Below are 50,133 nucleotides of genomic sequence, written 5' to 3' on the forward strand. Positions count from 1 at the left end.
TCCCGTATGACAGGGGAGACCTCGTCGCTGCGATCCATGAGACCGGGATGCTGCTCTCCGTCGAGCACCGCCCTATCCCGGCCCCGCGCAACCGTACTCGGGAACGCCGGCGCCGTACCCCGGCCCGCCGCCGTACTCGGGTCCTCTGCCGCAGCCGGGAACAGCCGGTCAGCCTGCCCAGCCTCCCTATGATCCGTCCGCCTACCCGCACCACCCTCAGCAGGGACGAGGACTGGGAAACGGCGCGAAGGTCGGCATCGGCACCGGGATCGGATGCCTGTCGTACATCGTCGCCTTCGTGCTGTTCCTCAGTGTGATCTCAGCGCTCAGTTTTGCGGGCACCGCCGCGTACTTCGTGATCTTCGGGCTCCCGGTCCTGATCGGAATCGGGCTGCTGTTCTCCCCGAGGTCACGAGGCATCGGGGTCGGGATGCTGATCGTCTCGGCGGCCGCATGGCTCATCGTGATCGGGCCGTGCATCGGCCTGATATCGGGCTAGTCCGTTCAGTCCCCGTCGGCGAACGGCGCGAGATCTGCCGCGAGCCGCTCCGACACCCGCGCGCGCACGGCGGTTCCCGCCTCGCGGTGCTCGACGGAGAGCAGCATCCCGGTCTCATGGATCGCAGCGACGAGGTCTCCCCTGTCATACGGGATGACGGCGTGCACCTCGATCGCCGGCTGAGGCAGCGCCTCCTCGATGGCGGCGCGCAACTCCTCGATGCCCTCGCCGGAACGCGACGACACGAAGTGCGCGCGCGGCTCCAGGCCGCGGAGCACGAGTCGGTCGTCCTCGCTGATCAGATCGGCCTTGTTGAAGACGACGATCTCCGGCATGTCGCGCACGCCGACGTCGCCCATCACATCGCGGACGGTCTGCAGCTGTCCTGCCGGGTCGGGGTGCGAACCATCGACCACGTGCAGAACGACATCGGCGTCGCCCACCTCTTCGAGCGTCGAACGGAAGGCCTCGACGAGCTGGTGCGGCAGGTTGCGCACGAAGCCCACGGTGTCGGTGAGCGTGTACACGCGACCGTCCGAGGTCTCCGAGCGTCGCACGGTCGCGTCGAGCGTCGCGAACAGCGCGTTCTCGACGAGCACCCCGGCGCTGGTGAGCGCATTCAGGAGACTGGACTTGCCCGCGTTCGTGTAGCCCGCGATCGCCACGGAGGGGATCGTGTTGCGCTTGCGTTCGGCTCGCTTCGCCTCCCGGGCGGGTCCGAAGTCACGGATCTGACGGCGCAGCAACGCCATCTTCGTGCGGATGCGGCGGCGATCGAGTTCGATCTTCGTCTCACCGGGGCCACGCGAGCCCATACCCGCGCCGCCGGCGCCGACCTGTCCACCGGCCTGCCGGCTCATGGACTCGCCCCAGCCGCGCAGACGAGGAAGGAGATACTCGAGCTGAGCGAGCTCGACCTGGGCCTTGCCCTCGCGGCTCTTCGCGTGCTGGCTGAAGATGTCGAGGATCACCGTGGTGCGGTCGATGACCTTCACCTTGACGACGTCCTCCAGGGCACGACGCTGGCTCGGTGCGAGCTCGGTGTCCGCGATGACGGTGTCCGCGCCGGTCGCGGCGACGATGCCCTTGAGCTCCTGGGCCTTGCCGCGGCCGATGTACGTGGCGGCATCCGGGTGCGGCCTGCGCTGCAGAACCCCGTCGAGCACGACGGCTCCAGCCGTCTCCGCGAGTGCTGCGAGCTCACGCAGGGAGTTCTCGGCGTCCTCCTGCGCTCCCTGCGGGTACACCCCGACGAGCACGACGTTCTCGAGTCGAAGCTGCCGGTACTCGACCTCGGTGACATCCTCGAGCTCGGTGGAGAGGCCGCCCACACGACGCAGCGCATGACGATCCTCGAGATCCCACTGATCTCCGTCCGAACGGGTGTGCGCGGCGGTCGATTCATCCTGCAGCGCCTGTGCGGCGCCGAACACGCGCACCTCCATGCGCTTCTCGGCGTTCGCGAGAACGCGGTCGACGGCTTCGTCGTCGGTGGAGGGGGTTGTGGTGTCCGTCATCCGTTCCTGATCTCTGGGTTTTGTTGCGAGTCTTAACCTTAGCCCGCCCTGTCCGGTACGCTCACGGTATGGGGTCCGACCATTACTTCACTGCGGCCCCGGCAAGCCCCGAGAACCTGCGGACGATCAGTGTGTCGCTCGCAGGCCGTGAGGTCGACGTCACCACCGCCGGCGGCGTCTTCAGCCCGGATCGGCTGGATGCCGGAACTGCGGTTCTCCTCGCCAACACGCCCCCGGTGCCGCCGGGTGGCCATCTTCTCGACCTCGGCAGCGGCTGGGGTCCCATCACGCTGTCGATGGCATTGGCCGCTCCGCACGCGACCGTGTGGGCCGTCGACGTGAACGAACGCGCCCTCGACCTCGTGCGGCGCAATGCTGCAGCGCTCGGGCTCACCAATGTCAACGCATCACTGCCCGATGATGTTCCCGAAGACGTGACGTTCCGCACGATTCGCTCGAATCCTCCGATCCGGGTCGGCAAGAACGAGCTGCACGGACTTCTGGAACGGTGGATCCCCCGGCTGGACGAGCGCAGCGATGCATGGCTCGTCGTGCAGCGCAATCTCGGGGCAGACTCGCTGCAGCGTTGGATCGCCGCATCCTTCCATCCCGGGTACAGCGTGTTCCGCACGGCGACCGGCAAGGGCTACCGGATCCTCAAGGTCCGCAAGCACGGGACGCCCCCCACGGAGCCGATCGCACTCACGGGGCTGTGACCCGCGACGGTCACCGCTGAGCTGTCATCCCGAGCAGGCCGGGAAGATCGGCCATGTCCGCGAAGACGGTCGTCCCCTCGCCGTCCAGCCAAGAAGGCGGTGTGAGCCCGCCGACGTAGCCGAACGATCGCATTCCGGCCGCACGTGCCGCCGCCACGCCGAAGCGGCTGTCCTCGATGACGACGCATCGAGACGGCTCGACTCCCATGCGCGCCGCCGCGTGCAGGAAGAGGTCCGGCGCGGGTTTTCCCTCATCCACGTCGTCGGCGCTGAAGATCCGCCCGTCGAACGTCGGCAGCAGTCCCGTCAAGCCCAGATTCCGTCGGATCTTGTCGTGCGAACCGCTCGAGGCCACGCACATGGCGCCGTCTATCGCAGCGATCGCCGCTTCGACGCCCTCCACCGCGGTGAGGTCGCTCTCGAAGACCTCCAGATACCACTGCTGGTAGGGCGCCTCCCAGTCGTCCGGCAACGGGCGCCCGAGGTGTGCTTCGACGTCGGCGCGGAAGTGAGCAGCAGAGCGCCCGACGAAGCGATGCACGATCTCCTCCGTGGTCAGCGTCCACCCGAGGTCCGCCAGAACCCGCCGATCGATCTCCACCGACAACCGCTCGCTGTCGACGAGCACGCCGTCGCAGTCGAAGATGACCAGCTCGATCGGCTCCGCCACCGACATCAGACCAGATCGACCTCGCCGTGGAACACGAGCGTCGCGGGACCGGACAGCGCGACGTGCTCGCCATCCTCCGCGGGGAACATCCGCACTCCGAGCGTCCCGCCCGGCACCTCGACACGCCAGTTGTTCGGGGCCTTCTCCCCCGCCCAGTACCGGACGGCGAGAGCTGTGGCAGCCACCCCTGTCCCGCAGCTCAGCGTCTCGCCCACACCGCGCTCCGAGACCCGCATCTTCACGTGACCGATGCCGTCGCGGACGAGCGGCTCACCTGGGACGACGAACTCCACGTTCGCTCCGTCCGGCAGCGCGGGGTCGAGCTCGGGAGTGCGGTGCAGCTCGAGCGAGGCCAGCTCGGCGTCCGATGCCAGCGCGACGACGACGTGAGGATTGCCGACGTCGATGCCGAGGCCGGGGCGGGTCACGGAGAGCCCACCTGCGGTGACCAGGGGATCGTCTCCGGAGAGCTTCCAGAGTCCGAGGTCGACCTGATATCCGCTCTCGCTGCGCGTCACATCCCGTACTCCGGCGCGCGTGCCGATCGGCAGCGTGGATCCCGGTTCGATCGCGGCGAGTCCCGAACGCACCAGATAGTGCGCGAACACGCGGATGCCGTTGCCGCACATCTCCGCGATCGAACCATCGGCGTTGCGGTAGTCCATGAACCACTCCGCAGCGGGCTCCTCCGCCAGCGCCGCAGCACCGTCAGGGATCGCGGAGGACCGAACGACCCGAAGGATGCCGTCTCCGCCGATGCCGAAGTGGCGATCGCACAGAGCAGCGACCTGTTCGCTCGTGAGGTCGAGTTCCCCATCGGGGTCGGCGATGATGACGAAGTCGTTGCCGGTGCCGTGCCCTTTGGTGAATGCGACCATGTCCCCAGTCTAGGGAGGTCGGCTATGCGTCGGCGATGAGCCGCTTGCCCGTGTTCGCGACGGCGAAGCGCTCGTACCCGAGGGCGTCGTAGAACCCCAGGACACCCTCGTTGCCCTCGCGCACCATGAGCTGCACCTTCGGGCAGCCCATGTCGAGAAGTCGTGCCTCTGCGTCGTGGACGAGGGCGCGAGCGACTCCCCGACCGCGATGAGAGACCGCGGTGGCGAGGTAGTACAGCCACCCTCGATGACCGTCGTAACCGGCCATCACACTGCCGACAAGGACACCGGGCATCGACGGATCCTCGACGACGAGGAAGAGCTCCGGCTGCACCGAGAGCTTTCGCTCTATGTCGAGCCTGGGGTCGTTCCACGGTCGCGTGAGACCCGCTTCCGCCCAGAGGGCGACGACGCCGTCGGTGTCGTCGCGTCGGAAGGGTCTCACATGCCGGGTCATGTCATGGCCTCCACACTATTGCGCGCGCTCACTCGCCCCTCAGCACCCGGTACCGCCCGCAGAGGAAGTTGCGGTTGCGGGCGACGTCGATCAGCTCGAGGTCGAGCACGCGCGGGAGAAGCGGGGCACCGGAGCCCAGAGTCACCGGCGCATACTGCACCCAGACCTCGTCGAGGAGACCGGCATCCGCGAACTGACCCGCCAGGCTGCCGCCGCCGACGATCCACAGGTCCTTCCCGTCGGCAGCCTCGATCATCTGGGCGTGCACGTCCCGCACGTCGGACGATGTGAGGTGCACGTCGCCCGTCTCGGGAAGCGCGAGCTCGCGATGAGTGAACACCCATGTCGGCTGCGCGTAGCCCCACCGGCCTTCTTCGGCGCGCATCACCCACTCGTAGGTCGACGCCCCCATAGCGAGAGCCCCGATCGTCTCGACGAAGCCCGGATAGGCCATCGGCCCGTCCATGTCGATGTCCTGCTTCAGGAGCCAGTCCAGCGAATGGTCTGCGGTCGCGATGAAGCCGTCGAGGCTGGACGCCGTGTAGTAGTGGGTGGTCATGCCTCCAGCATGCCGCGGACGTCAGACATCGGCTCGCGCCACTCGATCCCCGGGTACCGCTTGAACCACGACACCTGCCTCCGGGCGTAGCGTCGAGTCAGGGCCTGGGTCTCGGCGACGGCCTCCGCCGGCGTGAGCCGACCGTCGAGCTGTCCGAGCGCCTGTGCGTAGCCGATGGCCCTGCTCGCCGTGACCCCACCCTCGAGGCCCCGAGCGCGCAGTTCGGCGACCTCGTCGACGAGACCGGCCTCCCACATGCGGTCGACGCGCGCGTCGAGACGCTCGACGAGCGCGGGCCTGTCGACGTGGAGCCCGACGAGCCTGGTCTCGGAATGCCAGAGGACCGGGGCCTCCGGCAGCGCAGCGCCGTGTGTGGTGCCGCCCTGCTCCAGCACTTCGAGGGCACGGACGATACGGCGACCGTTGTGCGGATCGACACGTGCTGCCGTCTCGGGGTCGGCTTCGCGCAGCCGTGCCATCAGCGCCGCGCCGCCGAGTGACTCCAGCTCGCTCTCCAATCGGGCTCTGAGCGCGGGATCGCGAGGCGGGAATCGGAAGTCGAAGACGACGCTCGACACGTAGAGGCCCGATCCTCCGACGAGGATCGCATCACCGCCGCGGGAGTGGATCTCTCCGATCGCTGCGCGGGCGAGCGGTTGGTACCACGCGACCGCCGCTTCCTCGGTGACGTCCCTCACATCGAGCAGATGGTGCGCGATGCCGCGGCGCTCCTCCGGGGACAGCTTCGCGGTGCCGATGTCCATGCCGCGGTAGAGCTGCATCGCGTCGGCGTTCACGATCTCCGCGGGGTTGCCGCGTGCGCGGAGCTCCTCGGCGAGATCGAGAGCGAGGTCGCTCTTCCCGGTGCCGGTCGCGCCGACGACCGCCCAGAGACGCGGTCTCGTCACACGCCCACGCGCAGCGTCGGCAGCCCCAGCGAGACCGCGCGCGGCCCGCCGTCCGCCGCCGGAGCGGGCACTGCGCACGATTCGGCCTGCGAGCGGTCCCAGGCGTCTCCGCCGCGGGTGCGCCGGATGCGCAGCGGCCGTCCAGAAGGATCGTCGGCGAGCAGGTGGAAGGGAGCAGCGTGCGTGATGGTCACGGTGACGACGTCGCCCGGACGCGGGAGCTCGGAGCCGGGGGTGACTTCGAAATGCACGAGACGGTTGTCCTCGCCGCGACCGGTGAGCCGATGCGTCTCGGCATCCTTCTTGCCTTCGCCGACGGAGACCAGCACCTCGACCTCTCGGCCGACCTGCTTCTGGTTCTCCTCGAGGGAGATGCGCTCCTGCAGGGCGATCAGCCGTTCGTAGCGCTCCTGGACGACGGCCTTGGGAACCTGGTCTGGCATGGTCGCCGCAGGCGTGCCCTCGCGGATCGAGTACTGGAATGTGAACGCCCCCGAGAACCGGGACTGCTCGACGACCCGCATGGTGTCTTCGAAGTCCTCGTCGGTCTCGCCGGGGAAGCCCACGATGATGTCGGTGGTGATCGCCGCGTGCGGAATGCGCTCCCGTACGCGTTCGATGATGCCGAGGAACCGTTCGCTGCGGTACGAGCGACGCATCGCCTTGAGGATGCTGTCGCTGCCCGACTGGAGCGGCATGTGCAGCTGCGGCATGACGCTCGGAGTCTCTGCCATGGCGTCGATCACGTCATCGGTGAACGCGGCGGGGTGCGGACTGGTGAAGCGGATGCGCTCGAGCCCCTCGATCTCACCTGCGGCGCGGAGCAGCTTGCCGAACGCCTGCCGGTCGCCGAACTCGACCCCGTAGGAGTTGACGTTCTGACCGAGCAGCGTGACCTCGATCGCGCCGTCCTCGACGAGCAGTCGGATCTCGTTCAGGATGTCGCCGGGCCGGCGGTCCTTCTCCTTGCCGCGCAGATGCGGGACGATGCAGAAGGTGCAGGTGTTGTTGCAGCCGACCGAGATCGACACCCAGCCGCTGTGTGCCGAGTCGCGCTTCGTCGGGAGCGTCGAGGGGAAGACCTCGAGCGACTCGAGGATCTCGAGTTCAGCCTCGCCGTTGTGACGGGCCCGCTCCAGAAGACCTGGGAGAGAGCCCATGTTGTGCGTGCCGAAGACCACGTCGACCCACGGCGCCTTGTCGAGCACGGCCTGCTTGTCCATCTGGGCGAGGCATCCGCCGACGGCGATCTGCATACCGTCCTTGCGACGCTTGACAGAAGCGAGCTGGCCGAGGGTTCCGTAGAGCTTGCCTGCCGCGTTGTCGCGGACCGCGCACGTGTTGATGATCACGACATCGGCCTCTGCGCCATCGGCCGCCCGGACGTAGCCGGCGCTCTCCAGTGAGCCCGAGAGCCGCTCGGAGTCGTGCACATTCATCTGGCACCCGAAGGTGCGCACTTCGTACGAGCGCTGCCGCCCGTCGCTGTCGATTGCTGCCGACGAGGCATCGATGATCGTCGGTTCACTGCGCGGGATAGTCATGATGGGTCAATTCTACGTTCGAGTGGCGTCTTCTCGCGCTCAGGAAAGCCTCGTCCCTTGACCGCGTCGGAACGTCGCCGAGGCGTCGGCCAGGGACCCGTTGGGATCATGCTCGAAGAGCACGCCGTCGAACTCGACTACTCGAAGCGCACGCCCGAAGAAGGCCGCCGACCGCCGAACTGCTCGGCAGTGACCGTCCGAACCACGTTCGAGACCACCCCTCCCGGATAGCCACGACGAGCGAGCTGGCCGGTGAGTCGGCGCTTCGCGGTCTCCGGATCGAGCCGCGCCAGCGACCGCATCTTGGTGCGAGCGAATTCGAGCGCCCGCTCGATGTCGTCGTCGGGGAGCTCGTCGAGCGCCGCATCGATCACATCGCGAGAGAGGCCGCGCTGGGCGAGAGCCCGTGAGACGGCGACCCTCCCCTGCTTCTTCCGCTCCACTCCGGAGGTGACGAGCTGGGCGGCGAGCACCGCATCGTCGAGGTAGCCACGACGGCAGAAGTCGTCGATCACGTCGTCGATCTGCGCCGCGTCGAGCCGGTGCCCCTGCACCTCGACCCCCTTCAGCACCATCTGCGCCTCCGAGATGGAGAGCGATCTCGCACGCAGCTTGCGCACGAGAAGCTCTTCCGCCGACTCTCGGATCTCGGCAGGATCGGGGCCGTCGCCGGCGTTCTCCACCGCATCCGGAGACTGCAGGGCACGCAGTCTCGGAGCGGACCTCTCCAGACCGCCCCGAGCCGGATGACGGTCGCTGGGACGGCCTGCGTCAGCGACGCGACTCGTCGCCGAACGATCGCTCGACGCATCCCAGGTCGACCGCCATGCACCGTCACCGGTGCGGTGAGAGAAGACGTCCTCGACGTTCTCCCCCACCGCACCGGACTCAGGAGCATCCACGGCAACGGCCTCATGTTCGACCGTCGCCCCGAATCTGTCGCTGCTCGCTGCCGCAGGGCCGCCGAACAGCGGGATCACCGGCGCAATCCGCTCAGATTCGTCCATGGGTCACTCCGATCTTTGAGCAGGGCGGCACGCGACCTCGGGCCGATACCGCAGCACGATCACGCCGGGCGACGCTCGGCGAGCTCATCGGCCGGGGCCGCCGCGGCCTGCACACCGATGCCGAGCTTCTGCTTGATCTGGGTTTCGATGGCCAGCGCGATGTCGGGGTTCTTGAGGAGGAACGACCGCGCGTTCTCCTTGCCCTGGCCGAGCTGGTCTCCGTCGTAGGTGTACCAGGAACCGGACTTCTTCACGATGCCGTGCTCCACGCCGAAGTCGATCAGGCTGCCCTCGCGGGAGATGCCGATGCCGTAGAGGATGTCGAACTCCGCCTGCTTGAACGGCGGAGCCATCTTGTTCTTGACGACCTTGACGCGCGTACGGTTTCCCACGGCGTCGGTGCCGTCCTTCAGCGTCTCGATACGACGGATGTCGAGGCGGACCGACGCATAGAACTTGAGCGCCTTTCCACCGGCGGTGGTCTCCGGGGACCCGAAGAAGACTCCGATCTTCTCGCGCAGCTGGTTGATGAAGATCATCGTCGTGTTGGTCTGGTTCAGGCCACCCGTGAGCTTTCGCAGCGCCTGAGACATGAGTCGGGCCTGGAGACCCACGTGCGAGTCGCCCATCTCGCCCTCGATCTCCGCGCGAGGCACGAGCGCCGCCACGGAGTCGATGACGATGAGGTCGATGGCACCGGAACGCACGAGCATGTCGGCGATCTCGAGCGCCTGCTCACCTGTATCGGGCTGCGACACGAGAAGAGCGTCGATGTCGACACCGAGCTTCGCCGCGTAGTCGGGGTCGAGCGCGTGCTCGGCGTCGATGAACGCTGCGATGCCTCCCGCACGCTGCGCGTTGGCGATCGCGTGGAGGGTCAGGGTCGTCTTACCCGAGGACTCAGGGCCATAGATCTCGACGATGCGGCCACGCGGCAGACCACCGACGCCGAGCGCGACGTCGAGAGCAATGGAACCGGTCGGGATGACGGCGACGGGAGCGCGCTCGTCGCTCCCCAACCGCATGACCGAGCCCTTTCCGAACTGGCGGTCGATCTGAGCGAGTGCAGTCTCGAGGGACTTCTCGCGGTCTGCGGGTGATGGCATGATGTGTTCCTTCTGCTCGCGTGTTGCCGTCTGTAGGCTGTCGCGGCTCCCCCAGGCTGGGCGAACTCTCCGACAAGACGTATGGCTCCGTGGCCATGTCTTCACCGTACGGGGGGGCTCCGACATAGAGTCGGAACACCCACGAACTGTGCAGAACACGGTTCCTGAACCACTTGTGCAGAAGACTACGCGGCATCGAACAGATATTCGAGCAGGTCGTGCTCTCGGCGTGTCGGAATGCGGAGCACTCGAACACTTGTCATCGGTTCAACGCTTGCGCGGTTCCAGACGTCCGGCGCCATGTCGACGCGCCAACGGGACGTCGGTCTCATCGCACAGCGCGAGCCAGATGTCGCGCGGAGGAACACCGGCATCCAGCGCTTCGAGCGCCGTACGACCCGCGAGCTGGGACAGGACGAGGTCGTTCACCAGAGAGAGGGCTCTGCCCCGGAACTCCGCATCGACCGCACGGAGGAACTCGCTACGGCGCATGGAGATGCGGGAGACCGATCAGCGCAGCGAGAGCTGCGGCTCGATCGACGCGACCAGATCGTCGGGAACGACGTCGGGGAACACCTGGAGACCCTCGAGCACGGAGATGCGATCTCCGACCTCGCGCATGATGATCGAGATGGGAACGTCGAGCGCATCGGCGACCGACGCGAGGATCTCGCTCGAGGCCTCCTTCTGCCCGCGCTCGACCTCACTGAGATAGCCGAGCGCCACAGACGCCTTGCTTGCGACCTGCCGAAGGGTGCGCCCCTTCTGCAGACGGAAGTCCCTCAGCACATCGCCGATTTCCTGCCTGACAAGAATCATCGGAACCTCCTCCCCGTTCGGTCCGCCGGAGTCTCCTCCGACGAGATCGCCAGTCTAATACCACTGGCATGCACAGAATCTACTCTTTCACCCTGTGGTTTGAATGTGAGCACACTCATGTCAACTTTGCCCTGGGGATTTCTATTCCCCGACGAGCTCTCGCAGGATCGCAAGCGCAGCGTCGACAGTCTGGGCTCTGATTGCAGCGCGATCGCCCGTGAACACGAACGCGCGGCTCACCTCCGCGATGGGCGTCGCCACGCCGATGTGCACCGTTCCCACCGGCTGCCCGTCCGGCGAGTCCGGCCCGGCGATGCCCGTCGTCGACACTCCGACATCGGCGGAGCGTCCTCCGACGGCCACGGCGCTCCTGACGCCCCGCGCCATCTGCGCCGCGACCTCCGGATGCACGGCCCCGTGCGTGTCGAGCAGGTGTGCGTCGACGCCCAGGAGGGTGTGCTTGACCGGCGTCGCGTAGGCGACGACCCCGCCGAGCAGTACGGCGGACGCGCCGGGGACGCCGACCAGCGCCGAGCAGAGGGCGCCGCCGGTGAGGGACTCCGCGACACCGAGGGTCCACCCTCGCGCGTCGAGCGCGGCCAGGGCGTCGGAGGCTGCGCTCACGACGCTCGCCGGGCTCCGCGGACCTGCGCGATGATGTAGTCGATACCGCTGGCGACCGTGAGCACGAGGACGATGACCATGAGAACAGCGGTCACGAGCGTCCACGGCTCTCGTCCGATCAGCACGTGCAACGGGAGCAGCGCCCACGACAGGGCGACGCCCTGCACAGCCGTCTTGATCTTCCCCATCCAGGCCGCGGCGACCACGTGTTCGTTCACGATCATCAGGCGGTGGACAGTGATGCCCCACTCGCGCACGAGGATGATCGCGACCAGCCACCAGTTCACCTCGCCGAGGATCGCGAGTCCGATGAACCCCGCCCCCGTGAGGAGCTTGTCGGCGATCGGGTCCCACAGCTTGCCGAAGTCGCTGACGATGTCGTACCGGCGAGCAAGGTAGCCGTCTACCCAGTCCGTCGAGATCGCGACGATGAACAGCGCCGCCGCGACCCAGCGCAGAACGATGTCGCCATCGCCGTACGTGCCACCGAGCAGAAGAAGCACGAAGAAGACGACGGCGAGCGGGATGCGGGCGATCGTGATCGCATTGGGCAGTTGCCGGGGAATGGACATCAGTCGCGCCCCGTCAGGCCCCAGGCGTCTTCATCGCCCTCTGCTTCGACGACCGGCAGTCCTTCGAACTGCGCCTCGATCGGGTCGTAGGAGTGCGCCGGCACCGCAGGCGCCTGCGCGACCGGAGCCGCCGGCGCGGCCGAGGCCGAGGAAGCTGCGGGCGCGTCGACTCCCCTGAGCTTCGCGAGCACCTGCGGAAGCTGCTCTGCGGTGGCCAGTACGTCGCGGGCTTTCGACCCTTCGGACGGGCCGACGATCTCGCGCGATTCGAGGAGATCCATCAGGCGTCCCGCCTTGGCGAAGCCGACGCGGAGCTTGCGCTGGAGCATCGAGGTGGATCCGAACTGAGAGGACACGATGAGCTCCGCAGCGGCGAGCAGCAGCTCGAGATCGTCGCCGATGTCCTCGTCGACGTCCTTCTTCTTGGCCGGGTCCATCGCCTCCTGCACGTCGGAGCGGTACTCCGGGCGCGCCTGGCGGGTGACGTGCTTGACGACGGCGTCGATCTCCTTCTCATCGACCCAGGCGCCCTGCAGACGGAACGGCTTCGACGAACCCATCGGCGAGAACAGGGCGTCGCCCTGGCCGATCAGCTTGTCGGCGCCGGGGCTGTCGAGGATGACGCGGCTGTCCGTCACGCTGGTGACGGCGAAAGCGAGGCGCGACGGCACGTTGGCCTTGATCAGACCGGTCACGACGTCGACGCTCGGCCGCTGCGTGGCGAGCACCAGGTGGATGCCGGAGGCGCGAGCGAGCTGCGTGATGCGCACGATCGAGTCCTCGACGTCTCGCGGGGCGACCATCATGAGATCGGCGAGCTCGTCGACGACGACGAGGAGGTACGGGTACGGCTTGAGCACCCGCTCGCTGCCGACGGGCACCTCCACCTCCCCCGCGCGCACGGCCCGGTTGAAGTCGTCGATGTGGCGGAAACCGAACGACGCGAGGTCGTCGTACCGCATGTCCATCTCCTTCACGACCCACTGCAGCGCCTCGGCTGCCTTCTTGGGGTTCGTGATGATGGGCGTGATGAGATGCGGCACGCCGGCGTAGCTGGTGAGCTCGACGCGCTTCGGGTCGATCAGCACCATGCGCACGTCGGAGGGGCGCGCGCGCATGAGAAGGCTGGTGATCATCGAGTTCACGAAGCTCGACTTACCCGAGCCGGTGGAACCGGCCACGAGGAGGTGAGGCATCTTCGCGAGGTTCGCCGTGACGAAGTTGCCGCCGACGTCCTTTCCGACGCCGATCGTGAGCGGATGGGTGTTCTTCAGCGCCGCCTGCGATCGCAGGACGTCGCCGAGCGCCACCGTCTCTCGGTCGGTGTTGGGGATCTCGATGCCGATCGCGCTCTTGCCGGGGATCGGCGAGAGGATGCGCACGTCGTTCGACGCCACGGCGTAGGCGAAGTTGTTGCTCAGCTGGAGGATCTTCTCGACCTTGACGCCGTGGCCGACTTCGACCTCGTACTGCGTGACCGTCGGACCCCGCGAGAAGCCGGTGACCTTGGCGTCGACGTTGAACTGCGACAGCACGCTCGTGATCTGCTCGACGATCCGGTCGTTGGCCTCTGAGCGCGCCACAGAGGGCGGGCCCTCGGCGAGCACGCCGGGAGACGGAAGGATGTAGGGAGCGAGCGGCGCCTGCGGGCCGCCCTCCCCCGGGCCTTCGGTGCCGAAGCCGTCGAGGCCGGGGAGCTCGGGCATCTCGCCCGTGTCGGAGTCGTCGAGGAGCGCGGTCGTCTGCTGCTCCGCCAGCGCGTCGGTCACGGAGCGCACATCGGACAGCACCTCGGTGGCGGCGTCGTAGGGGTCGGCGACGGTGATCGCCTGGTCGTAGGCGGGTGTCGCGTCGGTCGTGGTGAGCAGCGCCGTGATGTCGTCGGAGTCGAGCGATCCCTCATCGGGATCCTCCTCGCGACCGGTCTTGTTGCGGCGCCACCACGGCAGGACATCGGGGTCGTCGACCTTGTCGGCCTCGTCGATCGCCGCGGCGTCCTTCGCCGGCTTCTCGGCGCGCTCCGCGTCGAACATCCAGGCGTACAGGTCGCCGAGGCGCTGCCCGATGCGGTTCGGCGGCGTCTTCGTGAGGATGAGGATGCTGAGGCCCGCGAGCAGCGCGAGGACGATGTAGGCGGGGATCGTGGTCAGGTAGCTCAGCGGCTGCCCGACCATCCAGCCGAACAGACCGCCCGCAGCGCTCAGGGAGACCATGCCCTCCTTGGGCTGCGGCATGCCGCCGGCGATGTGGCAGAAACCGGCCATCGTGATGGCGAAGAGGCCGAAGCCGATGCCGATGCGCCCGTTGTCATGCACCGACGAGGGGTGCCGGAAGAGCCATCCGGCGAGCAGGAGCAGCAGCACGGGCATGACGAAGGCGACGCGCCCGACGAGGAGTCCGACCGAGTAGGCGCTGATGCTGCCCGCGACCTCGTTGCCGATGAAGAACCACTCGTTCACGGCTCCGGCGATGGCGAGCAGGACCAGGAGGAACGGGAATCCGTCGCGCCGGTCGTCCTTCTCCAGCGTCTCTGGACCGAAGGCGCGGAACATGCCGCCGACGCCGTGTGCGATGCCGTTCCAGGCACGAACGACGACGGGAGGCTTCTCTGCCTCGTCGATGTACTTCTTCGGCGTGGCCTGGGCGCGCGGCGCGGCCTGCCGCTTCGGAGCGGCCTGCCGCTTCGGGCGCGACGGCGCGCTCTCCGATGCGCGCTCGGACTTCGTGGTGCTCCTGGCCATGGGACTCACGTTACGGCCAGCAACCGACAAAGCCGCGTAATGACGCGGCATTCCGGTGATCCGGGCGCTCAGGACAGGCGATGCACCATGGTGTCGCGATCGGGCAGAGCGTGCGTGACCACGAAGCCCTCCGACCGGTAGAGAGTGCGCGCGAAGTTGTCGCGCTCCACGCTCAGGCTGAGCCGCCGGTGCCCCTGCTCGCGTGCGCGACTCAGAAGCCGTCGCAGCAGGGCTCGCCCTGCGCCGTGAGCCCGCCAGATCGGCTGCACGCCGATGATCAGCTCGGGAACAGCCGTCTCGACGAAACCGAGACCCGGATCGCTCGGCGGCAGCATCCGGTACCAGGCCGCCCCGATCGGTCGATCATCGGAGTCGACCGCGACGAAACCGGCATCCGCGGGCCTCATCCACCCGGCGATGTACCGGCGATGCTCGACGGAGGTGAGGATCTCATGCCGAGCACGAGGTGATCGCCCCCGCCAGTTCGCCGCTTCGACGACCATGTCGCCGAGGAAGCTGCCGTCGCTCTGGACGGCGGCGCGGATCGTGAAGTCCTCTGGCATGACCAGAGCCTAGGCCGGTCCCGTTACAGCCGGATGACGCGCTCCTGTGAGTCGGAGCCCGCCCTCACGCCTCGATGACGAGAGGGACGATCATCGGACGACGACGCAGCTTCTGGTTGACCCAGCGCCCGATCGTGCGTCGCACGACCTGCGACAGCGCGTGCGTGTCGCGTACGCCGTTACCCGAGGCCTCCTTCAGCGCAGCGACGATCTTCGGCACGACGTCGTCGAACACGGAGTCGTCCTCGGCAATGCCGCGCGCGTGGATCTCGGGACCCGAGATGATGCGACCGGTTCCGGCATCCACCACCACGATGACCGAGACGAAGCCCTCCTCGCCGAGGATCCGACGGTCCTTCAGGTCGGCGTCCGTGATCTCTCCGACCGTCGAGCCGTCGACGTACACGAATCCGAGGTCGAGCTGTCCGACGACCTTGGCGTCGCCGTCCTTGAGGTCGATCACCGTGCCGTTCGAGGCGATGATCGTGCGCTCCTCGGCGATCCCGGTGTCCTGCGCGAGCTTGGCGTTCGCGATCAGGTGGCGGTACTCGCCGTGCACGGGGAGCACGTTCTTCGGCTTGAGGATGTTGTAGCAGTACAGCAGCTCTCCGGCCGCGGCGTGCCCTGACACGTGCACGCGGGCGTTCGCCTTGTGCACCACGTTCGCGCCGAGCTTGGTGAGGCCGTCGATCACGCGGTACACCGCGTTCTCGTTGCCGGGGATGAGGCTGGAGGCGAGGATGACGGTGTCGCCCTCGCTGACCTCGATCGCGTGGTCCATGTTGGCCATGCGGCTGAGCACGGCCATCGGCTCGCCCTGAGAACCGGTCGACATGTACACGATCTGCTCGTCGGGAAGGTCGCGCGCCTTCTTGAAGTCGATCAGCACGTTGTCGGGCACCTTGAGGTAGCCCAGCTGCTCGGCGATGGTCATGTTGCGCACCATCGAGCGTCCGAGGAACGCGACACGGCGCCCGTGCGCGTGCGCGGCGTCGATGACCTGCTGCACGCGGTGCACGTGGCTGGAGAAGCTCGCGACGATCACTCGACGAGGAGCCTTGCCGATCACCTGATCGAGCACGGGGCCGATCGACCGCTCGGTCGGAGTGAACCCCGGCACGTCGGCGTTCGTCGAGTCCACGAGGAAGAGGTCGACGCCCTCTTCACCCAGGCGCGAGAACGCACGGAGATCCGTGATGCGTCCGTCGAGCGGGAGCTGGTCCATCTTGAAGTCGCCGGTGGCGAGCACCATGCCCGCGGGCGTGCGGATCACGACGGCGAGTGCATCGGGGATCGAGTGGTTCACCGCGACGAACTCGAGGTCGAAGGGGCCGACCTTCTCCTGCTGCCCCTCCTTCACCGTCAGGGTGAATGCCTTGATCCGGTGCTCCTTGAGCTTCGCCTCGACGAGGGCGAGGGTCAGCCCCGAGCCGATCAGCGGGATGTCGCTCTTCATGCGCAGCAGATAGGGGACGGCGCCGATGTGGTCCTCGTGGCCGTGCGTCAGCACGACGCCGACGATGTCATCGAGGCGGTGCCTGATCGGCTCGAAGTCGGGAAGGATCAGGTCGACGCCTGGCTGGTGCTCCTCGGGGAAGAGCACACCGCAGTCGACGATGAGGATCTTGCCGTCGAACTCGAAGATGGTCATGTTGCGACCGATCTCGCCGAGACCGCCGAGCGGCGTGACGCGCAGGGTCCCCTCGTCGAGTGCGGCAGGATCTGCGATGGGGATGGACATGCTGTCTCCTCAGTCGGACACTGTGCGCGTCCGTTCGTTCATGGCGACGCGGGTCAGCGCGTCGTGCCGTGCACCTTGGGCAGGGCTCCGCCCGCAGCCGCGTTGCGGTCGGGGCGGAAGTTCGAGAAGTCTGCGCCCGGCACGTCCCTGACGAGAGCGAGCTCGTCCTCGATGAGGGCGGCCTCCCACTCCTCCGGACCGACCAGGGGCAGACGGACGCGCGGGCTCGAGATGCGGCCGAGTCCGTGCAGGATGTACTTCGCCGCCACCGTGCCGGGCACATGGGTCATCGCGGCGCGCACGAGCGGCTCGAGGCGCTTGTGCTCTGCGGTCGCCGTGGCGAGGTCGCCGCGGTTCACCGCGTCGACGATGGTGCGGTACGGGGTGGCGGTGATGTTCGCGGTGACGCCGATGAGGCCCGTCGCGCCGATCGCGAGGTGCGGGAGCACGTTCGCGTCATCGCCAGAGAAGTACATCAGGTCGGTCTGGTTGAGCACCCGGCTGACCTCGGAGAAGTCGCCCTTGGCGTCTTTCACGGCGAGGATGTTGGGGTGCTTCGCGAGGCGCAGGATCGTCTCGTACTTGATGGGCACGCCGGTGCGGCCGGGGATGTCGTAGAGGATCACCGGCAGGTCGGTGGCGTCGGCGACGAGCCGGAAGTGCGTGAGGATGCCCGCCTGGGTCGGCTTGTTGTAGTACGGCGTGACGATCATGATGCCGTCGGCGCCGGCCTTCTCGCTGGCCTTGTACAGCTCGATCGCGTGCGCGGTCTCGTTGGACCCGCCGCCGGTGATGATCTTCGCGCGTCCCGCCGACACGGACTTGCCGACCTCGACGAGCTTGAGCTTCTCAGGGTCGGTCAGAGTGGAGGTCTCGCCGGTCGTTCCCGTCACGACGATGCCGTCAGCACCCGCGGTGATGACGTCATCCATGTGCTTCTCGACGGCGGGCCAGTCGACTTCGCCGTCGGCCGTCATCGGAGTGACGAGCGCGACGAGAACCTGTCCGAAGGGGTTGCCCGAGTGCGTCATGCCTCCAGCGTATCGGTTCGGATGCCGCTCACGCTGACGAACGAGTCCGGATGACGTCGCCCCGGGCGATGTCGAGCTTCCCTCGGAGCAGGAGCCCTGCCATCGTCCCGGCGGTCGCCTTGTTCGCCATCTTGCGGAACATCTCGATGCCGGTGATCTCCGAGACCGCGACCTCGGACGCGCCGCGGTGCACGGTCACCGCGTCGCCGACACGGAGCACGCCTGACGAGACCGTGCCGGTGGCGACCTGTCCGCGACCGGTGATGGTGAAGACGTCCTCCACCGCGAACTCCGCCACGGATCCCGCTGCGGAGAACGACGGCCGTGCGGCATCCGCTGACGTGCCGTTCGCCAGCCCGGCCAGACGGGCGGCCTCCGCGTCGTTGTACCGCCGCAGCATCTCGTTCGCGTCCTGGGGATCGCGCTTCCTCCCGAACCAGCCCATGAGTCGATCCTAGGCAGACCGGGCGCCTAGGCTCGTCCCATGGTCTGGGAGACGCACGAATCGACGACGGTCTACGCGAACAGCTGGATCTCGGTCAGGGAGGACCGGGTCACGGGTCCTGCGGGCGACGGCATCTACGGCGTGGTGACGATGAGGAATCCCGCCGTGTTCGTGGTGGCCGTCGACGACGAGGACCGCATCTGCCTGGTCACGCTCGACCGTTACACCACCGGAACATCGATCGAGGTCCCCGCGGGCGGCAGCGACGGCGAGGATCCGCTGGTCGCCGCACGCCGGGAGCTCCTCGAGGAGACGGGGCTCGAGGCGTCGGAGTGGACCGCGATCGGCACCATGAACGCCCTGAACGGCATCGCGGATGCGCCGGAGCACGTGTTCCTCGCCCGTGGCCTCCGGCGTGCGGCCGAAGACCCGAAGCACAGTCAGGCCGAGGAGGGCATCGCCGCCGTCACACGGGTTCCGTTCACGGAGGTGCTGGCGATGATCGCGGACGGACGCATCACCGATGGCGAGACGGTCGCCGCGATCGCGTACGCCGGGATCCGCCTCGGACGCTTCCGCTGATCCCCGTCCTCAGACCCGTCCTCGGCGCGCGACACCCGAGGTGAGCCCACGCGGGAGGATGCGCGTCAGAGCGACGACGGCCTTGTAGCGCAGGGACGGGATCGAGACCGCCCTGCCGCGCGCCGCGTCGCGCAGACCCGCGCGCACGACATCGGGAGCCTGCAGCCACAGGATGCTCGGCACGCCCTCGTGCCCCTGTTCGAGCCCCATGCGCTCGTGGAAGGTCGTGTGCACGAATCCCGGGCACAGGGCCGTCACGGTCACTCCGTCGCGTGCGTACTCCGCGTTCGCCCAGCGGCTGAAGCCGATCAGCCAGCTCTTGCACGCCGAGTAGGTGGAACGGGAGATGAAGCCGGCGACCGAGGCGACGTTGATGATCCTGCCGCCGCGGCCGCGCATGGTCTGCAGGGCGGCGTGCATGAGGCGCATGGAGGCCTCGACGTGCACGCGGAGATGGCGCACCTCGTCGGCGATGTCGTTGTCGGCGAACTGCAGCGGAAGGCCGAAGCCGGCGTTGTTGACGAGCAGATCGACGGGGTCCGCAGTGTCGAGCAGCCGGGCGGCCACCCGCTCGACGTCCCCCTCGACGGCGAGGTCGGCGGGGAGCACCTCGACGGCGACACCGTACGCTCCTCGCAGTTCGGTCGCGAGCTCCTCGAGGGCGTCGCCGGAACGCGCGACCAGGATCAGGTCGGCGCGGCGACGTGCCAGCTGACGGGCGAACTCGGCGCCCAGGCCGGCGCTGGCTCCGGTGATCAGTGCGGTGGGCATCTCAGCGCTCGTATCCAAGGAAGCGGTAGCGGATGCCGGAGCGGGAGGTCTGCCACTCCCCCTCATTGACGAGACGCCATCCCGCCTTCGACGGGGCGTAGGCGTCGCCCGCGACGTCGACGTCGAGCTCCGTCACCTCGAGACGGTCGGCATCCGCCGACACCTGACGGAAGATCTCGGCGCCGCCGATGACCCAAACCCGCTCCTGCCCGCGGACCGCCTCAGCGACGGTGGCTGCGCGCCGCGCACCCTCCCCCGCCCAGTCCTGCTGTCGCGTGATGACGATGTTCTCGCGCCCGGGGAGCGGACGGAACCGCTCCGGCAGCGAATCCCAGGTCTTGCGGCCCATCACGACGGGCGCGCCGAGCGTCACGTCCTTGAAGTGCGCGAGGTCCTCGGGAACATGCCACGGCATCCCCCCCTCGGCGCCGATGACGCCTCCGTGCGCCTCCGCCCAGATCAGGCCCACCCACGTCATACGGCCACCGCCGCGCGGATCGGAGCGTGGTGCTGGTAGCCCTCGACGACGAAGTCCTCGTATCGGTAATCGAGGATCGACTCGGGCGTCCGCGCGAAGCGGAGTGTGGGATAGGGGTACGCCTCGCGCGAGAGCTGCTCGCGCACCTGCTCGACGTGGTTGTCGTAGATGTGGCAGTCGCCACCGGTCCAGACGAAGTCGCCGGGCTCGAGGCCGACCTGCTGCGCGACCATCAGCGTGAGGAGCGCGTAGGAGGCGATGTTGAACGGGACTCCGAGGAAGAGATCGGCGCTGCGCTGATACAGCTGGCACGACAGCTTGCCGTCGGCGACGTAGAACTGGAACAGGGCGTGGCACGGAGCCAGCGCCATGTCGGGGATGTCGGCGGGGTTCCAGGCCGACACGATGAGCCGACGCGAGTCAGGGGTGGCCGTGATCTGCTCGATCACCTCGGACAGCTGGTCGATGCTCTCGCCGTCCGGCGTCGGCCACGAGCGCCACTGCACTCCATAGACAGGACCGAGGTCGCCCTCGGCATCCGCCCATTCGTCCCAGATGGTGACGCCGTTCTCCTGCAGCCATCGCACGTTCGAGTCGCCGCGCAGGAACCAGAGCAGTTCGTAGGCGATGGACTTGAAGTGCACGCGCTTCGTGGTGATGAGCGGGAAGCCCTTCGCGAGGTCGAAGCGGATCTGCCGTCCGAACACGCTCGTCGTGCCGGTTCCGGTGCGATCCGACTTGTGCGTGCCGGTCTCCAGCACGTCGCGGAGCAGGTCTTCGTACGGCGTCAGGACGGCTTCGCTCATGAGAGCCAGACTACCGTCCCCACGCGGAACGAGCTCGGCCGTCTTACTCCGAAACATCGACCCGCTCGGGGGCGGGACGGACGTACGCTCTTCGCATGTCGCCACTTCTCGCCCTCGCGATCGCGGGAGTCCTCCTCGTGGTCGCCGTGCTCGTCGGAGTGGTGCTGCGCGTGCTCGACGGACGTCGGAGAGGGGGCGGACATCTGCGCTTCGACCCCGCGGATGCCGCCGCTGAGCTGGGCGCGAAGGCCACGCTCGTGCAGTTCAGCACCGAGATGTGCGCGCGATGCCCGCAGGTCAGGCGGATGCTCAGCACGCTCGCCACGCAGGACGACGGGCTCGCTCACATCGAGGTCGATCTGACCCATCGCCCCGACCTGTCCACCCGCTACCGGGTGCTGCAGACGCCGACGACGTTCCTCGTCGACGGCTCGGGAGCCGTCCGCGCACGATTCAACGGCGTACCGCACCGGCACGCCCTCACCGAAGCCCTCGCCGCCGTCTGAGGCGCAGTCTGGAGTCCCCCATGTCCACTCCCGCCGGCATCGACCCCCGCGGCCCCCGCTTCGCCGCGACGATCACGACCGTGCTGCTGCTCGCGGCCACGTTCCTCGGACTCATCGGGATATCCACCGCCCGGGCGACCACCGCGACCTTCGGCTGGTTCGCCTATCAGCCGCTGGCGGACGCGACGTTCCCCTCGGACGGGTGGGCGCTCTCATCCGCGTCTCTCGTGCAGCGTGCTCTCGACCCCGCGTTCCTGCTCACGCTCGTGATCGCCCTCCTCTTCCTGTGGAGCGTCGTGTCGCCGTCGACCGCCCCCTGGGGCGTTCTCTTCCGCAGGGCCGTGCGCCCTCGCCTCTCTCCCCCGACCGAGCTCGAAGACCCGCGCCCTCCGCGATTCGCTCAGGGAGTGGGTCTCTTCGTGGTCACGATCGGACTCGTGCTCCACCTGCTCGGCGTGCCGTGGGCCCTCCCCATCGCGACGGCCGCCGCCTTCGTCGCCGCCTTCCTGAACGCCGCGTTCGGACTCTGCCTGGGCTGCCAGCTCTACCTGCTGCTCCAGCGCGCAGGACTCGTCGGCAGGGCCGCCTCCCCCGCCTGAGCGCGCTGTTCCGCAGGGTCGCCCCGGTAGGTAGGCTGGCCGGGACGCGACGCTGCCGCTCGGGCAGTGCGAGAACCGGAGGTCACCATGCCCGTCACCAGCGAAGCCACCAGCACCTGGACCGGATCGCTCATGGAAGGCTCGGGCACCGTCGCGTTCTCGTCGTCGAACCTGGGCACCTTCCCGATCGACTGGAAGGCCCGCAGCGAAGGCAGCGACACCACCACCACGCCGGAGGAGCTCATCGCGGCCGCCCATGCGTCCTGCTTCAGCATGGCGCTCTCGCACGCCCTCGCCGAGAACGGCACCCCGCCGGAGCGCGTGAACACGAGCGCATCGGTCACCTTCAAGCCCGGCACCGGCATCACCGGCAGCCACCTCAACGTGAACGCCTCCGTGCCGGGGCTCACCCCCGAGCAGTTCCAGGAGATCGCCGAGGGCGCCAAGGTCGGCTGCCCCGTCTCTCAGGCGCTCGCGGGCATCGAGATCACCCTCGAGGCGACGCTCGCCTGATCAGGCGCGTTCGAGGCGGATCGCCTCGCGGATGCTGGCCCGGGCGTCCTTGCGGCGCCCGGCGGCATCCTGCACCACACCGAGCCGATAGCGTGCACGCCAGTCGTCCGGCGCCTCCTCGGCGGCCGCGGTGTACTTCGCGATCATCGGCTCCACGTCCTCGCGGGGCAGACGTCCGCTCGCGCTGACCTCGCCCTCCGCCTCCGGCATCCCGCCCTCGGCGTCGAGCGCACGACCCAGCCGATCAGCGGCGAACCCGAAGCGCGTCTCGCGATAGAGCGCCCATGCGCCGATCAGCGGCATCACCAGGAGCGCAACGCCGATCGCGATGGCGATGGGCTCGCCCGTCGTCAGCATGACGATGGCGCGCTGCCCCACGACGACGAGATACAGCGCCAGGCAGGCGCCCATCACGGCGACGCCGATGCGCGACATCATGATCGGATGCCGATGTCGATCATGTTCTCCAGCCCCACGACCACGCCGGTCGCGGTCAACGCATGCGGCACGGCCAGGCGGATGCCGGGGGCGTAGGCGAGAGCGGAGTCGACGGTGTCGTGCGTGAACGTCAGCGACTCCCCCGGTCCGGAGAGGATGACCTCCTGCTTCGCGATGACCCCGGGGCGCCGCAGCGAGTGGATCGGCACACTGCCGACCTGCTGGCCCCGGGCGCGCTGGTCGGCGTGCGGGGCGCTCACCGGCCCCTGCTCCGCACGCGCAGCGGCGATCAGCTCCGCCGTGCGCACGGCGGTGCCACTGGGGGAATCGATCTTCGAGGCGTGGTGAGCCTCGATGATCTCGGCAGAGCCGAAGAACGGGGCGGCCGCCGCGGCGAGAGCCGAGCCCAGCACCGACCCCAGCGAGAAGTTCGGGATGAACACGGCGCCCGTCCCCGCGGCCTCGACGAGCGGACGGACGAGAGCGATGCGCTCCGCCGACCAGCCGGAGGTGGCGACGAGCACGTTGATGCCGCGTTCGACCGCTGCGCGCACGACGTCGATGCTGATCTGGGGCGTCGTCGCGTCGATGACGAGATCGACGCCGTCCATCTCCGAGAGGTCGCTCGACGACGTCAGCACGCGGCTCACCTCGATCCCGTCGAGCTCGTCGATCACCGCGTGGATGATCTTCCCGAGCTTTCCGGTTCCGCCGACGAGTGCAACGTGCTGGGTCATGGGTCCAGTCTATTTCGGGTGGAGCAGCGCCCGGTCCGCAGCGGAATCCGCCCGCAGTTCGCGTCTCCTGCTCAGACGGGCATGCCGTCGGGGATGCCCGTGCGGAGCTCCACCGGGAGGTGCCCGGTGTCGTTGTGCGTGAGGAGCGTCCAGGGACGCCCCTGCTTCTGAGCGATCACGGTGAGCCCGCAGTGGGCCTGGTTGAGGGTCATCCAGCGCCACTCGGGCGCGCCCAGCACCTCCCGGACGAACCAGGAGATCACGAAGTTGTGCGTGATGAGCACCTCGTGCACGTCACCGGTCTTGCGCACGAGGAACTCGTTGACCGCGTCTGCCATCTGCGCACCGCCCGCCTCGATCTCCGCCTCGGTGACCGAGCCGAAGAAGGGCTCGAACGCCGCAGGCGTCTCCTCCGTCATGCCGGTGGGTACGCAGTCGAAGAGCAGCGCCGTCGGCTCGGGGTCGACGGACGGGAGGCGCTCGGCGACCGCACGCGCCGTCTCGTTCGCCCGCAGCAGCGGCGAATGCCACACCGCGTCGAGAGGGAGCCCGGAGAGGCGGTCGGCGATCAGCTCCGCCTGACGCTGCCCCCTGGGCGAGAGGGGTCCGTCGGCGAGGCCGTGCTCGGCATCCTGATGTTCACCGTGTCTGACCAGATATATGTAGTGCGTCACAACTCGCTCGCTTCATCGCCAGCATCTGCCGGGCTTCACTCCACCATATGCCAGGTATGTGACGGTCGCGTGACGACGCTCAGTTGCCCGCTCGAGTGAGGTCGGCGACCTGCGCGCGGGACAGCGTGACCCCTGCGCCCTGCATGAGCTCGTCGACGTGATCGGTCGCGAAGGTGTTCACGATCGGCGCCGCGATGGTGCGCTGAGCGAGCAGCCAGGCGATCGAGACGGCGGCGACGGGCACCGACAGCTCGGTCGCGACCTGGTCGAGCGCCCGCAGGATCTTGATGCCCCGACGGTTGAGGTGGCTCCTCAGCTGCTCGCCCCGAACCCCCTGGGATGCGAGCGCCTTGCTGCGGTGGCGACCGGACAGGAAGCCGTGCTCCAGCGCGTGCGACGGCGTGACCGCCAGGTTCTGCGCGCCGGCGACCAGACGCAGGTCGCCCTCGAACGGCTGACGGCGGACGAGGTTGTACGGCGCATCGATGACCTCGATGCGCGGATAGCCCGCGGAGGCGAGGATGCGCGCTTCGACGAGGCGCTCCGGCGAGAAGCCGAAGGCGCCGACCGAGCCGATCTTCCCGGCCTCGACGAGCCACTCCACCGTGGCGAGCGTGTCTTCGAGGTTGGTCGTGACGTCGAGCGTGGCGTCGAGGTACAGCACGTCGATGCGCTCGACGCCGAGTCGCGTGAGCGAACCCTCCACGGCGCGCACCAGGTTCACCGAACCGAGGCCGGGGTTGTCGGCGTGAGCGCCGATGCGGACGCTCAGCAGGGTGCGGTCGCGGAGCCCGCGAGAACGCAGCCACTGGCCGATGATGTGCTCGCTGCGACCGCCGGAGAACCCGTCGGCGGTGTGGATCGCGTTGCCGCCGAACTCGATGTAGCGGTCGAGGATGCCGTGGCTGGTCTCGAGATCGACGTTCCAGCCGAACTCGGCGGCTCCGAGCATGAGGGGGAACGTCTCGAAGCCCGTCTCGCCGAGCGAGACGCGAATGTTCTCGCCGACGCCTGGGCCGACGATCGGAATGGGCGCGGACGGGTGCTCAGCGGTCTCGTGCTGTGCACGCTCGACCGGCGCCCCTGCGCCTACGCTGAACAACCGCATACTTTCACCCCCGCGTCGATCGGTGCGTTCCGACCTGCGTCACTGCTTGTGTGTGCACCCCCCGGTGCGTACTTCGAGGGTAAGCGACATCTGGGAACGGGCCGTCCATTCCGGCGAACGCCGCGGAAACTTCCCGTAACGTTTTGGTCACATCGAATACGACGGAACCCGGCCCCTCCACGGAGGAGGAGCCGGGTTCCGTGCGAGCATCGATGCTTACTCGGCGGCGGTGTCCTCCGCAGGAGCCGCGTCGGCCGCCGGAGCGTCGTCGAGGACGGGCTCGAGCGACAGCTTGCCGCGGTCGTCGATCTTCGTGATCTTCACGAGGATCTTCTGGCCGACGGACAGGACGTCCTCGACGTTCTCGACGCGCTTGCCACCGGCGAGCTTGCGCACCTCGGTGACGTGCAGCAGGCCATCCTTGCCCGGGAGCAGCGAGATGAAGGCGCCGAAGGTGGCGATCTTCACGACGGTTCCGAGGAACTGCTCGCCGACCTCGGGGTTGGTCGGGTTGGCGATCGCGTTGACCTGGGCGCGGGCGGCCTCGGCCGAGGGGCCGTCGGTCGCGCCGATGTAGACGGTGCCGTCCTCCTCGATGGAGATCTGAGCGCCGGTCTCGTCCTGGATCGCATTGATCGTCTTGCCCTTCGGGCCGATCAGCTCGCCGATCTTGTCGACCGGGATCTGGACGCTGATGACGCGAGGCGCGGTCGGCGCCATCTCGTCGGGAGCGTCGATCGCGGCGTTCAGGACGTTGAGGATCGTCAGACGGGCCTCGCGGGCCTGGGTCAGCGCGCCCGCGAGCACCGACGATGGGATGCCGTCGAGCTTCGTGTCGAGCTGGATCGCCGTGACGAACTCGCTCGTGCCGGCGACCTTGAAGTCCATGTCGCCGAGAGCATCCTCAGCACCAAGGATGTCGGTCAGCGCCGCGTAGCGGGTCTCGCCGTCGACCTCGTCGGAGACGAGGCCCATCGCGATGCCGGCGACGGGGGCGCGCAGCGGCACACCCGCGTTCAGCAGCGACAGGGTGGACGCGCAGACGGAGCCCATCGAGGTCGAGCCGTTGGAGCTGAGCGCCTCGGAGACCTGACGGATCGCGTAGGGGAACTCCTCGCGGCTCGGCAGCACCGGCACGAGTGCGCGCTCGGCGAGGAAGCCGTGCCCGATCTCGCGACGCTTCGGCGACCCCACGCGGCCGGTCTCACCGGTCGAGTAGGGCGGGAAGTTGTAGTGGTGCATGTAGCGCTTGCTCGTCGTCGGGGACAGCGAGTCGATCTGCTGCTCCATCTTGAGCATGTTCAGCGTGGTGACGCCCAGGATCTGGGTCTCACCGCGCTGGAAGATCGCGGAGCCGTGGACGCGCGGGATGACCTGCACCTCGGCGTCGAGCGGACGGATGTCCGCCAGGCCGCGACCGTCGATGCGGACGCTCTCGGTCAGGATGCGACCGCGGACGATCTTCTTCGTGACCGACTTGTAGGCGGCGGAGAACTCGCCCAGTGCCGACTCGGGCAGCGTGCCCGCCTCGACCGCTGCGGTGAGCTCGGCCTTGACGCGGTCCTTGATCGCGTCGTCGGCGTTCTGGCGCTCGACCTTGTCGGCGATCTGGTACACGTCGGTGAGCTCGGCGAACGCGCGCTCGGAGACGAAGTCGAGGACCTCGTCGGCGTACGGCGGGAAGACCGGGTACACGCCCGGCTCCTTCGACGCCGTGGCGGCGAGCTCGGCCTGAGCCTTGACGAGCTGGGCGATGAACGGCTTCGAGGCCTCGAGGCCCTGGGCCACGATCTCCTCGTTCGGCTTGGTGGCGCCGGCCTTGATGAGGTTCCAGCTGCCCTCGGTGGCCTCAGCCTCGACCATCATGATGGCGACGTCTTCCGTGCCATCGGACTTGGTGACGACACGACCGGCGACGATCAGATCGAACACGGCCTCGGACACCTGCTCGGCGGTCGGGAACGCGACCCACTGGTCGGCGTGCTCGCCGTGACCCGGGATGAACGCGAGGCGCACACCGGCGACGGGGCCGGAGAACGGCAGACCCGAGATCTGGGTCGACGCGGAGGCCGCGTTGATCGCCAGAGCGTCGTAGAACTCTCCGGGAGCGATCGACAGGACGGTGATGACGATCTGGACCTCGTTGCGCAGGCCGTCGACGAACGACGGACGCAGCGGGCGGTCGATCAGACGGCAGACCAGGATCGCCTCGGTGGAGGGGCGGCCCTCGCGACGGAAAAACGAGCCGGGGATCTTGCCGGCGGCGTAGGAGCGCTCCTCGACGTCGACCGTCAGCGGGAAGAAGTCGAAGCCCTCGCGCGGGTGCTTGCCTGCGCTGGTGGCCGAGAGGAGCATGGTCTCGCCGTCGAGGTACGCGGCGACTGCGCCCTGAGCCTGCTGCGCGAGGCGGCCGGTCTCGAAGCGGATGGTGCGGGTGCCGAAGCGGCCGTTGTCGAGAACGGCCTCGGTGGCGGTGATTTCAGGACCTTCCAAGAGGTCTCTCCTTCTTTGTTTAGACTCGCGAATCCGTATGACGCGCGAGCGTGTTCATGAAGGAGCGGAAGGGCAGGGTTCGGGCGCGCGGGCACTCCCGCGAATGTCGCCTGCGCTGGCCACCAGTAGAAAGCCACCCGACGATCGCCGAGGAACCCACCACAGGGGACCAGCTTCTCCGCCGATCGCTCCATGAGTCGATATGAAGTTGTGGGGTTGACACACGTCAACTCCCCCACCCTACCAGCGAGGGGCGGATTCCGACGTGGCGCCGGGGGCATCGCGGATCGGACACTCCCCGGTCATCGACCGTTCAGCCGGCGGACGCCGCGGCGTGGCCGGCATCCGCTGGTCTGTACCCATGCGCATGTCAGTGATCGGCTGCGGGTACCTCGGTGCCGTGCACGCCGCGGCGATGGCCTCGATCGGACACGACGTCATCGGCATCGACGTCGACGAGCGGAAGATCTCCTCTCTCTCCGACGGCGTCGCCCCCTTCTTCGAACCACAGCTGACCGAGCTGCTGCAGGAGGGACTCGCGTCAGGGCGCCTGCACTTCAGCGCGCGCATGGCGGATGCCGCAGGCTCCGCCGTGCACTTCCTCGCCGTCGGCACCCCGCAGGTCGCGGGTGGGCAGGCCGCCGACCTGCGGTTCGTGGATGCCGCGGTCGACTCGCTCCTCCCGCACCTCCGAGCCGGGGACGTGCTCGCCGGCAAGTCCACCGTCCCCGTCGGCACCGCGACCCGCCTCGCCGCGAAGGTCGCGGAGACCGGGGCCACCGTGGTGTGGAATCCGGAGTTCCTGCGCGAAGGATGGGCCGTGCACGACACCATCTCACCCGACCGCATCGTGGCGGGCGTGCCGGACGGCGCAGACGGGGAGAGCGCCGCCGATCTGCTCCGGGAGGTGTACCGCCCCGCCGTGGATTCCGGGACGCCGTTCCTCGTGACGGATCTCGCCACCGCTGAACTGGTCAAGGGCGCCGCCAACGCGTTCCTCGCCACGAAGATCTCCTTCATCAACGCGATGGCGGAGATCGCGGAGGCCGCCGGCGCGGATGTGGCGCTTCTCGCCGACGCCCTCGGCCACGACACGCGGATCGGGCGACGCTACCTCGGCTCGGGCATCGGGTTCGGAGGCGGCTGCCTGCCCAAGGACATCAGGGCCTTCGCCGCACGCGCGGAGGAGCTGGGCCGCCGCGAGGCCGTGGGCTTCCTGCACGAGGTGGACGCGATCAATCTGCGGCGGCGCGAGCGCGCCGTCCGTCTCGTGGTCGATGCGCTGGGCGGGCTCGTGTTCGGCGCCCGCATCGCCGTGCTCGGAGCGGCCTTCAAGCCGTTCAGCGACGACATCCGCGATTCCCCTGCCCTCGACGTCGCCATACGGCTGCGGGGTCTCGGCGCGGACGTGATCATCACCGACCCCGCCGCGACCGAGAACGCCGCCGCGGTGCATCCGCAGCTCTCCTACACGCGGGAGAGGGACGAGGCTCTTCGAGACGCCGATGCGGTCGTCATCGTGACCGAATGGGACGAGTACCGCCGCGATCTCACTCCTGAACACGCCGGTGCGCTGGTCTCGAAGCGCATCGTCATCGACGGTCGCAACTGCCTCGACTCGGCCGCATGGCGTGCCGCCGGGTGGACGTACCACGGCATGGGCCGCCGCTAGCGAGAAAGCCCCTGCCCCGCGAGCACGTGCCGCGGGGTACAGGTCAGCGCACCTCCACCGCGCTCTGCACCGACGAGCGTCCGAGGTACACGTAGTCGTCGTGCTTCGCCGACCTGCCGTCTCCCGCGGCGCGTCCGTGAAGCCGACGCCAGACCCAGGGCAGCGCGTGGCGGCGCCACCAGACCCCTGCACCGATCGGCTCGTGCTCGTGCAGAGCGGCGTCCAGCGTTCCGAGCGCCTCCGCGTGCGGCACGCCGAGCACCTCACCGGCGCGGTACGCGAGGAACCGGTGCCCTCTGCTGCTGAGGTGCACGAGGTCCTCCCCCCAGTTGGGCCGGTCTCGCAGCGACGGATGCAGATCGGTGTCGATGAGGATCGCGCCCGTGCGCGCGGCGACTCCGCTCAGCGCGGTCGCGAAGGCGGCGAACCGTCGCGTGTAGATCGCCGCCGCGCGGCGTCCGGGGAGGAAGGGGGTGACGAGCACCACGTCCGCGCCGCACGCTCTGAGGCGCTCCACCGCGTCCTCGACCCGTCGTGCAAGGCCAGGGACGTCGACGTTCGGCTTCACCAGGTCGTTCGCCCCGACGAGGATCGACACGAGGTCTGGGCGGAGCTGCAGCGCTCGCTCCAGCTGGGGGCCGCACACGTCCGACACCCGCTTCGAGCGGATCGCGAGGTTCGCGTAGTGCAGTCCTCCGCGGGCCGCGAGCAGCAGCGCGAGGCGATCCGCCCAGCCCCGCAGTGCGCCGTCCGGCGCCGGATCGCACAGCCCCTCGGTCAGGGAGTCGCCGAGGGCGACGTAGCGCCGCCAGCGCGTCTGCGGGGCCGGCGTCGACCGCTCCGGCCTGACCACGCGGCGAGCGCGCAGGCCGCGGTCCACCGCCCCCAGGAGCATCGCGTCGTCGAAGTGCGAAAGCAGCTGGTCGCATACGCCGGCCCAGCTGCGCCCCTGTACGGCCTCGTGCCCGGCTTCCCCGAAGGCTCTGCGCTTGCGGACGTCGCCGGCGAGATCGGCCACGCGCATCCGCAGATCGTCGAGGTCGCCGGGTCGGTAGAGCCATCCGTCGATGCCCATGCGCACGAGGTCGAGGGGGCCGCCGCGCCCCGTGGCGACGACGGGGACGCCGCTCGCGTGGGCCTCCTGAAGGGTCTGCCCGAACGTCTCGCTCTCCCCCGGGTGCACGAAGACGTCGAACGAGGCCAGCGCCGCGGCGAGCGCATCGCCGTCGAGATGGCCGAGGAACAGCGCCTCGGGAAGGAGAGCCTCCAGCCGCTGTCTGCTCGGACCGTCGCCGACGACCACCAGTCGGGTGCCGGGGATCCCGCGCAGCGCGACGAGGTCCTCGACCTGCTTCTCCGGGGCGAGCCTGCCGACGTAGCCGATCACGGTCTCCGCACCCCAGGACCCCCGCAGGGCGGGGTCGCGTCGCAGCGGCTGGAAGCGCTCGGCATCCACCCCTCTCCCCCATCGCCGTACCCTGTCGACGCCGAGCCTCGCGAGCTGATGGGCGGAATCCGCCGATGGCGCGAGCGTGAGCGTGGCCCTGCGATGCAGCCGTGCGATGTGCGTCTGCGCGATGCCGGTGGTGGCGGCGATGCGGTAGCGCTCCGTGTACGCGGCGACATCGGTCTGGTAGGCGGCGACCGAGGCGATGCCCAGACGCTCGGCCGCGAGCACTCCGCGCCACCCCAGGGCGAACGGCGAGGCCAGATGCACGACGTCCGGCTGGAACCGGCGCAGGGATGCCGCGACGCGGTGCGCCGGGGACGTGCCCACCCTGACGTTGCGATAGCCGGGCAGCGGGAGGCTGGGGATCGACTCGACGATCGCTCCGTGCACGGAGTCGGGGATGCCGACGGCATCCGGTGCGATCACGTGCGCCTCATGGCCCGTGCGCTCGAGGTGCCTCAGGATCTGCAGCACGGATCCGGTGACACCGTTCATGTGCGGAAGGAAGGACTCTGTCACGATCGCGACTCTCACACGCTCAGGATGCCGTCGTCTCGAGGGCCTCGGCGCCCGAAACAGCTCTGGGCACCAGATGTTCACCGGATGCTGGAGCGCCCGTCACCGGCTATCCCGCCGTTGGTTGCCGTTCACCTGAGCCGCGCACTCTGGAGCCGTGCCGCTCGATCTGCTCTCCACCCCGTGGGCCCTCGCCGTGATGAGCCTCCTCGTCCTGGGCGATGCCTTCTTCGTGGTGATCCCCGGGGAGATCGCCGTCACCGCGCTCGGTGCGATCTCCGCGTCGTCCGGTACCCCTCCCCTCTGGGCGGTGATCGGCTGCGCGGGCATCGCCGCCGCGGCCGGAGACGCCGCCTGCTATCTGATCGGGCGCACGGTCGGCACGGAGCGCTGGCGGTGGATGCGCACCGCCAGGGTGCAGCAGGCTCTCGCGTGGGCGCGGCGCCGGCTCGACACGGGAACGGCCACGGTGCTCTTCACGGCGAGGTTCGTGCCCTTCGCCCGACTCGCGATCAATCTCGTGGCAGGGGCCTCGCGCATCCACCCTCCCCGCTACCTGGCCCTCGTCTTCCTCGCCGCACTGGGGTGGGCCGCCTATCAGGCCTCGGTCGGGGCGATCGTGGCCACGCTGATCCCCGGCGGCCCCGTGGTGGCGGTGCTCGTCTCGATCGCCGTCGCCGTCGGTCTCGGCGCGGCGATCGACCTGTCGACCCGCAGACTGCGGAAGTGAACAGCCGACCGGCTGGGGCGTGCCCTAGGCTGGCGGACATGAGCACCGAAGAAGGCGCGTCCTCGACCGAGGACATGAAGCGCAAGTTCAAGGAAGCGCTCGAGAAGAAGAACGCGCACCACCGGCAGGGCGAGGCCCACCTCGACGGCGACTCCGCCGTCCATGGCGCGCCCGCCCCGCAGACGCGGCGCGAGTTCCGACGCAAGAGCGGTTGACCACACGGATGCGGGAACCGGCTTCCACCGGCTCCCGCATCCCTCACAGGCCGCTCAGCCCTGGGAGGCGCGTGCTCTCGCTCTCTCCTCCTTCGCCGACATCTCGGCCACGGCGGCATCGTTGAGCTCGGTCAGATCGGCGGCCTGAGGTGCGGGAGCATCTCCGTGAGCGTCCACTCCGTCGAGCACCGACTCATCGAACGGCAGCTCGCCGCCGAGCACCTGCCGCACACGATCGCGATCGATCTGGCGGGTCCAGGTGCCGATGAGGAGCGTCGCGACCGCGTTGCCCGTGAAGTTCGTCAGCGCGCGTCCCTCCGACATGAACCGGTCGATCCCGACGATCACGCCCACGCCGTCGACGAGGTCGGGACGGTAGGCCTGCAGTCCTCCGGCGAGAGTCGCGAGGCCGGCCCCGGTGACGCCCGCGGCCCCCTTGCTCGCGATGATCATGAACACCAGGAGGCCGATCTGCTCGCCGATCGACATCGGCTGTCCCATACCCGTGGCGATGAACAGCGACGCCATCGTCAGGTAGATCGCCGTGCCGTCGAGGTTGAACGAGTAGCCGGTGGGGACGGTGATGCCGACGACCGGCTTGGAGACGCCGACGTGCTCCATCTTGGCGATGAGGCGGGGCAGCGCGGACTCCGAGGACGAGGTGCCGACGATCAGCAGGTACTCCCGAGCCAGGTACTTCATCAGGCTGAAGATGTTGACCCTCGTCACAGCCCACAGCAGAGCACCGAGGACGACGACGATGAACACGATGCATGTGATGTAGAACGCCACCATCAGCACGCCGAGGCTCCAGATCGCCGCGATCCCCGTCTTGCCGACGACGGCGGCGATGGCGCCGAACGCGCCGAGCGGGGCGAGCCACAGGATCATCCCGAGGATGCGGAACACCAGCTTCTGCAGCTGCTTGACGGCGTCCATGATGCCGGCACCGCGCTCGCCGAGCCCCTGCAGAGCGAACCCGACCAGGAGAGCGATGAACAGCACCTGGAGCACGCTCTCCCCTGTGAACGCCGCGAAGAAGGTGGGCGGGATGATGCCGAGCACGAACTCCTGAGTCGTCTTCGCCTCGGTCGAGGTGGCGTCGTAGGTCGCCCCCGCCATGTTGAGGCCCTCGCCGGGGTGGATGATGTTGCCGACGACGAGGCCGATGGCCAGGGCGAACGTCGACATCACCAGGAAGTAGGCGAGTGCGAGCCCGCCGATCTTGCCGACGGTGGCGGCCTTCGCGATCGAGCCGATGCCGATCACGATCGTGCAGAAGATGATGGGGGCGATCATCATCTTGATCAGCGAGACGAAGCCCTTGCCGATGGGCTCCAGCGCCTGTGCGAACTCCGGCCAGACGAGTCCGACCACCGCGCCGAGAACGACGGCGATGATCACCGACACATACAGCCAGGTGTGCCGGTCCCAGGCCTGCTTTCCGCGTCGCCAGTGGAATCCCGGCAGTGTGAATCCGGTCGTGATGGCCATGTGTCCTCCTCGGTCATGAACGTCGTCGTGTCATGCGTCTCCCCGCGTCGTCGCGGGGCGTGACATCACCGTCGCCGACTTCACAGACGGGCGCCATTTGTGGTCGTATTGGTCACGACCAGGCCGACGAGGACCGGAGGATGCCGATGACGCAGCGCCGCACGCTCAGCGCCGCCACCCGCGTCTTCCTCGTCCTCATCTCGGCCGCGGCGGTGATCGGCATCCTCGTCGCCGCGTTCCTCGTCGCGGAGACGCAGCGCGCCGTGCAGGCGGAGGCCGAGCGCGCGACCGGGGCCACCGCGGCGGCGATCGCCGCATCCGGTGCGGTGTCGAGCGCCCTCCGAGACGAGGATGCGGACGCGGCGACCGCCGCCCTCGAGCCGTACGCGCTCTCCGTCATCGATTCCGCCGGGCTGGACTTCGTGACGATCATGACGACCGACGGCATCCGCATCACCCATCCCGACCTGTCGCAGATCGGCGGACGCTATCTCGGGACGATCCCCGAGCGGCCGGTCCCGTTCACCGAGACCTTCACCGGCACGCTCGGCCCTTCGGTCCGGACGATCGTCCCCGTGATCGACGCCGACGGCGTGCTGAGGGGCTGGGTCTCCGCGGGGGTGACGACAGAGACGATCTCCGAGACGCTCGTGCGGCGCCTTCCGCTGTCGCTGGCGATCACCCTTCTGCTCGTGGCGATCGGTGCGCTCGGAGCCTGGGCCGCCCGGCGCTTCACCCGGCGCATCGCCGGTGACCTGCCGCCGGGCACGGTCCGCGACGCCGTGTCATCGTACGAGTCGATCCGCACCCTGGGCGAGGCGCTGCGGGCGCAGACGCACGAACACGGAAACCGGATGCACACCGCTGTCGCACTGCTGGAGCTGGGGCGCACCGGCGAGGCGATCGACATCCTCACCGAGACCTCCCGGCAGAGTCAGTCGCTGGTCGACCAGGTCACGGCGCGCCGCCACGGGGATCCGGCGGTGGGCGCACTCCTGCTCGGCAAGGCCTCGCAGGCGAAGGAGCGCGGCATCGACTGGAGGGTGCGCATCGAACCGGAGGCGCCGCGGTCGCCCCTGTCGACCGTGGACAGCGTGTCCGTGCTCGGCAACCTCATCGACAACGCGATGGACGCGGCCTCCGCGGCGGAAGACCGATGGGTCGAGGTGTCGCTGAGCACGTCCGACGCCGGTGGGATCGTGCTCGACGTCGCCGACAGCGGCGCAGGAGTGCCGGCAGAGATCAGGGAGAGGATCTTCGAGCACGGCTTCTCCACGAAGCCCGCCGACGCCCAGGGGCGCGGCGTCGGACTCGCTCTCGTCCGCTCGGTCGTGACGGATGCCGGGGGCACCGTGGAGATCCTCGACGATCCGACGACCTTCCGCGTCACGCTCCCCGCCGCAGGCAGGAGAAGGTCGTGATCCGCACGCTGATCGTCGACGACGACGCCCTGACGCTCGAACTGCACCGCACCTACGTGGAGCGCCTGGAGGGTTTCGTCGTCGGCGGCGAGTGCACCGGAGCCCGTGCGGCCCTCGCCGCGGTGCTCGATCAGCCGCCCGAGCGCACGTTCGATCTCGTGCTCCTGGACATCACGATGCCGGACGGAACGGGTCTGGATGTGCTGCGCACGCTCCGCGCTCGTGCCGCCGCGATCGATGTGATCGCCATCACCGCCGTACGCGACGCGGAGACCGTGCGGCAGATGGCCGCGCTCGGGGTGTTCCAGTACCTGGTCAAGCCCTTCCCGTTCGCGGTGTTCGCCGAACGCCTCACCGCGTACCGGGAGCATCGCGATCAGGCCCGGACGACCGACGGGGAGGCGACCCAGGCGGAGATCGACGCCCTGCTCGGGCGGACGACGGGCAGAATCGCGCTCCCGAAAGGGCTGTCCGGCGGCACCCTCGACCGTGTCGCCACGATCCTGCGTTCGACCGGCCCGCTGTCGGCGACCGAGGCCGCAGACGCCCTGGGAATGTCCCGCGTCGCCACGCGGCGCTACCTCGAACACCTCGTCGCGGAGGGCGTCGTCGCCAAGGCCGCGCGCTACGGAACGCGCGGGCGCCCGGAGACCGAGTACGCGTGGAGCCGGAACCGGCCCGACATCGGCTGAGCACCGGCGCCATCACCGCACCAGGGCTCGGGGGCGGCGGCGCGCGCTCGGTGTTCCCCGACACCGCGGCGAGCCCCGGCGATCAGCCGTCAGCGATCAGTCGTCAGCCGCGAGGCCGGTCAGCCGCGAGGCCGTCAGACCGCGAGGCCGTCAGCCTCGGGGCTGCGCGTTGAGCCAGTCCGCGAAGGTCACGGTGCCGAGGTCGGCATCCGCATCCGGGAGGATGCTGCCGTCGCGGATCGCACGCCCGAAGGCCCCGGGGAGCGAGAGAGCCGGCATCCAGCCGCTCCTGCCTGCGTGCGCGGCCCAGGAGCGCATCATGTCGACGAGCTGCTCCTCCTGCGGGCCCGCGATGTCCCGCGCCCGCTCCGACGGTCCTGCCTCGGCGAGGTCGACGAGCCGCGTCGCGACCTCCACGATCGCGATCGGCTGCGTGCGCATCCTCAGGGCGAGATGCAGCGGTCCGACTGCCGCCGTGCGATAGGTCTGCGCGGCGAAGTCGTGGAACTGCGTCGCTCTCTGGATCGTCCACGGCACCTGCCCAGAGCGGACCGTCTGCTCCTGAGCGAGCTTTCCGGCGTAGTAGCCGTGGGGCGCCCGATCGACGCCGACGATCGACAGCGCGAGATGGTGTCCCACCCCGGAACGGTGTCCTGCCGCGAGGAGGTGCGAGGAGGTCTCGGTGAAGAACTCCGTGGCCGCACGGGCGCTCTGCGTCGAGGTGCTGAGCACGTCGATCACGACGTCCGCGCCGGACAGCGCCTCATCGAGTCCGGCCCCGGAGCGCACATCGACGCCGTTGCCACGGGTGAGGACGCGGACTCGGTGACCACGCTGCTGAGCGATCTTCACGACCTCGGATCCTGCGATGCCGGTTCCGCCTGCGACTGCGATCTCCATGGCTCTCCATCCGAAGCTGGTTGGGTGATGTCGGTTACGACGCTACCCCGAGAGCGAGGGACATCAGCGGGGCAGCCGCCCTTCGTGCAGGAGTCCGTTCGGATCGATCTCGGCGCGAAGTGCTCTGAGGCGCTCGATCTCCTCCGGTGTGGCGCAGCGGTCGAGCGTCTGCCCCGGGGTGAGGAACGTCGGGATCGTGCGCCCGGCAGGGACCGGAGCGAGAAGGTCGCGGAACCCCGCGATGCTGGCATCTCCCGGCTCCCTCGGCGCGCCCGGGAACAGCGGCGAGAGCGCGTGCAGCAGCCAGCCGGCCGATTCGAGCGAGGCCAGTCCGGACCGACGAGGACGCGCGAGAGCCCCTCCGAGCATCCGGATGTCGATGCCGATGATGGGCCACTGCTCCGGCAGCTCACGGAAGGCCAGCAGCTCGTCGATCATGCTGTCGTCGAGGTCCGTGAGCGCCGCGGAGGCGCCCCGACCAGGCGTGGGATCTGTCGGTTCGTTCGACCCCGCAGCGAGAGCGGCGGGCGACGTCGGACCGGACACCTCCCTGCGCACCGTGCCCGCACGGCGGATGCCGTCGATCAGCCCCTCTGCGGCGCCGTCGGTGGACAGCGCCTGCACGGTGAGGAAGCTGCGCCCGCGGATCTCCTCCGGCAGCTGCGGAGCGTCGGGCATCCGCATCGAGTTCATGAAGACGTTGAGCGAGGAGGGCGCGGTCGCGGCGAGGTCGCGCACCGCTCGCATGACTGCCGCGGCATCCGCGACGTCGAAGGTCAGCCCGCTGCCCCACAGGTCAGGGGTGCGGACGAGGTCGATCTCGAGCGCCGTGACGATCCCGACGATGCCGCCGGCGCCGCGCAGCGCCCACATCAGCTCGGGGTCGCTGTCGTCGTCGACGCGCCCGTGCGTGCCGTCCGGGCGCAGGATCCACGCCGCACGGAGACCGTCGGATCCCAGGCCTGCCGTTCGACTGAACCAGGAGTGACCTCCGCCGAGCGTGTAGCCCGCGACCGTGACGACGGGGCTCGTGCCTGCGGGCGCCGACCAGCCGGTGCCCTCCAGGGCATCGACGACGGCTCCCCATCGAACTCCGCTTCCCACGCGGACGACGCCGGCGTCGAGATCGACGTCGAGCGCGTCGAACGCGCCCATCCGGACGATCACGGCGCCCGCGAGGTCTCCGGACGCGCCGTGCCCGCTCGGCTGCACCGCGAGGCGCACGCCGGTGTCTTCGGCCATGCGCAGCAGCGACCGCAGATCGGCGACGTCGACCGGGGCAGCCACGCCTTCCGGCCGCTGCTCGACCGCCAGGTTCCACGGCCGGCGCTGGGCGTCGAAGCCGTCATCGGACGGCAGGACGAGCGCGCCGTTCAAGCCGGCGCGGACGGACTCGAGTGCAGAGGTAAGGGGCATGACGCCACCGTACGATGTCCCACGGACATTGTCGACGGCGCCTGCCCCTGCCGCTCACTCTCCCGCGAGACCGCCCAGCATGTGGCCGAAGGAACGCCCTTCGCCCAGGTAGGTCGCGGGGTCGAACGGGTCGGCCGCCTCGGCCGTGTCCCGAGCGGCGACCGCATCTGCGAGCTCACGTGCGCCCTTCTCCACGCGCTTGGCGAGCGGGGCGACGTCGTCACCCGCACCGCCCCAGTCGCTGGAGGCGGCGAACACGCCGGTGGAGACGGCATCCGCGTGGAGGTAGGCGAACAGCGGACGGATCGCGTAGTCGATCGCGAGGGAATGCCGCGCCGTCCCCGCGTTCGCGCCGATCAGGACCGGCTTCCCCGTCAGCGAATCGGGATCGAGCACGTCGATGAACGACTTGAACAGACCCGAGTAGCTCGTCGAGAAGATCGGCGTCACGGCGATCAGCGCGTCGGCGGACACGACCGTGTTGATCGCCGTCTCCAGCGCCGGCGGGGCGAAGCCAGTGAGCATGTTGTTCGTGATGTCGTGCGCGTAGTCGCGCAGCTCGATCACGTCGATGCTCGCCTCGATGTCATGAGCGGCGAGCGCCTTCACGGTCTCGGCGGCGAGGCGATCCGCCAGCATCCGCGTGGACGAGGGGTTGGAGAGCCCCGCCGAGACGACGGCGATGCGACGCGTGGTGGTCATCTCACGCCTCCTTCCGGCCGAGGCCGAACGCGGAGCCGGCGGGTGCCGGCGTGTCCTGATAGGGCGAGTCGCCGGTGAGGTTGTCGCCGCGGTTCGCACCGGGGCGCGCCTGGCGGGTCGGGCCGTCGCCGTACACCGCCGTGACGCGCGCGGCGTGGGTCGGGGCGTCGGGCACCGACTCCGGGCGGTCCTTCGCGAGCTCCCTGCGGAGCACAGGGACGACCTCGGAGCCGAGGATGTCGAGCTGCTCGAGCACGGTCTTCAGCGGCAGCCCCGCGTGGTCGATGAGGAAGAGCTGACGCTGGTAGTCGCCGTAGTGCTCGCGCATCGCGGCGTAACGGTCGATGACCTGCTGCGGCGAGCCGACGGTGAGCGGGGTCATCTCGCTGAAGTCCTCGAGGCTCGGGCCGTGGCCGTACACGGGGGCGTTGTCGAAGTACGGGCGGAACTGCGTCACCGCGTCCTGCGACTTCGCCGCCATGAACACCTGGCCGCCGAGCCCGACGATCGCCTGCTCGGGGGTGCCGTGTCCGTAGTGCGCGTAGCGCTGGCGGTACAGCTCGATCAGGCGCTGATAGTGCTCCTTGGGCCAGAAGATGTTGTTCGCGAAGAAGCCGTCGCCGTAGTACGCGGCCTGCTCGGCGATCTCCGGGGTGCGGATGGAGCCGTGCCACACGAAGGGGGCGATGCCGTCCAGCGGGCGCGGCGTCGAGGTGAAGCCCTGCAGCGGCGTGCGGAACTTGCCCTCCCAGTCGACGACGTCCTCGCGCCACAGCTTGTGCAGCAGAGCGTAGTTCTCGATCGCCAGAGGAAGGCCCTGACGGATGTCCTGCCCGAACCAGGGGTACACGGGACCGGTGTTGCCTCGGCCGAGCATGAGGTCCATGCGTCCGCCGGACACGTGCTGCAGCATCGCGTACTCCTCAGCGATGCGGACGGGGTCGTTCGTGGTGATGAGCGTCGTCGACGTGGACACGATGAGACGCTCGGTCTGCGCCGCGAGCGCGGCGAGGAACGTGGTGGGGCTGGACGACCAGAACGGCGGGTTGTGGTGCTCGCCGATCGCGAAGACGTCGAGGCCGACCTCCTCCGCGTGCTTGGCGATCGTCGTCGTGGCCGCGATCCGCTCCTGCTCGCTGGGCGTGACGCCGGTGGTGGGGTCGCGGGTGATGTCGCTGACCGACATGATGCCGAACTGCATCGCCTGTGCGCCTGACTGCTCGCTCATGATTCTCCGTGCTCTCCGAAGCGGACGACTCGGCATCCGTTTCTATTCATTTGAATGTATCTGAGTCAACGCGACCGCACCAACTTTATTCCCGGGGGTAGCCTCGGAGGATGAACAGCGCCGGAGCGGATGCGACAGGCCCCGTCACGGGGGCCGTTCCCAGGCCTCGACGCCGCGTGCCGTTCTGGGACAACGCGCGCTACATCTGCATCGTGCTGGTCGTGCTCGGCCACGCCATCCAGCGTCTCATCTACGACTCCGACATCGCGCTCGCCTTCTACCTGGCGCTCTACGCGTTCCACATGCCGGCCTTCGCGATCATCTCGGGGTACTTCTCGAAGTCCGGATCGCCGACCAGGGTCCAGATGGCCCGCGTCATCACGGACATCCTGGTGCCGTACGTCATCTTCGAGCTCGTCTGGACCCTCACGAAATGGCTCGTCGAGGGGCAGGCGAACCCCAACCTCACCAAGCCGTCGTGGACGCTGTGGTTCCTGCTGGCCCTCGGCATCTTCCGACTGGTGCTCCCCTATCTCGCCCTGCTGCGCTGGCCGCTGCTGTGGACGATCGTCATCTCGATCGGCGTCGGCTACCTGCCGAACATCGACAGCACCTTCTCGCTCTCGCGCACGCTCGGTCTGCTGCCCTTCTTCACCCTCGGCTGGTGGCTGCGGGAGCGCGACATCGTCTCGCGCTTCCAGCTTCTGGCACACCGGCCGTGGTGGTCTCGGGTCATCGCCGTCGCTCTCCTGGCCGGAGCCGGCTTCACGGCGTGGTTCTGGCTCGACGTGTGGGAGAAGATCGACCTGCGGCACTGGCTGTTCTACGAGGACTCGTACGCCGATCTCGGCGGAGAGCAGTGGTGGGCAGGCGGGGCGCGGATCGCCCTGATGGTGGTCGCGGTGCTCCTCAGCGCCGCCTTCTTCACGCTCATCCCGCGGGGGACCTACTGGTGGACCTCGTTCGGCCAGTACACGATGTACGTGTTCCTGCTGCACTCGTTCGTGCTGTACCCCTTCCGCGAGTCCGGCATCCTCCGCGATCTCGAGCCGACATGGCTCTGGCTCCCGCTCGTGACCGTCTCGTCGATCCTCGTCGCGCTCGTGCTCGCCACGAAGCCCGTGCGGCGCCTGTTCCGCCCCCTGGTCGAGCCGCGGCCTGCCTGGCTGTTCGCCGACCCGCAGCTCGCCACCCGCGAGGGGCACCGCAGCGACCCGACCGGCTCCCGGCGACCGCGGTAGCGACGATCGCTCTGGAGCATGTCGGCGACGGCGACTAGCATGCCCCCATGCCCATCACCCTGGAGAACGTCGGGATCGCCGTCAGGGACCTCGACGAAGCCATCGCCTTCTTCACCGATCTCGGTCTGACGGTCATCGGGCGCGACACGGTGAGCGGCGAGTGGGCCGACACCGCGGTCGGCCTCGACGGCAACCACGCGAAGATCGCCATGCTCCAGACGCCGGACGGCGATGGCCGCCTCGAGCTGTTCGAGTACATCCACCCCGATGCCGTCGAGACCCACCCGACGCTCCCCCACGAGATCGGCATGCACCGTGTCGCCTTCTCCGTCGACGACATCGACGCGGCCCTGGAGACGGCGGCGACGCACGGATGCGTCCCGCTGCGCGGCGTCGCGGACTACAAGGGCGTCTACCGACTCACGTATCTGCGGGGTCCGAGCGGCATCCTGGTCATGCTCGCGCAGGACATGACGAAGAGCTGAGGCCGAGCCTCAGGCGAACAGCTCGGCGCCGACGTACGAGCCCGCTGCGGCGCCGCCGGGGATCGCCCAGATCCCCGAGCCGACGTGGCGGATGTACTCGTTCATCAGGTCGGTCGAGAGGCGCTTCTGCAGGGTGATGAACTGCTGCGGGTCGCGCTGGTACGAGAGGAAGAACAGTCCGGCGTCCAGGCGTCCGAGTGCGTTGTTCCCGTCGACGTAGTTGAACCCGCGGCGCAGGATGCGGATGCCGTCGTTCTGGTCGGGGTGCGCGAGCCGCACGTGCGAGTTCCGGTCGATCGCCGACCCCGAGAACGTCGGCTCGGTGAACTCGTCGCCACCCGACAGCGGAGCGCCGCTGCCCTTCTCCCGACCGATGATCGTGTCCTGCTCGCTGAGCCGCACACGGTCCCACGTCTCGATGAGCATCGCGATCTTGCGCGCGACGAGATAGGAGCCGCCGGCCATCCAGGCGGGCTCGGCGGACGCAGGCACCCAGACGTTCTCCTCCAGCGCCTTCGAATCGTCGGCGAGGATGTTCGCCGTGCCGTCCTTGAACCCGAAGAGGTTGCGCGGCGTCGCGCCGGCCGATGTGGTGCGCGAGGTCTTGCCGAAGCCCAGCTGCGACCATCGGAGGCGGGCGCGTCCGAAGGCGATCCGGCTGAGATTCCGGATGGCGTGCACGGCCACCTGCGGATCGTCTGCGCACGCCTGGATGCACAGGTCTCCGTGCGAATGCGCGGGGTCGAGGTCGTCGCCGAGGAAGGCGGGAAGACGCTCCAGGCCCTCAGGGCGCAGCGCCGCGATGCCGTATCGATCGCCGTCCTCGTTCTCGAAGAGGGTCGGCCCGAAGCCGATGGTGATCGTGAGCCCGGCCGCGGGAAGCCCCTGCGCCTCGCCGGTGTCGTCCGGCGGCTGCTCGGCGTCGCCGCCCACCGCTCCGGTCGCGCTCACCTCGAGCCCCTGCGTGATGCGAGAGGCCGCGTACGACCAGTCCTGCAGCAGCGAGATCAGATCGTCGCGGTCGGTGCGGGGCATCATGTCGAAGGAGGCGAAGTGCAGGTGCTCCTGCACAGGGGTGGTGATGCCCGCCTGGTGCGCGCCGAAGAAGTCGTAGACGCTCTGCGCGTCGGCATCCGCCCTCGCCCGTCCGAGCGCGACGCCTCCGGCCAGTCCCCCGCCGACGCCGACGGCGAGTCCGGCCACGCCTCCGCCAAGGGCCAACCCCAGCAGCCCACGCCTGCTCAGACCCGGAGAAGCGGATGCCGCGGCCCCCGCATCGTCATCCGACACGGGGACAGCGGCATCCGTCTTGCTTTCACTCACCTCGGGATCGTACCTGTTCCGTGAGTCAGTCGAGGACCGTGCCGGTGAGCTGGGACAGCGGCTCCGCCAGCGCGTTGATCAGGTCGGTGAACTCGCGCTTGTCGTCCTCCGTGAGCTGCGAGTAGTTCACGAAGCCGTCGGTGAGCGAGCCGTGCTTCGCGAGCGCCGCCTCGAGGGCCGCGTAGCCGTCCTCGATCTCACCCACGAGCTTCTTGCCCTCGGCGCCCTGCGCCTCGGCGAAGTCCTGCACGAGCGAGAAGGCCATCTTCGACCCCTCGACGTTGGCGGCGAAGTCGTAGAGGTCGGTGCCGGACCACCAGTCCTCCTCGCCGGAGATCTTGCCCGTCGCGACCTCGTCGAGCAGCGCGATCGCGCCGTTCGAGATGCCGCCGATGCCCTGGTCGTCGAGCGCCGTGGTGAAGTCCTTCGAGTGCACGTAGTCGTACAGCTCCTGGGTGTCGGCGATCAGCTGATCACCGTAACCCGCGCGCTCCTCGGGCGTGGACGGCGCCCAGTCCTGCCAGGCGGGAGTCTCTCCGTCGGCGTTCAGCGCGTCCTGCGCAGGCACCCAGAGGTCCTTCTCGATGCGGTGGAATCCCGTCCAGTCGAGCCCTTCGGCGACGGCGTCGACCTCGCGGTAGTCGATCCTCGGGTCGAGGTCACCCAGAGCCTCAGCCACCGGCTCGATGCGCTCGTAGAACGCCCGGGTCTGCGGGAAGAGCGTGCGCGCGGTCTCGTCGTCTCCCGACTCGTACGCGGCCACGAGGGCGTCGACCGCGGGGACGAGCTGACCGACCTGGTCCTTCACGAAGGCCGCGTAGAGGTCGACGGCCTTCTGCTTCTGCTCGGCATCCTCTCCGGTGACGGCGACGCGGTCACCCGTGACGGTGAACTCGGCCTTGCCGACGCCGTCGCCGATCATGCCGGGCTTGCAGAGCGTGTAGTAGGTGCCGGGCTGCGCAACGACCGTGAGGGTGCGCGACGCGGCGGGGGCGATGTTCTCGACCTCTCCGACGATGCGGAGGCCGTCCTCGGCCAGCAGGTAGAACTCGCTGGTCTGGCCGCTGGTGTTCTTGACGTCGAAGACCAGCGTGCCGCTCTTCGCGGTGGCGCCAGAGACGTCGCACGCGCTGTCGGTCGAGGAGACGTCGAACGAGGCGCCAGCGGCGACGTCGGCCTTGGCGACGCAGCCGCTCAGGACGAGCGCTGCCGCGCCTGCGGCGGCGAGGGCACCGAGGATCCGGCGAGAGGTGGTCATGCTGCTCCTTGCTGTGTGAGTGAAGGCGTCGCGGCGTTCTCGACCGGCGCGACCGCCGCACGAGCGGTCCTGCGGCCGCGAAGACCGCGGAGGAAGAAGAATCCGACGACGAGGATGTAGACGGCCCAGACCACGACCTGAAGCCAGGACATCTGCGGGCGGAAGCCGATCGTGGCCTGGAGGATCGTCGCCCACGTGCTGTCCGGCGCGATCGCCGAGCTGACGTCGAACGCCCACCCGAACGGGAAGGCGGTCCAGCCGATGCCGACCGCGCCGGTGACGGGATCGATGGGAGCGAGCGGACTGAACGGGCCGGGGAGCGCGCCGGCCTCCTGCAGGTCCATGATCGCGTAGGCGAGGACCCCCGCGGCGACGATCACCAGGAATGCACCTGTCCAGGCGAAGAAGCGCCTGGTATCGAGGCGGACGGCGCCGCGTGCGAGGAGCCAGCCGACGACGACGGCGACCAGGAGACCGAGAAGGGCGCCGACGACGGCCAGCGGGGCATCCCCGAACGACTGCACCATCGACCACAGCAGCAGCGTCGTCTCGATGCCCTCCCGCGCCACGGAGACGAAGCCGATCGCGACCAGCGCCCAGAGCCCGCCCTGGGTGAGCGCTCGATCGATGCCGCCCTCGAGCGTCGCCTTCATCGCCCGCCCGGCCTTCTGCATCCAGAAGATCATCCAGGTGACCATCGCGACGGCGAGGAGCGACATCAGCCCGCCGATGAGCTCCTGTGCGCCCGGGGCGAGCGCGTACGCGCCGAACGTGAGAACGGCGCCGAAGACGATCGCCAGCGTGATCGCGAGACCGATGCCGATCCACAGCCGAGGCAGAGCGTCGCGGCGACCGAGCCTGCGGAGATAGGCGACGAGGATGCCGACGACGAGCGCGGCTTCGAGGCCCTCACGAAGGCCGATCAGAAAGCTGGCGAGCACGGGTGGAGACTCTCTCGATACGGACGAAGGTAAGGCATCCCTTACCGATGAGACTTTAGCACCTGCGCATCACCCGCTCGAATGCCGTCACGCTCGGTAATGCTCTGAAACACTCGGCGCCGGTGCCCCACAGCCGATCTACTCTCGGGACATGGCTGAACTCTCGCTCCCGATCCTCGACCTCTCCCAGCTCGATGCAGGCCCGGAGGCGGCCGCACGGTTCCGCGACGACCTGCGGAAGGCGACCCACGACGTCGGCTTCTTCTACCTCACCGGCACCGGCGTCTCGTCGGACCTCGAAGCCCGGCTCCACCGCGCGGCCCTCGACTTCTTCGCTCTGCCGGAGGACGACAAGCTCGCGATCGAGAACGTGAACAGCCCGCACTTCCGCGGCTACACCCGCATCGGCGGAGAGCGCACGCAGGGGAAGGTCGACTGGCGCGAGCAGATCGACATCGGCCCCGAGCGCCCGGCGGTCGACGACGGCCCCGCCTTCAACCGACTGATCGGACCGAACCTGTGGCCCGATGCCCAGCCGGAGCTCCGTGACGTCGTCGGCGAGTGGCACGAGACCCTCTCCGATGTCTCCCGCAGGCTGCTGCGCGCCTGGGCGCAGGCCCTGGGCGCCGAGGAGTCGTACTTCGACGAGCACTTCGGCGAGCCCTCCACACTCATCAAGATCGTCCGCTATCCCGGCACCCACGAGCCCGAGCCGCAGCAGGGCGTCGGCGCACACAAGGACTCCGGCGTGCTGACCCTGCTCTGGGTCGAGCCGGGCAAGGGCGGCCTCCAGGTCGAGCGGGACGGATCGTGGGTCGACGCGCCTCCCGTGCCCGGCGCCTTCGTCGTGAACATCGGCGAGCTGCTCGAGTACGCGACAGGAGGCTACCTCAAGGCCACGAATCACCGCGTCGTCTCCCCGCAGGCGCCGGACGAGCGCATCTCGATCCCGTTCTTCTTCAACCCCGCGCTGGACAAGCGGCTGCCGCTCATCGAGCTGCCCGACGACCTCGCGGCCGAGGCGACCGGGGTCACCGAGGACCCGAGCAACCCCATCCACGCGCTCTACGGAGAGAACGCGCTGAAGTCCCGGCTGCGCGCGCACCCCGACGTGGCGGCGATCCACCACGCGGACCTGGTGGCGGCGACCGTCTGACCCGACGGCGCTTCCGTTCCGTCGGTACTGCCGCCCCCTTGCAAGGCTCGGCCGGCCTCCAAAGGCGTGCCGGCGGGGTCGGCGCCGTGCAACGTGCCCGCCGTCGGCATCCCCGCCGAGGTCGTCCGTCGCCGCGGCGAACTCGCGAGAGACGTCAGAACCCGACGTGCCCGCCGAGCTCGACGATCTCGCGCAGCGCGCGCAGATGCCCGGAGAAGGCACTCATTCCTGCCGGAGTGGAGCGCACCCAGGTGCGAGGCCGGCTTCCCGCGCTCCCCTTGCGTGCTCGCACGTAGCCGGCGGCCTGCAGGTGCGAGATCGCTTTGCTGAGGGCGGAGTCGTTCGCCTGGAGGATGTCGGCGAGCGTCGCGAAGTCGAGTTCGACGCCTTCTCCGAGCGATGCCATCAGCGAGAACCTGATGGGCGAGGCGAAGTTGTCGTCGAGACGTGTCCGCGGATGGGCGTCGCGTTCGGTCATCTCCCCTCCGAGGGGGCCTCGGCCGTCGTCGACGGCTCGTCGACCGGCGCGGGCAGACACGCAGCGATGCACAGCAGCGCTGCGGCTGCTGCGGCCGCTCCCAGGGCCGACGGCAGGGTCACGGCGTCGGAGTACGCACGCTGGAGCGCGAGCCAGGTGACCACGCCCATGCTCGACAGGTAGGCCGCGATCTGAGGCCACCGCCAGTACCGTCCGAGCGCCTGCGGGCCGGCATCCGTCGCCCAGAGGAACAGCCACACGACCACGGCCATCATCACGAGGATGCCGACGATCGAACCGAGCAGCGCGTTCTCGATGCCGATCGACAGCGCGGCGACGCCGATCAGGATGCCGAGGCCCGCGGTGGCGGCTCGAGTCTGGCCCGGCAACGGCTCCCGCGGTCTCGCGGGTCGCCGTTCCTGACCTCGCTCGCGCCACAGCAGGGCAGCGCCGTAACCGCCGAACCCCAGAAGAATGGCGAGGCCGGGGATGAAGTTCATCCACAGCGGGCGGTTCTGCGCGTCGATGAGGATCAGCAGGAAGAGCGCGACCATCGCGACGCCGTAGACGACCACCGCTACGACCGACCACGGCCTCGGGCCGAACGCCCGCCACTGCACGCCCGCGCGCTCGGCGAACCCTGCGCTGATCTGACCCGTGACGATGATCAGGAAGATGAACGGCTGCGTCGACGTCGCGTCCGCGCGATTGACCAGCAGCAGGGCGGTGATGAGGATGGCGATGGCGATGCCGCTGAGAACGGCCTGCCACGACGACGCACGCCGGTCGACGCGCTCGTCACGACGACGGTGCACCTCCTCGACCTCGTCGAGGTACTGGCGCGCGACATCAGCGGACGGCGGAGCGAGCGGTGCGGTGCCGTCGATCGGCTTCTGTTCCATGATGACCCCCGGTTTCCATCGGGAAAGCTTCTTACTTTCCTACGGGAAAGAAGCCGGGTCGTCAACCTGGACATGACGAAGGCCGCCCACACCGTGGGCGGCCTTCTCAAGAATGTTCTGCGCGATTGAACGCTGGGCTCAATGCCTTATCGACGCAGTCCGAGACGCTCGATGAGCGAGCGGTAACGGTTGATGTCGATGTCCTGGAGGTAACCCAGGAGACGGCGGCGCTGACCGACGAGCAGGAACAGGCCACGACGCGAGTGGTGGTCGTGCTTGTGCTCCTTGAGGTGCTCGGTGAGGTCCTTGATGCGCTGCGTCAGCATTGCGACCTGCACCTCGGGGGATCCGGTGTCACCGGGGTGCGTCGCGTACTCTTCGATGATCGCCTTCTTGACGTCTGCTTCCAGTGCCATAGATTCGATCCCCTCTCTGCTTGTTGCGCGGTGCCCGGCACCTGATGTGCGAGCTCTCTTTATCCGCGGCCGATCAAACGGCAACCTGAAGAGTCTACCAGCCATCCGGCCCCACGGGCGACCATGCGCGGCGCCCGCTCCCCCGCCCCTCGGATACGCTCGGAGGGTGCAGGACCGAGAAGAACAGTGAGCGCGACGCGCGGCCATCTCATCGATCTGACCCCGCTGCGGCGGAGCCCGGCGTTCGCCAGGATGTGGATCGGATCCACACTCACCGGCATCGGCGGGCAGCTCACCATCGTCACCGTGATGCTGCACGTGTTCTCCCTCACGCACAGCACCTTCGCCGTGTCCATGATCGCGGTGGCGGGGCTCGTGCCGATGATCCTCGCGGGCCTGTACGGCGGCATGCTCGCCGACGCCTTCGACCGCCGTCTCGTCGCGTTGATCGCCGCCACCGTGACGTTCGCCTCGACGGCCCTCCTCGCCGCACTCACCTGGACCGGCATGGAGACGATCTGGTGGCTCTACGCGCTCAGCATGATCAACTCCGCCGCGAACTCGGTGGGCATGGCCACCCGCACCGCGATCGTGCCCCGTCTGATCCCGAGAGATCAGCTCGCGGCGGCATCCGCGCTGAACGGCGTCGCGTTCGGGCTCACCGTCATGGCGGGGCCAGCGCTGGCCGGCATCCTCGTCGCCCTGACTGGGTACGGCTGGACGTACTCGATCGACGTCGTGCTCATGCTGTCGATGTTCCTCGGGCTGTGGACGCTCCCGGCGCTGCGCCCCGAGGGCGAGACCGTGCGGCCGGGCCTCGAGTCTCTCAAGGACGGCTGGCGCTTCCTTCGCAGGGCCGGGAACATCCGGATGCAGTACATCCTCGACATCGTCGCGATGACCTTCGGGCAGCCGCTCGTGCTCTTCCCCGCGCTGGGCACGGTGATCCTCGGCGGAGGCGCCGTCACCACCGGCCTGCTCACCGCGGCCGTCGCCGTCGGCACCTTCGGATCGAGTCTGCTCTCCGGCCGCGTTGTGCAGTACCGGTGGCACGGACGCGGTATCGCGAGAGCCGTCGAGGCGTACGGAGCCGCGATCGCCCTGTTCGGCCTGGTCCTGCTCATCGGCGCCCTCACCGGCTCGGCCACCGAGAGATCTCCGAGCATCCCCCTCATCGTGGCCGCCTGCGTCGCGCTCGCCCTCTCAGGAGCCTCCGACAACGTGAGCTCGATCTACCGCAACACGATGATGCAGGCCGCCGTGCCCGACACCATGAGAGGACGCCTCCAGGGAGTCTTCATCATCGTGGTCGCGGGCGGGCCTCGGGTGGGCGCGCTACGAGGGCGATCACGATGAACCCGCCCAGCAGCGGCGGGAACCACAGCGCCGTGAAGG

General features: G+C 68.9%; 53 protein-coding genes. 15 read left to right on the forward strand and 38 right to left on the reverse strand.

Translation table 11 applies throughout. The features are described from left to right. Positions 1-298: 298 nt before the first annotated feature. Positions 299-499: a hypothetical protein gene (locus CQ047_RS15020; RefSeq protein WP_105676570.1), complete on the forward strand. Its 201-nt coding sequence runs from the start codon at positions 299-301 to the stop codon at positions 497-499. 5 nt (positions 500-504) lie between these two features. Here CQ047_RS15020 and hflX read toward each other — a convergent pair whose 3' ends face one another. Next, positions 505-2,016 (reverse strand): GTPase HflX, encoded by a 1,512-nt coding sequence (gene hflX / locus CQ047_RS15025; protein WP_105676571.1) that lies wholly within the window; start codon positions 2,014-2,016, stop codon positions 505-507. A gap of 68 nt (positions 2,017-2,084) precedes the next feature. On the opposite strand from hflX, the gene CQ047_RS15030 reads away from it, so the two are divergent. Then, complete coding sequence (locus tag CQ047_RS15030) at positions 2,085-2,732, forward strand: class I SAM-dependent methyltransferase (RefSeq protein ID WP_105676572.1); 648 nt, start codon at positions 2,085-2,087, stop codon at positions 2,730-2,732. Between the two features lie 10 nt (positions 2,733-2,742). Here CQ047_RS15030 and CQ047_RS15035 read toward each other — a convergent pair whose 3' ends face one another. The 17 genes from CQ047_RS15035 to CQ047_RS15115 form a co-directional block, all read right to left on the reverse strand. Further along, positions 2,743-3,408, reverse strand: a complete 666-nt coding sequence (locus tag CQ047_RS15035) for an HAD family phosphatase (RefSeq protein ID WP_219844631.1) — start codon at positions 3,406-3,408, stop codon at positions 2,743-2,745. Continuing rightward, positions 3,408-4,280 (reverse strand): diaminopimelate epimerase, encoded by an 873-nt coding sequence (gene dapF / locus CQ047_RS15040; protein WP_105676573.1) that lies wholly within the window; start codon positions 4,278-4,280, stop codon positions 3,408-3,410. The genes CQ047_RS15035 and dapF overlap by 1 nt, the downstream gene beginning before the upstream one ends. A gap of 22 nt (positions 4,281-4,302) precedes the next feature. Continuing rightward, positions 4,303-4,737 carry a GNAT family acetyltransferase gene (locus CQ047_RS15045; RefSeq protein WP_105676575.1) on the reverse strand — a complete coding sequence of 145 codons (435 nt, stop codon included), beginning with the start codon at positions 4,735-4,737 and terminating at the stop codon, positions 4,303-4,305. A gap of 28 nt (positions 4,738-4,765) precedes the next feature. Continuing rightward, complete coding sequence (locus CQ047_RS15050; protein WP_105676576.1) at positions 4,766-5,296, reverse strand: dihydrofolate reductase family protein; 531 nt, start codon at positions 5,294-5,296, stop codon at positions 4,766-4,768. Next, positions 5,293-6,204 (reverse strand): tRNA (adenosine(37)-N6)-dimethylallyltransferase MiaA, encoded by a 912-nt coding sequence (gene miaA, locus CQ047_RS15055; RefSeq protein WP_105676631.1) that lies wholly within the window; start codon positions 6,202-6,204, stop codon positions 5,293-5,295. Before miaA ends, CQ047_RS15050 begins: the two co-directional genes overlap by 4 nt. Next, positions 6,201-7,748, reverse strand: a complete 1,548-nt coding sequence (miaB, locus tag CQ047_RS15060) for a tRNA (N6-isopentenyl adenosine(37)-C2)-methylthiotransferase MiaB (protein ID WP_105676577.1) — start codon at positions 7,746-7,748, stop codon at positions 6,201-6,203. Before miaB ends, miaA begins: the two co-directional genes overlap by 4 nt. 137 nt (positions 7,749-7,885) lie before the next feature. After that, entirely contained in the window at positions 7,886-8,755 is an 870-nt protein-coding gene (locus tag CQ047_RS19135; RefSeq protein WP_258132702.1) for a regulatory protein RecX, read from the reverse strand. Positions 8,756-8,814: 59 nt separating this feature from the next. After that, entirely contained in the window at positions 8,815-9,861 is a 1,047-nt protein-coding gene (gene recA / locus CQ047_RS15070) for a recombinase RecA (RefSeq protein ID WP_105676578.1), read from the reverse strand. A gap of 267 nt (positions 9,862-10,128) precedes the next feature. Further along, on the reverse strand, positions 10,129-10,353 hold the full coding sequence (locus CQ047_RS15075) for a DUF3046 domain-containing protein (RefSeq protein ID WP_105676580.1): 225 nt from the start codon (positions 10,351-10,353) through the stop codon (positions 10,129-10,131). Between the two features lie 18 nt (positions 10,354-10,371). Beyond that, on the reverse strand, positions 10,372-10,680 hold the full coding sequence (locus CQ047_RS15080) for a helix-turn-helix domain-containing protein (protein WP_105676581.1): 309 nt from the start codon (positions 10,678-10,680) through the stop codon (positions 10,372-10,374). Positions 10,681-10,821: 141 nt separating this feature from the next. Next, positions 10,822-11,304, reverse strand: a complete 483-nt coding sequence (locus CQ047_RS15085) for a CinA family protein (protein ID WP_105676583.1) — start codon at positions 11,302-11,304, stop codon at positions 10,822-10,824. Further along, positions 11,301-11,876: a CDP-diacylglycerol--glycerol-3-phosphate 3-phosphatidyltransferase gene (pgsA, locus tag CQ047_RS15090; protein ID WP_105676584.1), complete on the reverse strand. Its 576-nt coding sequence runs from the start codon at positions 11,874-11,876 to the stop codon at positions 11,301-11,303. Before pgsA ends, CQ047_RS15085 begins: the two co-directional genes overlap by 4 nt. Next, on the reverse strand, positions 11,876-14,617 hold the full coding sequence (locus CQ047_RS15095) for a DNA translocase FtsK (RefSeq protein WP_105676585.1): 2,742 nt from the start codon (positions 14,615-14,617) through the stop codon (positions 11,876-11,878). Before CQ047_RS15095 ends, pgsA begins: the two co-directional genes overlap by 1 nt. A 68-nt stretch (positions 14,618-14,685) precedes the next feature. Then, the gene (locus CQ047_RS15100; RefSeq protein WP_105676586.1) at positions 14,686-15,180 is read right to left on the reverse strand and encodes a GNAT family N-acetyltransferase; all 495 of its coding nucleotides are present in this window, start codon (positions 15,178-15,180) and stop codon (positions 14,686-14,688) included. A 64-nt stretch (positions 15,181-15,244) separates the two neighbouring features. Next, complete coding sequence (locus CQ047_RS15105; protein ID WP_105676588.1) at positions 15,245-16,921, reverse strand: ribonuclease J; 1,677 nt, start codon at positions 16,919-16,921, stop codon at positions 15,245-15,247. 53 nt (positions 16,922-16,974) lie between these two features. Further along, positions 16,975-17,952, reverse strand: a complete 978-nt coding sequence (gene dapA / locus CQ047_RS15110) for a 4-hydroxy-tetrahydrodipicolinate synthase (protein WP_105676589.1) — start codon at positions 17,950-17,952, stop codon at positions 16,975-16,977. Between the two features lie 28 nt (positions 17,953-17,980). Beyond that, complete coding sequence (locus CQ047_RS15115) at positions 17,981-18,397, reverse strand: EF-Tu/IF-2/RF-3 family GTPase (protein WP_105676591.1); 417 nt, start codon at positions 18,395-18,397, stop codon at positions 17,981-17,983. Between the two features lie 39 nt (positions 18,398-18,436). Here CQ047_RS15115 and CQ047_RS15120 point away from each other — a divergent pair, with 39 nt between their 5' ends. Next, positions 18,437-18,979, forward strand: a complete 543-nt coding sequence (locus CQ047_RS15120) for an NUDIX hydrolase (protein ID WP_105676592.1) — start codon at positions 18,437-18,439, stop codon at positions 18,977-18,979. A 9-nt stretch (positions 18,980-18,988) separates the two neighbouring features. Here CQ047_RS15120 and CQ047_RS15125 read toward each other — a convergent pair whose 3' ends face one another. From CQ047_RS15125 to CQ047_RS15135, 3 genes are read right to left on the reverse strand one after another with little or no spacing between them, the layout of a single operon-like run. After that, positions 18,989-19,750, reverse strand: a complete 762-nt coding sequence (locus CQ047_RS15125) for an SDR family oxidoreductase (protein WP_105676594.1) — start codon at positions 19,748-19,750, stop codon at positions 18,989-18,991. A gap of 1 nt (position 19,751) precedes the next feature. Further along, positions 19,752-20,228: a dihydrofolate reductase gene (locus CQ047_RS15130; protein ID WP_105676596.1), complete on the reverse strand. Its 477-nt coding sequence runs from the start codon at positions 20,226-20,228 to the stop codon at positions 19,752-19,754. Then, entirely contained in the window at positions 20,225-21,034 is an 810-nt protein-coding gene (locus tag CQ047_RS15135; RefSeq protein WP_105676597.1) for a thymidylate synthase, read from the reverse strand. Before CQ047_RS15135 ends, CQ047_RS15130 begins: the two co-directional genes overlap by 4 nt. A gap of 95 nt (positions 21,035-21,129) precedes the next feature. Between CQ047_RS15135 and CQ047_RS15140 the strand changes: the two genes are divergently transcribed. The 3 genes from CQ047_RS15140 (at position 21,130) to CQ047_RS15150 (ending at position 22,652) form a co-directional block, all read left to right on the forward strand. Next, the gene (locus tag CQ047_RS15140; RefSeq protein WP_105676599.1) at positions 21,130-21,540 is read left to right on the forward strand and encodes a thioredoxin family protein; all 411 of its coding nucleotides are present in this window, start codon (positions 21,130-21,132) and stop codon (positions 21,538-21,540) included. A 20-nt stretch (positions 21,541-21,560) separates the two neighbouring features. After that, positions 21,561-22,139 (forward strand): DUF4395 domain-containing protein, encoded by a 579-nt coding sequence (locus tag CQ047_RS15145; RefSeq protein ID WP_105676600.1) that lies wholly within the window; start codon positions 21,561-21,563, stop codon positions 22,137-22,139. Between the two features lie 87 nt (positions 22,140-22,226). After that, positions 22,227-22,652, forward strand: coding sequence for an OsmC family protein (locus tag CQ047_RS15150; protein WP_105676601.1), 426 nt, complete (start codon positions 22,227-22,229; stop codon positions 22,650-22,652). Here CQ047_RS15150 and CQ047_RS15155 read toward each other — a convergent pair whose 3' ends face one another. The 5 genes from CQ047_RS15155 to CQ047_RS15175 all read right to left on the reverse strand — a co-directional run bounded on the left by CQ047_RS15155 (position 22,653) and on the right by CQ047_RS15175 (position 28,102). Further along, on the reverse strand, positions 22,653-23,090 hold the full coding sequence (locus CQ047_RS15155) for a hypothetical protein (protein WP_181155963.1): 438 nt from the start codon (positions 23,088-23,090) through the stop codon (positions 22,653-22,655). Beyond that, entirely contained in the window at positions 23,087-23,827 is a 741-nt protein-coding gene (gene dapB / locus CQ047_RS15160; protein ID WP_105676604.1) for a 4-hydroxy-tetrahydrodipicolinate reductase, read from the reverse strand. The genes CQ047_RS15155 and dapB overlap by 4 nt, the downstream gene beginning before the upstream one ends. Before the next feature lie 71 nt (positions 23,828-23,898). Further along, positions 23,899-24,501 carry a histidine phosphatase family protein gene (locus tag CQ047_RS15165; protein ID WP_105676605.1) on the reverse strand — a complete coding sequence of 201 codons (603 nt, stop codon included), beginning with the start codon at positions 24,499-24,501 and terminating at the stop codon, positions 23,899-23,901. A 79-nt stretch (positions 24,502-24,580) separates the two neighbouring features. Further along, a complete protein-coding gene (locus CQ047_RS15170; protein WP_223586581.1) occupies positions 24,581-25,609 on the reverse strand; it encodes an aldo/keto reductase in 1,029 nt (342 codons plus the stop codon). A gap of 216 nt (positions 25,610-25,825) precedes the next feature. After that, positions 25,826-28,102 carry a polyribonucleotide nucleotidyltransferase gene (locus tag CQ047_RS15175; RefSeq protein ID WP_105676606.1) on the reverse strand — a complete coding sequence of 759 codons (2,277 nt, stop codon included), beginning with the start codon at positions 28,100-28,102 and terminating at the stop codon, positions 25,826-25,828. 361 nt (positions 28,103-28,463) lie between these two features. On the opposite strand from CQ047_RS15175, the gene CQ047_RS15180 reads away from it, so the two are divergent. Continuing rightward, entirely contained in the window at positions 28,464-29,774 is a 1,311-nt protein-coding gene (locus tag CQ047_RS15180; protein WP_105676635.1) for a UDP-glucose/GDP-mannose dehydrogenase family protein, read from the forward strand. A 43-nt stretch (positions 29,775-29,817) separates the two neighbouring features. Here the strand turns inward: CQ047_RS15180 and CQ047_RS15185 are convergent, their stop codons facing one another. Further along, positions 29,818-31,743, reverse strand: a complete 1,926-nt coding sequence (locus tag CQ047_RS15185) for a GDSL-type esterase/lipase family protein (RefSeq protein ID WP_223586583.1) — start codon at positions 31,741-31,743, stop codon at positions 29,818-29,820. Positions 31,744-31,897: 154 nt separating this feature from the next. On the opposite strand from CQ047_RS15185, the gene CQ047_RS15190 reads away from it, so the two are divergent. Both CQ047_RS15190 and CQ047_RS18935 read left to right on the forward strand, forming a co-directional pair. Further along, entirely contained in the window at positions 31,898-32,470 is a 573-nt protein-coding gene (locus CQ047_RS15190) for a DedA family protein (protein ID WP_258132707.1), read from the forward strand. A gap of 38 nt (positions 32,471-32,508) precedes the next feature. Continuing rightward, positions 32,509-32,685, forward strand: a complete 177-nt coding sequence (locus CQ047_RS18935; RefSeq protein WP_181155964.1) for a DUF5302 domain-containing protein — start codon at positions 32,509-32,511, stop codon at positions 32,683-32,685. A 54-nt stretch (positions 32,686-32,739) separates the two neighbouring features. Here CQ047_RS18935 and CQ047_RS15195 read toward each other — a convergent pair whose 3' ends face one another. Beyond that, on the reverse strand, positions 32,740-34,179 hold the full coding sequence (locus CQ047_RS15195; RefSeq protein WP_105676609.1) for a cation:dicarboxylate symporter family transporter: 1,440 nt from the start codon (positions 34,177-34,179) through the stop codon (positions 32,740-32,742). 146 nt (positions 34,180-34,325) lie between these two features. Between CQ047_RS15195 and CQ047_RS15200 the strand changes: the two genes are divergently transcribed. Both CQ047_RS15200 and CQ047_RS15205 read left to right on the forward strand, forming a co-directional pair. Continuing rightward, the gene (locus CQ047_RS15200; protein WP_105676610.1) at positions 34,326-35,600 is read left to right on the forward strand and encodes an ATP-binding protein; all 1,275 of its coding nucleotides are present in this window, start codon (positions 34,326-34,328) and stop codon (positions 35,598-35,600) included. Then, on the forward strand, positions 35,597-36,292 hold the full coding sequence (locus CQ047_RS15205; protein WP_105676612.1) for a response regulator: 696 nt from the start codon (positions 35,597-35,599) through the stop codon (positions 36,290-36,292). Before CQ047_RS15200 ends, CQ047_RS15205 begins: the two co-directional genes overlap by 4 nt. A 150-nt stretch (positions 36,293-36,442) precedes the next feature. Here CQ047_RS15205 and CQ047_RS15210 read toward each other — a convergent pair whose 3' ends face one another. From CQ047_RS15210 to CQ047_RS15225, 4 genes are all read right to left on the reverse strand, one after another. Beyond that, positions 36,443-37,192 carry an SDR family oxidoreductase gene (locus tag CQ047_RS15210; protein ID WP_105676613.1) on the reverse strand — a complete coding sequence of 250 codons (750 nt, stop codon included), beginning with the start codon at positions 37,190-37,192 and terminating at the stop codon, positions 36,443-36,445. Positions 37,193-37,255: 63 nt separating this feature from the next. Continuing rightward, positions 37,256-38,608: an FAD-binding oxidoreductase gene (locus tag CQ047_RS15215; RefSeq protein ID WP_105676614.1), complete on the reverse strand. Its 1,353-nt coding sequence runs from the start codon at positions 38,606-38,608 to the stop codon at positions 37,256-37,258. 54 nt (positions 38,609-38,662) lie between these two features. Then, positions 38,663-39,310, reverse strand: a complete 648-nt coding sequence (locus CQ047_RS15220; RefSeq protein ID WP_105676615.1) for an FMN reductase — start codon at positions 39,308-39,310, stop codon at positions 38,663-38,665. A gap of 1 nt (position 39,311) precedes the next feature. Further along, a complete protein-coding gene (locus CQ047_RS15225) occupies positions 39,312-40,538 on the reverse strand; it encodes an LLM class flavin-dependent oxidoreductase (RefSeq protein WP_105676617.1) in 1,227 nt (408 codons plus the stop codon). Positions 40,539-40,648: 110 nt separating this feature from the next. On the opposite strand from CQ047_RS15225, the gene CQ047_RS15230 reads away from it, so the two are divergent. Then, complete coding sequence (locus CQ047_RS15230) at positions 40,649-41,779, forward strand: acyltransferase family protein (RefSeq protein ID WP_105676618.1); 1,131 nt, start codon at positions 40,649-40,651, stop codon at positions 41,777-41,779. Positions 41,780-41,826: 47 nt separating this feature from the next. After that, positions 41,827-42,264, forward strand: a complete 438-nt coding sequence (locus tag CQ047_RS15235) for a VOC family protein (protein WP_105676620.1) — start codon at positions 41,827-41,829, stop codon at positions 42,262-42,264. Between the two features lie 9 nt (positions 42,265-42,273). On the opposite strand, the gene efeB is transcribed toward CQ047_RS15235, so the two are convergent. The 3 genes from efeB to efeU are packed head-to-tail and all read right to left on the reverse strand — an operon-like array spanning position 42,274 to position 45,786. Beyond that, complete coding sequence (efeB, locus tag CQ047_RS15240; protein ID WP_181155966.1) at positions 42,274-43,554, reverse strand: iron uptake transporter deferrochelatase/peroxidase subunit; 1,281 nt, start codon at positions 43,552-43,554, stop codon at positions 42,274-42,276. Between the two features lie 58 nt (positions 43,555-43,612). Beyond that, positions 43,613-44,845, reverse strand: coding sequence for an iron uptake system protein EfeO (gene efeO / locus CQ047_RS15245; RefSeq protein ID WP_105676622.1), 1,233 nt, complete (start codon positions 44,843-44,845; stop codon positions 43,613-43,615). Further along, positions 44,842-45,786 carry an iron uptake transporter permease EfeU gene (gene efeU / locus CQ047_RS15250; protein WP_105676623.1) on the reverse strand — a complete coding sequence of 315 codons (945 nt, stop codon included), beginning with the start codon at positions 45,784-45,786 and terminating at the stop codon, positions 44,842-44,844. Before efeU ends, efeO begins: the two co-directional genes overlap by 4 nt. Positions 45,787-45,937: 151 nt before the next feature. On the opposite strand from efeU, the gene CQ047_RS15255 reads away from it, so the two are divergent. Beyond that, positions 45,938-46,942: an isopenicillin N synthase family oxygenase gene (locus CQ047_RS15255; protein ID WP_105676625.1), complete on the forward strand. Its 1,005-nt coding sequence runs from the start codon at positions 45,938-45,940 to the stop codon at positions 46,940-46,942. A 154-nt stretch (positions 46,943-47,096) separates the two neighbouring features. Here the strand turns inward: CQ047_RS15255 and CQ047_RS15260 are convergent, their stop codons facing one another. The 3 genes from CQ047_RS15260 to rpsO all read right to left on the reverse strand — a co-directional run bounded on the left by CQ047_RS15260 (position 47,097) and on the right by rpsO (position 48,738). Beyond that, positions 47,097-47,420: a transcriptional regulator gene (locus CQ047_RS15260; protein WP_105676626.1), complete on the reverse strand. Its 324-nt coding sequence runs from the start codon at positions 47,418-47,420 to the stop codon at positions 47,097-47,099. Continuing rightward, positions 47,417-48,322 (reverse strand): hypothetical protein, encoded by a 906-nt coding sequence (locus CQ047_RS15265; protein WP_105676627.1) that lies wholly within the window; start codon positions 48,320-48,322, stop codon positions 47,417-47,419. Before CQ047_RS15265 ends, CQ047_RS15260 begins: the two co-directional genes overlap by 4 nt. A 146-nt stretch (positions 48,323-48,468) precedes the next feature. Beyond that, entirely contained in the window at positions 48,469-48,738 is a 270-nt protein-coding gene (gene rpsO, locus CQ047_RS15270; protein WP_005048780.1) for a 30S ribosomal protein S15, read from the reverse strand. Between the two features lie 186 nt (positions 48,739-48,924). On the opposite strand from rpsO, the gene CQ047_RS15275 reads away from it, so the two are divergent. Continuing rightward, complete coding sequence (locus CQ047_RS15275; RefSeq protein WP_105676628.1) at positions 48,925-50,094, forward strand: MFS transporter; 1,170 nt, start codon at positions 48,925-48,927, stop codon at positions 50,092-50,094. Positions 50,095-50,133: the final 39 nt, after the last annotated feature.

The sequence above is a fragment of the Microbacterium sp. MYb72 genome (assembly GCF_002979415.1).
GTDB classification, from domain to species: domain Bacteria; phylum Actinomycetota; class Actinomycetes; order Actinomycetales; family Microbacteriaceae; genus Microbacterium; species Microbacterium natoriense.

Bases quoted from the DNA above. Each gene is read 5' to 3' on its own strand.
- hflX (WP_105676571.1), bottom strand. From the start codon at position 2,016: ATGACGGACACCACAACCCCCTCCACCGACGACGAAGCCGTCGACCGC.
- CQ047_RS15030 (WP_105676572.1), top strand. From the start codon at position 2,085: ATGGGGTCCGACCATTACTTCACTGCGGCCCCGGCAAGCCCCGAGAAC.
- CQ047_RS15035 (WP_219844631.1), bottom strand. From the start codon at position 3,408: ATGTCGGTGGCGGAGCCGATCGAGCTGGTCATCTTCGACTGCGACGGC.
- dapF (WP_105676573.1), bottom strand. From the start codon at position 4,280: ATGGTCGCATTCACCAAAGGGCACGGCACCGGCAACGACTTCGTCATC.
- CQ047_RS15045 (WP_105676575.1), bottom strand. From the start codon at position 4,737: ATGACCCGGCATGTGAGACCCTTCCGACGCGACGACACCGACGGCGTC.
- CQ047_RS15050 (WP_105676576.1), bottom strand. From the start codon at position 5,296: ATGACCACCCACTACTACACGGCGTCCAGCCTCGACGGCTTCATCGCG.
- miaB (WP_105676577.1), bottom strand. From the start codon at position 7,748: ATGACTATCCCGCGCAGTGAACCGACGATCATCGATGCCTCGTCGGCA.
- CQ047_RS19135 (WP_258132702.1), bottom strand. From the start codon at position 8,755: ATGGACGAATCTGAGCGGATTGCGCCGGTGATCCCGCTGTTCGGCGGC.
- recA (WP_105676578.1), bottom strand. From the start codon at position 9,861: ATGCCATCACCCGCAGACCGCGAGAAGTCCCTCGAGACTGCACTCGCT.
- CQ047_RS15075 (WP_105676580.1), bottom strand. From the start codon at position 10,353: ATGCGCCGTAGCGAGTTCCTCCGTGCGGTCGATGCGGAGTTCCGGGGC.
- CQ047_RS15080 (WP_105676581.1), bottom strand. From the start codon at position 10,680: ATGATTCTTGTCAGGCAGGAAATCGGCGATGTGCTGAGGGACTTCCGT.
- pgsA (WP_105676584.1), bottom strand. From the start codon at position 11,876: ATGTCCATTCCCCGGCAACTGCCCAATGCGATCACGATCGCCCGCATC.
- CQ047_RS15095 (WP_105676585.1), bottom strand. From the start codon at position 14,617: ATGGCCAGGAGCACCACGAAGTCCGAGCGCGCATCGGAGAGCGCGCCG.
- CQ047_RS15100 (WP_105676586.1), bottom strand. From the start codon at position 15,180: ATGCCAGAGGACTTCACGATCCGCGCCGCCGTCCAGAGCGACGGCAGC.
- CQ047_RS15105 (WP_105676588.1), bottom strand. From the start codon at position 16,921: ATGTCCATCCCCATCGCAGATCCTGCCGCACTCGACGAGGGGACCCTG.
- dapA (WP_105676589.1), bottom strand. From the start codon at position 17,952: ATGACGCACTCGGGCAACCCCTTCGGACAGGTTCTCGTCGCGCTCGTC.
- CQ047_RS15115 (WP_105676591.1), bottom strand. From the start codon at position 18,397: ATGGGCTGGTTCGGGAGGAAGCGCGATCCCCAGGACGCGAACGAGATG.
- CQ047_RS15120 (WP_105676592.1), top strand. From the start codon at position 18,437: ATGGTCTGGGAGACGCACGAATCGACGACGGTCTACGCGAACAGCTGG.
- CQ047_RS15125 (WP_105676594.1), bottom strand. From the start codon at position 19,750: ATGCCCACCGCACTGATCACCGGAGCCAGCGCCGGCCTGGGCGCCGAG.
- CQ047_RS15130 (WP_105676596.1), bottom strand. From the start codon at position 20,228: ATGACGTGGGTGGGCCTGATCTGGGCGGAGGCGCACGGAGGCGTCATC.
- CQ047_RS15135 (WP_105676597.1), bottom strand. From the start codon at position 21,034: ATGAGCGAAGCCGTCCTGACGCCGTACGAAGACCTGCTCCGCGACGTG.
- CQ047_RS15140 (WP_105676599.1), top strand. From the start codon at position 21,130: ATGTCGCCACTTCTCGCCCTCGCGATCGCGGGAGTCCTCCTCGTGGTC.
- CQ047_RS15145 (WP_105676600.1), top strand. From the start codon at position 21,561: ATGTCCACTCCCGCCGGCATCGACCCCCGCGGCCCCCGCTTCGCCGCG.
- CQ047_RS15150 (WP_105676601.1), top strand. From the start codon at position 22,227: ATGCCCGTCACCAGCGAAGCCACCAGCACCTGGACCGGATCGCTCATG.
- CQ047_RS15155 (WP_181155963.1), bottom strand. From the start codon at position 23,090: ATGATGTCGCGCATCGGCGTCGCCGTGATGGGCGCCTGCCTGGCGCTG.
- dapB (WP_105676604.1), bottom strand. From the start codon at position 23,827: ATGACCCAGCACGTTGCACTCGTCGGCGGAACCGGAAAGCTCGGGAAG.
- CQ047_RS15170 (WP_223586581.1), bottom strand. From the start codon at position 25,609: ATGCGGTTGTTCAGCGTAGGCGCAGGGGCGCCGGTCGAGCGTGCACAG.
- CQ047_RS15180 (WP_105676635.1), top strand. From the start codon at position 28,464: ATGCGCATGTCAGTGATCGGCTGCGGGTACCTCGGTGCCGTGCACGCC.
- CQ047_RS18935 (WP_181155964.1), top strand. From the start codon at position 32,509: ATGAGCACCGAAGAAGGCGCGTCCTCGACCGAGGACATGAAGCGCAAG.
- CQ047_RS15195 (WP_105676609.1), bottom strand. From the start codon at position 34,179: ATGGCCATCACGACCGGATTCACACTGCCGGGATTCCACTGGCGACGC.
- CQ047_RS15200 (WP_105676610.1), top strand. From the start codon at position 34,326: ATGACGCAGCGCCGCACGCTCAGCGCCGCCACCCGCGTCTTCCTCGTC.
- CQ047_RS15210 (WP_105676613.1), bottom strand. From the start codon at position 37,192: ATGGAGATCGCAGTCGCAGGCGGAACCGGCATCGCAGGATCCGAGGTC.
- CQ047_RS15215 (WP_105676614.1), bottom strand. From the start codon at position 38,608: ATGCCCCTTACCTCTGCACTCGAGTCCGTCCGCGCCGGCTTGAACGGC.
- CQ047_RS15220 (WP_105676615.1), bottom strand. From the start codon at position 39,310: ATGACCACCACGCGTCGCATCGCCGTCGTCTCGGCGGGGCTCTCCAAC.
- CQ047_RS15225 (WP_105676617.1), bottom strand. From the start codon at position 40,538: ATGAGCGAGCAGTCAGGCGCACAGGCGATGCAGTTCGGCATCATGTCG.
- CQ047_RS15230 (WP_105676618.1), top strand. From the start codon at position 40,649: ATGAACAGCGCCGGAGCGGATGCGACAGGCCCCGTCACGGGGGCCGTT.
- CQ047_RS15235 (WP_105676620.1), top strand. From the start codon at position 41,827: ATGCCCATCACCCTGGAGAACGTCGGGATCGCCGTCAGGGACCTCGAC.
- efeO (WP_105676622.1), bottom strand. From the start codon at position 44,845: ATGACCACCTCTCGCCGGATCCTCGGTGCCCTCGCCGCCGCAGGCGCG.
- CQ047_RS15255 (WP_105676625.1), top strand. From the start codon at position 45,938: ATGGCTGAACTCTCGCTCCCGATCCTCGACCTCTCCCAGCTCGATGCA.
- CQ047_RS15260 (WP_105676626.1), bottom strand. From the start codon at position 47,420: ATGACCGAACGCGACGCCCATCCGCGGACACGTCTCGACGACAACTTC.
- CQ047_RS15265 (WP_105676627.1), bottom strand. From the start codon at position 48,322: ATGGAACAGAAGCCGATCGACGGCACCGCACCGCTCGCTCCGCCGTCC.
- rpsO (WP_005048780.1), bottom strand. From the start codon at position 48,738: ATGGCACTGGAAGCAGACGTCAAGAAGGCGATCATCGAAGAGTACGCG.